This is a genomic window from Bacillales bacterium (assembly GCA_035700025.1).
Lineage (GTDB): Bacteria > Bacillota > Bacilli > Bacillales > DASSOY01 > DASSOY01.
The window spans coordinates 115,343-171,363 of sequence record DASSOY010000072.1 but is presented as its reverse complement, the minus strand read 5'-3'; the positions used below and the strand labels follow the sequence as shown (position 1 = coordinate 171,363).

The 56,021-nt window shown below is 51.2% G+C and carries 67 protein-coding genes, 1 tRNA gene and 2 riboswitches (1 of these 70 cut by a window edge); of the genes, 10 read left to right on the top strand and 58 right to left on the bottom strand.

All coding sequences use genetic code 11. The features are described from left to right. Nucleotides 1-75: 75 nt before the first annotated feature. The 7 genes from VFK44_12685 to VFK44_12655 form a co-directional block, all read right to left on the bottom strand. Nucleotides 76-795 carry a pseudouridine synthase gene (locus VFK44_12685; GenBank protein ID HET7629221.1) on the bottom strand — a complete coding sequence of 240 codons (720 nt, stop codon included), beginning with the start codon at nt 793-795 and terminating at the stop codon, nt 76-78. 99 nt (nt 796-894) lie between these two features. Then, nucleotides 895-1,425 (bottom strand): spore maturation protein, encoded by a 531-nt coding sequence (locus VFK44_12680; protein ID HET7629220.1) that lies wholly within the window; start codon nt 1,423-1,425, stop codon nt 895-897. 1 nt (nt 1,426) lies between these two features. Further along, a complete protein-coding gene (locus tag VFK44_12675) occupies nt 1,427-2,017 on the bottom strand; it encodes a nucleoside recognition domain-containing protein (GenBank protein HET7629219.1) in 591 nt (196 codons plus the stop codon). After that, the gene (locus VFK44_12670) at nt 2,010-3,167 is read right to left on the bottom strand and encodes a D-alanyl-D-alanine carboxypeptidase family protein (protein ID HET7629218.1); all 1,158 of its coding nucleotides are present in this window, start codon (nt 3,165-3,167) and stop codon (nt 2,010-2,012) included. Before VFK44_12670 ends, VFK44_12675 begins: the two co-directional genes overlap by 8 nt. Nucleotides 3,168-3,293: 126 nt before the next feature. Then, on the bottom strand, nt 3,294-3,725 hold the full coding sequence (locus tag VFK44_12665; GenBank protein HET7629217.1) for a hypothetical protein: 432 nt from the start codon (nt 3,723-3,725) through the stop codon (nt 3,294-3,296). A 32-nt stretch (nt 3,726-3,757) separates the two neighbouring features. Further along, nucleotides 3,758-4,330, bottom strand: coding sequence for an SMC-Scp complex subunit ScpB (gene scpB, locus VFK44_12660; GenBank protein HET7629216.1), 573 nt, complete (start codon nt 4,328-4,330; stop codon nt 3,758-3,760). Beyond that, nucleotides 4,323-5,057, bottom strand: a complete 735-nt coding sequence (locus tag VFK44_12655) for a segregation/condensation protein A (GenBank protein HET7629215.1) — start codon at nt 5,055-5,057, stop codon at nt 4,323-4,325. Before VFK44_12655 ends, scpB begins: the two co-directional genes overlap by 8 nt. Nucleotides 5,058-5,161: 104 nt before the next feature. Here VFK44_12655 and VFK44_12650 point away from each other — a divergent pair, with 104 nt between their 5' ends. Further along, nucleotides 5,162-5,671, top strand: coding sequence for a DUF309 domain-containing protein (locus tag VFK44_12650; protein ID HET7629214.1), 510 nt, complete (start codon nt 5,162-5,164; stop codon nt 5,669-5,671). On the opposite strand, the gene VFK44_12645 is transcribed toward VFK44_12650, so the two are convergent. The 26 genes from VFK44_12645 to VFK44_12520 form a co-directional block, all read right to left on the bottom strand. Further along, nucleotides 5,665-6,024 carry a GNAT family N-acetyltransferase gene (locus VFK44_12645; protein HET7629213.1) on the bottom strand — a complete coding sequence of 120 codons (360 nt, stop codon included), beginning with the start codon at nt 6,022-6,024 and terminating at the stop codon, nt 5,665-5,667. The two genes, VFK44_12650 and VFK44_12645, sit on opposite strands and share 7 nt — an antisense overlap. Nucleotides 6,025-6,123: 99 nt before the next feature. Next, nucleotides 6,124-6,588, bottom strand: a complete 465-nt coding sequence (gene ribE / locus VFK44_12640; GenBank protein ID HET7629212.1) for a 6,7-dimethyl-8-ribityllumazine synthase — start codon at nt 6,586-6,588, stop codon at nt 6,124-6,126. A 21-nt stretch (nt 6,589-6,609) separates the two neighbouring features. Then, nucleotides 6,610-7,803 carry a bifunctional 3,4-dihydroxy-2-butanone-4-phosphate synthase/GTP cyclohydrolase II gene (locus tag VFK44_12635; GenBank protein ID HET7629211.1) on the bottom strand — a complete coding sequence of 398 codons (1,194 nt, stop codon included), beginning with the start codon at nt 7,801-7,803 and terminating at the stop codon, nt 6,610-6,612. After that, the gene (gene ribE, locus VFK44_12630; GenBank protein ID HET7629210.1) at nt 7,796-8,413 is read right to left on the bottom strand and encodes a riboflavin synthase; all 618 of its coding nucleotides are present in this window, start codon (nt 8,411-8,413) and stop codon (nt 7,796-7,798) included. Before ribE (VFK44_12630) ends, VFK44_12635 begins: the two co-directional genes overlap by 8 nt. Before the next feature lie 4 nt (nt 8,414-8,417). Beyond that, on the bottom strand, nt 8,418-9,512 hold the full coding sequence (gene ribD / locus VFK44_12625; protein ID HET7629209.1) for a bifunctional diaminohydroxyphosphoribosylaminopyrimidine deaminase/5-amino-6-(5-phosphoribosylamino)uracil reductase RibD: 1,095 nt from the start codon (nt 9,510-9,512) through the stop codon (nt 8,418-8,420). A 112-nt stretch (nt 9,513-9,624) separates the two neighbouring features. Then, nucleotides 9,625-9,773, bottom strand: a riboswitch (FMN riboswitch). A 180-nt stretch (nt 9,774-9,953) separates the two neighbouring features. Beyond that, nucleotides 9,954-11,276: a diaminopimelate decarboxylase gene (gene lysA / locus VFK44_12620; GenBank protein ID HET7629208.1), complete on the bottom strand. Its 1,323-nt coding sequence runs from the start codon at nt 11,274-11,276 to the stop codon at nt 9,954-9,956. Between the two features lie 70 nt (nt 11,277-11,346). Further along, nucleotides 11,347-11,517: riboswitch (Lysine riboswitch) on the bottom strand. A 65-nt stretch (nt 11,518-11,582) separates the two neighbouring features. Next, nucleotides 11,583-12,158 carry a stage V sporulation protein AE gene (locus VFK44_12615; protein ID HET7629207.1) on the bottom strand — a complete coding sequence of 192 codons (576 nt, stop codon included), beginning with the start codon at nt 12,156-12,158 and terminating at the stop codon, nt 11,583-11,585. Nucleotides 12,159-12,163: 5 nt separating this feature from the next. Next, nucleotides 12,164-12,514, bottom strand: a complete 351-nt coding sequence (spoVAE, locus tag VFK44_12610) for a stage V sporulation protein AE (GenBank protein HET7629206.1) — start codon at nt 12,512-12,514, stop codon at nt 12,164-12,166. Then, a complete protein-coding gene (gene spoVAD / locus VFK44_12605; GenBank protein ID HET7629205.1) occupies nt 12,514-13,521 on the bottom strand; it encodes a stage V sporulation protein AD in 1,008 nt (335 codons plus the stop codon). The genes spoVAE and spoVAD overlap by 1 nt, the downstream gene beginning before the upstream one ends. A gap of 16 nt (nt 13,522-13,537) precedes the next feature. Next, nucleotides 13,538-13,999: a stage V sporulation protein AC gene (spoVAC, locus tag VFK44_12600; GenBank protein HET7629204.1), complete on the bottom strand. Its 462-nt coding sequence runs from the start codon at nt 13,997-13,999 to the stop codon at nt 13,538-13,540. 22 nt (nt 14,000-14,021) lie between these two features. Then, a complete protein-coding gene (locus tag VFK44_12595) occupies nt 14,022-14,450 on the bottom strand; it encodes a stage V sporulation protein AB (protein HET7629203.1) in 429 nt (142 codons plus the stop codon). After that, nucleotides 14,447-15,061 carry a stage V sporulation protein AA gene (locus tag VFK44_12590; GenBank protein ID HET7629202.1) on the bottom strand — a complete coding sequence of 205 codons (615 nt, stop codon included), beginning with the start codon at nt 15,059-15,061 and terminating at the stop codon, nt 14,447-14,449. Before VFK44_12590 ends, VFK44_12595 begins: the two co-directional genes overlap by 4 nt. 109 nt (nt 15,062-15,170) lie before the next feature. Next, nucleotides 15,171-15,932: an RNA polymerase sporulation sigma factor SigF gene (gene sigF, locus VFK44_12585; protein HET7629201.1), complete on the bottom strand. Its 762-nt coding sequence runs from the start codon at nt 15,930-15,932 to the stop codon at nt 15,171-15,173. 12 nt (nt 15,933-15,944) lie between these two features. Continuing rightward, nucleotides 15,945-16,385 carry an anti-sigma F factor gene (gene spoIIAB, locus VFK44_12580; protein ID HET7629200.1) on the bottom strand — a complete coding sequence of 147 codons (441 nt, stop codon included), beginning with the start codon at nt 16,383-16,385 and terminating at the stop codon, nt 15,945-15,947. Then, the gene (gene spoIIAA, locus VFK44_12575) at nt 16,386-16,736 is read right to left on the bottom strand and encodes an anti-sigma F factor antagonist (protein ID HET7629199.1); all 351 of its coding nucleotides are present in this window, start codon (nt 16,734-16,736) and stop codon (nt 16,386-16,388) included. Nucleotides 16,737-16,853: 117 nt separating this feature from the next. Beyond that, nucleotides 16,854-18,035 (bottom strand): D-alanyl-D-alanine carboxypeptidase family protein, encoded by a 1,182-nt coding sequence (locus VFK44_12570; protein HET7629198.1) that lies wholly within the window; start codon nt 18,033-18,035, stop codon nt 16,854-16,856. 241 nt (nt 18,036-18,276) lie between these two features. Beyond that, nucleotides 18,277-19,578 carry a pyrimidine-nucleoside phosphorylase gene (locus tag VFK44_12565; protein HET7629197.1) on the bottom strand — a complete coding sequence of 434 codons (1,302 nt, stop codon included), beginning with the start codon at nt 19,576-19,578 and terminating at the stop codon, nt 18,277-18,279. 6 nt (nt 19,579-19,584) lie between these two features. Continuing rightward, nucleotides 19,585-20,373 carry a purine-nucleoside phosphorylase gene (locus tag VFK44_12560; protein ID HET7629196.1) on the bottom strand — a complete coding sequence of 263 codons (789 nt, stop codon included), beginning with the start codon at nt 20,371-20,373 and terminating at the stop codon, nt 19,585-19,587. A 25-nt stretch (nt 20,374-20,398) separates the two neighbouring features. After that, on the bottom strand, nt 20,399-21,241 hold the full coding sequence (locus VFK44_12555) for a purine-nucleoside phosphorylase (GenBank protein ID HET7629195.1): 843 nt from the start codon (nt 21,239-21,241) through the stop codon (nt 20,399-20,401). Then, on the bottom strand, nt 21,238-22,419 hold the full coding sequence (deoB, locus tag VFK44_12550) for a phosphopentomutase (protein ID HET7629194.1): 1,182 nt from the start codon (nt 22,417-22,419) through the stop codon (nt 21,238-21,240). Before deoB ends, VFK44_12555 begins: the two co-directional genes overlap by 4 nt. A 54-nt stretch (nt 22,420-22,473) precedes the next feature. Further along, entirely contained in the window at nt 22,474-23,364 is an 891-nt protein-coding gene (gene xerD / locus VFK44_12545; protein HET7629193.1) for a site-specific tyrosine recombinase XerD, read from the bottom strand. Between the two features lie 14 nt (nt 23,365-23,378). Then, the gene (locus VFK44_12540; protein ID HET7629192.1) at nt 23,379-23,606 is read right to left on the bottom strand and encodes a DUF4227 family protein; all 228 of its coding nucleotides are present in this window, start codon (nt 23,604-23,606) and stop codon (nt 23,379-23,381) included. 236 nt (nt 23,607-23,842) lie between these two features. Beyond that, entirely contained in the window at nt 23,843-24,298 is a 456-nt protein-coding gene (locus VFK44_12535) for a Fur family transcriptional regulator (GenBank protein ID HET7629191.1), read from the bottom strand. A 115-nt stretch (nt 24,299-24,413) separates the two neighbouring features. Then, entirely contained in the window at nt 24,414-25,019 is a 606-nt protein-coding gene (gene spoIIM / locus VFK44_12530) for a stage II sporulation protein M (GenBank protein HET7629190.1), read from the bottom strand. A 99-nt stretch (nt 25,020-25,118) separates the two neighbouring features. Further along, on the bottom strand, nt 25,119-26,288 hold the full coding sequence (locus tag VFK44_12525) for an endonuclease Q family protein (GenBank protein ID HET7629189.1): 1,170 nt from the start codon (nt 26,286-26,288) through the stop codon (nt 25,119-25,121). 7 nt (nt 26,289-26,295) lie between these two features. After that, nucleotides 26,296-26,838: an NUDIX hydrolase gene (locus VFK44_12520; protein HET7629188.1), complete on the bottom strand. Its 543-nt coding sequence runs from the start codon at nt 26,836-26,838 to the stop codon at nt 26,296-26,298. A gap of 81 nt (nt 26,839-26,919) precedes the next feature. On the opposite strand from VFK44_12520, the gene mciZ reads away from it, so the two are divergent. Together mciZ and VFK44_12510 are read left to right on the top strand one after the other, a co-directional pair. Then, a complete protein-coding gene (gene mciZ / locus VFK44_12515) occupies nt 26,920-27,111 on the top strand; it encodes a Z-ring formation inhibitor MciZ (GenBank protein ID HET7629187.1) in 192 nt (63 codons plus the stop codon). Nucleotides 27,112-27,218: 107 nt separating this feature from the next. After that, on the top strand, nt 27,219-28,127 hold the full coding sequence (locus VFK44_12510; GenBank protein HET7629186.1) for an aldo/keto reductase: 909 nt from the start codon (nt 27,219-27,221) through the stop codon (nt 28,125-28,127). A gap of 28 nt (nt 28,128-28,155) precedes the next feature. Here VFK44_12510 and VFK44_12505 read toward each other — a convergent pair whose 3' ends face one another. Then, complete coding sequence (locus tag VFK44_12505) at nt 28,156-28,944, bottom strand: SDR family oxidoreductase (GenBank protein ID HET7629185.1); 789 nt, start codon at nt 28,942-28,944, stop codon at nt 28,156-28,158. Between the two features lie 121 nt (nt 28,945-29,065). Then, nucleotides 29,066-30,970 (bottom strand): AMP-binding protein, encoded by a 1,905-nt coding sequence (locus tag VFK44_12500; protein ID HET7629184.1) that lies wholly within the window; start codon nt 30,968-30,970, stop codon nt 29,066-29,068. 191 nt (nt 30,971-31,161) lie between these two features. Here VFK44_12500 and VFK44_12495 point away from each other — a divergent pair, with 191 nt between their 5' ends. Continuing rightward, complete coding sequence (locus tag VFK44_12495; protein ID HET7629183.1) at nt 31,162-32,049, top strand: hydroxymethylglutaryl-CoA lyase; 888 nt, start codon at nt 31,162-31,164, stop codon at nt 32,047-32,049. A 37-nt stretch (nt 32,050-32,086) separates the two neighbouring features. Here the strand turns inward: VFK44_12495 and VFK44_12490 are convergent, their stop codons facing one another. Together VFK44_12490 and VFK44_12485 are read right to left on the bottom strand one after the other, a co-directional pair. Further along, nucleotides 32,087-32,647: a PadR family transcriptional regulator gene (locus VFK44_12490; protein HET7629182.1), complete on the bottom strand. Its 561-nt coding sequence runs from the start codon at nt 32,645-32,647 to the stop codon at nt 32,087-32,089. Between the two features lie 72 nt (nt 32,648-32,719). Beyond that, nucleotides 32,720-33,163 carry an OsmC family protein gene (locus VFK44_12485; protein HET7629181.1) on the bottom strand — a complete coding sequence of 148 codons (444 nt, stop codon included), beginning with the start codon at nt 33,161-33,163 and terminating at the stop codon, nt 32,720-32,722. Nucleotides 33,164-33,298: 135 nt separating this feature from the next. On the opposite strand from VFK44_12485, the gene VFK44_12480 reads away from it, so the two are divergent. Next, nucleotides 33,299-33,613 carry a thioredoxin family protein gene (locus tag VFK44_12480; protein ID HET7629180.1) on the top strand — a complete coding sequence of 105 codons (315 nt, stop codon included), beginning with the start codon at nt 33,299-33,301 and terminating at the stop codon, nt 33,611-33,613. A 19-nt stretch (nt 33,614-33,632) separates the two neighbouring features. On the opposite strand, the gene VFK44_12475 is transcribed toward VFK44_12480, so the two are convergent. The 5 genes from VFK44_12475 to VFK44_12455 form a co-directional block, all read right to left on the bottom strand. Next, complete coding sequence (locus tag VFK44_12475; protein ID HET7629179.1) at nt 33,633-34,709, bottom strand: FAD-dependent oxidoreductase; 1,077 nt, start codon at nt 34,707-34,709, stop codon at nt 33,633-33,635. 89 nt (nt 34,710-34,798) lie between these two features. Beyond that, nucleotides 34,799-35,035, bottom strand: a complete 237-nt coding sequence (gene tlp, locus VFK44_12470; GenBank protein HET7629178.1) for a small acid-soluble spore protein Tlp — start codon at nt 35,033-35,035, stop codon at nt 34,799-34,801. Between the two features lie 59 nt (nt 35,036-35,094). Then, nucleotides 35,095-35,613: a hypothetical protein gene (locus tag VFK44_12465; GenBank protein HET7629177.1), complete on the bottom strand. Its 519-nt coding sequence runs from the start codon at nt 35,611-35,613 to the stop codon at nt 35,095-35,097. Nucleotides 35,614-35,684: 71 nt separating this feature from the next. Beyond that, the gene (locus tag VFK44_12460) at nt 35,685-35,846 is read right to left on the bottom strand and encodes a hypothetical protein (protein ID HET7629176.1); all 162 of its coding nucleotides are present in this window, start codon (nt 35,844-35,846) and stop codon (nt 35,685-35,687) included. 88 nt (nt 35,847-35,934) lie between these two features. Then, nucleotides 35,935-36,057: an FbpB family small basic protein gene (locus VFK44_12455; protein ID HET7629175.1), complete on the bottom strand. Its 123-nt coding sequence runs from the start codon at nt 36,055-36,057 to the stop codon at nt 35,935-35,937. A 161-nt stretch (nt 36,058-36,218) separates the two neighbouring features. Here VFK44_12455 and VFK44_12450 point away from each other — a divergent pair, with 161 nt between their 5' ends. Continuing rightward, the gene (locus VFK44_12450; GenBank protein ID HET7629174.1) at nt 36,219-36,650 is read left to right on the top strand and encodes an Hsp20/alpha crystallin family protein; all 432 of its coding nucleotides are present in this window, start codon (nt 36,219-36,221) and stop codon (nt 36,648-36,650) included. 216 nt (nt 36,651-36,866) lie between these two features. Continuing rightward, nucleotides 36,867-38,144: an Nramp family divalent metal transporter gene (locus VFK44_12445; GenBank protein HET7629173.1), complete on the top strand. Its 1,278-nt coding sequence runs from the start codon at nt 36,867-36,869 to the stop codon at nt 38,142-38,144. 49 nt (nt 38,145-38,193) lie between these two features. Here the strand turns inward: VFK44_12445 and acnA are convergent, their stop codons facing one another. The 4 genes from acnA to VFK44_12425 all read right to left on the bottom strand — a co-directional run bounded on the left by acnA (nt 38,194) and on the right by VFK44_12425 (nt 43,756). Beyond that, nucleotides 38,194-40,926, bottom strand: a complete 2,733-nt coding sequence (acnA, locus tag VFK44_12440; protein HET7629172.1) for an aconitate hydratase AcnA — start codon at nt 40,924-40,926, stop codon at nt 38,194-38,196. Between the two features lie 149 nt (nt 40,927-41,075). After that, nucleotides 41,076-42,035, bottom strand: a complete 960-nt coding sequence (gene trxB / locus VFK44_12435) for a thioredoxin-disulfide reductase (protein ID HET7629171.1) — start codon at nt 42,033-42,035, stop codon at nt 41,076-41,078. Nucleotides 42,036-42,105: 70 nt separating this feature from the next. Continuing rightward, nucleotides 42,106-43,509: an L-seryl-tRNA(Sec) selenium transferase gene (selA, locus tag VFK44_12430; GenBank protein HET7629170.1), complete on the bottom strand. Its 1,404-nt coding sequence runs from the start codon at nt 43,507-43,509 to the stop codon at nt 42,106-42,108. A 25-nt stretch (nt 43,510-43,534) separates the two neighbouring features. After that, complete coding sequence (locus VFK44_12425; GenBank protein ID HET7629169.1) at nt 43,535-43,756, bottom strand: Rdx family protein; 222 nt, start codon at nt 43,754-43,756, stop codon at nt 43,535-43,537. Between the two features lie 179 nt (nt 43,757-43,935). Here VFK44_12425 and selD point away from each other — a divergent pair, with 179 nt between their 5' ends. Further along, the gene (selD, locus tag VFK44_12420) at nt 43,936-44,982 is read left to right on the top strand and encodes a selenide, water dikinase SelD (GenBank protein ID HET7629168.1); all 1,047 of its coding nucleotides are present in this window, start codon (nt 43,936-43,938) and stop codon (nt 44,980-44,982) included. Between the two features lie 12 nt (nt 44,983-44,994). Here the strand turns inward: selD and selB are convergent, their stop codons facing one another. Beyond that, complete coding sequence (gene selB, locus VFK44_12415; protein ID HET7629167.1) at nt 44,995-46,911, bottom strand: selenocysteine-specific translation elongation factor; 1,917 nt, start codon at nt 46,909-46,911, stop codon at nt 44,995-44,997. 107 nt (nt 46,912-47,018) lie between these two features. Between selB and VFK44_12410 the strand changes: the two genes are divergently transcribed. Both VFK44_12410 and VFK44_12405 read left to right on the top strand, forming a co-directional pair. Then, nucleotides 47,019-47,115: transfer RNA gene (locus tag VFK44_12410), tRNA-Sec, on the top strand. 406 nt (nt 47,116-47,521) lie between these two features. Further along, on the top strand, nt 47,522-47,995 hold the full coding sequence (locus tag VFK44_12405; GenBank protein HET7629166.1) for a DUF2621 domain-containing protein: 474 nt from the start codon (nt 47,522-47,524) through the stop codon (nt 47,993-47,995). An 85-nt stretch (nt 47,996-48,080) separates the two neighbouring features. Here VFK44_12405 and VFK44_12400 read toward each other — a convergent pair whose 3' ends face one another. From VFK44_12400 to tkt, 11 genes are all read right to left on the bottom strand, one after another. Then, complete coding sequence (locus tag VFK44_12400) at nt 48,081-48,740, bottom strand: amino acid ABC transporter permease (GenBank protein ID HET7629165.1); 660 nt, start codon at nt 48,738-48,740, stop codon at nt 48,081-48,083. A 10-nt stretch (nt 48,741-48,750) separates the two neighbouring features. Further along, a complete protein-coding gene (locus VFK44_12395; GenBank protein ID HET7629164.1) occupies nt 48,751-49,407 on the bottom strand; it encodes an amino acid ABC transporter permease in 657 nt (218 codons plus the stop codon). A 59-nt stretch (nt 49,408-49,466) separates the two neighbouring features. Then, nucleotides 49,467-50,321: a transporter substrate-binding domain-containing protein gene (locus tag VFK44_12390; protein HET7629163.1), complete on the bottom strand. Its 855-nt coding sequence runs from the start codon at nt 50,319-50,321 to the stop codon at nt 49,467-49,469. A 44-nt stretch (nt 50,322-50,365) separates the two neighbouring features. Next, a complete protein-coding gene (locus tag VFK44_12385; GenBank protein ID HET7629162.1) occupies nt 50,366-51,088 on the bottom strand; it encodes an amino acid ABC transporter ATP-binding protein in 723 nt (240 codons plus the stop codon). A 235-nt stretch (nt 51,089-51,323) separates the two neighbouring features. Continuing rightward, nucleotides 51,324-51,794, bottom strand: a complete 471-nt coding sequence (locus VFK44_12380; protein ID HET7629161.1) for a cytochrome c biogenesis protein CcdC — start codon at nt 51,792-51,794, stop codon at nt 51,324-51,326. A 28-nt stretch (nt 51,795-51,822) separates the two neighbouring features. Then, a complete protein-coding gene (locus tag VFK44_12375; protein HET7629160.1) occupies nt 51,823-52,533 on the bottom strand; it encodes a cytochrome c biogenesis protein CcdA in 711 nt (236 codons plus the stop codon). Between the two features lie 11 nt (nt 52,534-52,544). Further along, nucleotides 52,545-53,408: a M15 family metallopeptidase gene (locus tag VFK44_12370; GenBank protein HET7629159.1), complete on the bottom strand. Its 864-nt coding sequence runs from the start codon at nt 53,406-53,408 to the stop codon at nt 52,545-52,547. A 63-nt stretch (nt 53,409-53,471) separates the two neighbouring features. Next, nucleotides 53,472-54,524, bottom strand: coding sequence for a tRNA 2-selenouridine(34) synthase MnmH (mnmH, locus tag VFK44_12365; protein ID HET7629158.1), 1,053 nt, complete (start codon nt 54,522-54,524; stop codon nt 53,472-53,474). Between the two features lie 101 nt (nt 54,525-54,625). Further along, complete coding sequence (locus tag VFK44_12360) at nt 54,626-54,853, bottom strand: YneF family protein (GenBank protein ID HET7629157.1); 228 nt, start codon at nt 54,851-54,853, stop codon at nt 54,626-54,628. A gap of 128 nt (nt 54,854-54,981) precedes the next feature. After that, entirely contained in the window at nt 54,982-55,440 is a 459-nt protein-coding gene (gene sirA, locus VFK44_12355) for a sporulation inhibitor of replication protein SirA (GenBank protein ID HET7629156.1), read from the bottom strand. Between the two features lie 112 nt (nt 55,441-55,552). Next, nucleotides 55,553-56,021 carry the final stretch of a transketolase gene (gene tkt, locus VFK44_12350; protein ID HET7629155.1) on the bottom strand. Its footprint extends 1,529 nt past the window's final position, so the window shows 469 of its 1,998 coding nt (coding positions 1,530-1,998); its start codon lies off the right edge, out of view; its stop codon occupies nt 55,553-55,555.

The following is a 56,021-nucleotide window of genomic DNA, read 5'->3' as shown; positions in this document are numbered from 1 at the left end:
TTCACTATAACCGCGTTATCGACCGTTTTCTGACGAAAATTTTGACGGTTATGTGACATCCGCTGCCTGCGGCGTTCAGTTCTCTGACAAAGCATGCAGTTTCCTCACTTCGTGCGGCGTCAATTCCCGCCATTCGCCGGGATTCATGCCTTTCACGGTCAAGAATGCATACTTTTCCCGCTTCAGTTTCAAGACGCGGTTTCCGACAGCGTCAAACATTCTTCGCACTTGCCGGTTGCGGCCTTCGTGAATCGTCATTTCGACGATCGTCGCGTTTTTCTTTTTGTCGGCCGCCAATACGTTCACGATGGCCGGTGCCGTCTTTCCGTCATCAAGCAGGACGCCCTTCTCCAATTCCTTCTGTTTCTCTTTCGGCAGCGCGCCTTCGATTTTGGCGACATAGGTTTTGTCAAGTTCATATTTCGGATGCATTAATCGATTTGCGAATTCGCCGTCGTTCGTCAACAACAGCAGGCCGGACGTGTCGTAATCGAGCCGGCCGACGGGAAAGATTCGCTTTTCGACATGCGGGAAAAAGTCGGTGACGACTTTACGGCCTCTGTCATCCTTCACCGCGGACAGGACGCCGGACGGCTTGTACAACAAAAAGTAAACCGGCGCCTCTTTTTCGATCGGAATGCCGTTCACTTCGATCTCGTCGCTCGCCGACACCTTTGTGCCGAGCGTTGTCACCGTTTCGCCGTTCACCTTCACCTTTCCGGCGCGAATGAGATCTTCCGCCTTTCTTCGTGAAGTCACGCCCGCCTGGGCGATCGCTTTTTGCAAACGTTCCATTGTTTCACCTCAATCCTCATCATACTCTTCGAGCTGGCAATTCTCAAGAAAACGCACGCAAACAACCCGACCTCATCGGTCGGGCAAAAGAAACGGCCTTTAGGCAAACACGAGGGAGACGATAACGAATGCGGCGATCATGCCGGCCAAATCAGCGAGAAGGCCGACTTTCAAAGCATCACCCATTTTTTGAATGCCGACAGCGCCGAAATAAACGGTGAGAACATACAGCGTTGTGTCCGTACTTCCTTGCATCGTCGAGGCAAGCCTTCCGATGAAAGAATCGGGGCCGTACGTGTCGATTAAATTCGTCGTCATCGCGAGCGCGCCGGTGCCGGATATCGGTCGGATAATCGCAAGCGGGACGACTTCGGCGGGAAATCCGATCAGCTCTAGTGCCGGGCGAAGCAGCGTAATAACAAAGTCCATCGCCCCCGAAGCCCGAAACACTTCGATGGCGACGAGCATGCCGACGAGAAAAGGAATGATTTGCACAGCTGTTTTGAATCCTTCTTTGCCGCCTTCGACGAACGCTTCATACGTCGGCACCTGTTTGTAAGTGCCGTAAGCGAGGACAAATCCGATCAGGGCAGGGATGAGCCAAATCGAAATCGCCGAGACAACGGACATGTCAATCCCTCCTGCTTTGCCTGCGATAGTAAAAGAGACGGTCGATTCCGATGGCCGCAAGGGTCGAACAAGCCGTGGCCGCGATCGTCGGTCCGACGATTTCCGTCGGGGCGTCAGACCCAAAGTTCATGCGAATCGCGATCACCGTAGTTGGAATGATCGTTAAACTCGACGTATTCAACGCGAGCAGCGTGATCATCGACCGGCTGGCCGACCGGCTTCCCCCGTTTAACTCCCGCAATTGTTCCATCGCTTTAATTCCCATCGGCGTCGCCGCATTTCCGAGTCCGAAAAAGTTCGCCACCATGTTCGACAAAATGTAGCCCATCGCTGGATGATCCGGAGGGACTTCCGGAAACAACCGTTTTGCAAGCGGACGACAACCGTCGGCCAACCGGCGCAACAACCCGGCCTTTTCGGCGATTTTCATCAGCCCGAGCCAAAAGACAAGAATGCTGATCAACCCGAAACTGACCGTTACCCCTTTTTCCGCACCTTTAAAGACGGCTTCGTTGACGGCTTCAACATTTCCGTTGACGGCGGCGAACAGAAAGCCGAACAACAATAAACCCATCCATATAAAATTAACCATCGTAACGCTTCCCGGCGATGAACGAGAACACGTCGCGGAAAAAATCCCAAAAGCCTTTGTCTTCGTTTTCGCCTTCCCGAAAATAAACGGGAACATCGGCTACTTTTTCATCGTCAAGCAGTACGTGAACCATGCCGACCGGAGACGGCGCTTTTCCGTTTTTCCATTTGCCGTCCGCCGGCGGTTCATACAACGTAAGCGACGTATGTAATTCATCCTTTTCGTCATTCGTCACTGGATAGCGAAACGCTTGTTTCACGTAAACTTTGCCGCTGTAGAACGCATTTTCGATGCCGGGGACGATCCCTTTTTCCACGACCGTTTTTAGATCGAAGGTTCGGAAGCCCCAGTCAAACAAATTCATATGATCGTCCCAATCATCCGGATCGTTCAAAGTCACCGCGATCAGCGCCAGTCCGTCTTTTTTGGCCGTCGACACCAGCGTTCGCTTTGCCATCCGTGTGTAACCGGTTTTTCCTCCCGTCGCATACGGATACATTCGCAGCAGCTTATTTTTATTCAACCATACGAGGGTCCCGGTTCCGTCCGGATCATCGACGCGATGCACTTTCGTGCTCGTGATTTCCCGGAACGTTTTGTTTTTCATCGCATAGCGCATCAACAGCGCCATGTCGTAAGCGGTCGAATACATTTTTTGATGGTCATCAAGCCCGTGCGGATTGGCAAACCGCGTATCGGTCATCCCGATTTGTGCGGCTTTCTGGTTCATTAATCGCGTAAAGCCTTCCACGCTGCCTCCGACCGCTTCGGCAATGGCAACGGCAGCGTCGTTCCCTGACCGAAGCATTAGTCCGTATACGAGATCTTTCAAACGAACGTGCTCGCCTTTTTGCAAATACAGCGACGACCCTTCCGTATTGGCTGCATTGCGGCTGATCGTCACCTTTTTGTCGAGATCCCCTTCCTCGATCGCGAGGACCGCCGTCATGATTTTCGTAATGCTGGCGATTCGTCTTTTTTCGTGAGCATGTTTGCCGAACAACATCCGCCCGGATTCTTGTTCCATCAATACCGCGTTTCGAGCCGACACGCCCGGATGACTTGCCGCTTGAGCGGAAAGTTCGCCGAGCGGCACGAAAGAAACGAAGATCACCGCAAGCAAGAAGTGCGTGAATCCAATTTTCAGCATAATTACCTCGTTCCCTTTTCTCGGTTTTGTACAAGTTTATGCCGGCCAAGCACGGATATGAACCCGAACCCGATTCCATAAAAAAATGCCCGCAGGACGCGGACGAATCAAGGAGTAACCGTATGTTTATTCAGCATGCGCGTTCGCCTGCTTCAAAAACGGAATCGACGATGTCCATAAATAACATCCTTCCGTCTCAAGTCGTTGAAACAGTTCGATGAACGCTTCGACATTTAATCGTTCAAACAAATTGGCCAATCCCTTCACATCGTGCAAGTATAAACGTTTGCGCTGCTGCATTTTCGGATCTTGCACGAGCGCAGCAACGGCGGCTGCGTCGCGGAGGTGAACTTCTCTTGTGCCTGCGGCGAACAAAGGATCGCCTTCGAACGGTGCCCATTCGCTGAGATCATCTTCAAAGCAACGCAAATACACCACTTCCAGTTTTCGTTCACGCCCATCCGCTTCATACTTTACTGTCGAACGGACAAAAGCGTCTTCCGGCGAGGTCGGAGACGATTTCTCCAATCGTTCTCCTGAACAATGAATGATTTTCACGGGTGGACGCCTCCTTTTCTTGTTCCATTATATCACGGGGTCTCCAGAGCAGGATCATTTTTTTCGAATAATTCGATTTCTTCGTTCGCTTCCTTCTCAAGTTCGTCCGGAAACGGAGGCAGTTCCTGAAGCGAATGCAACCCAAAATATTGCAAAAACTCGTCAGTTGTTCCATACAAAATCGCCCGCCCGGTACCTTCCGCGCGTCCGACTTCCTTGATCAACGCATGTGCAGCGAGCGTCTGCAACACCTTCTCCGTTTTCACACCGCGAATGTCTTCAATTTCTGCACGCGTAATCGGTTGTTTGTAGGCAACGATCGCCAATGTTTCAAGCGCTGCCTGCGACAGCCGCGCCTCTCCCGGTGACTCGAGCAATTTTTGAATGTAAGGGGCAAGTTCCGGCTTCGTCATGAATTTGTACGTCCCTGCGATCTCAACAAGCTCAAAGCCGTTCGCTTCCCCGGCGTAATTCATTTTCATTTGCTCCATCAATTCTTCAACGAGACGGACGTCCATCTCGAGCACGTTCGCGATCTCCTTTGCTTCCAGCCCGTCGTCGCCGGCAAGAAACAACAGCCCTTCAACAATCGCCGTTTTATTCATTGCTCTCGTCTCCTTCCTTGAGCTCGTATATCGAAATTTCCGAAAAATTCCCTTCTTGTTTGCACGCGACCTTTCGTTTTTTCATTAATTCGAGCACCGCCAAAAACGTCGTCACGAGATGTTCACGGTCGTCCGGATCGTAAAAGTCGCTGAACGATTTCCGTCCAGGCGCTTCCTTAAAAACGGTCATGATTTCGTTCATTCGATCTTTCACTGACCATTCCTGGCGCCGAATCTTCGTTTTCCGCGGCACTTGCACGAGTTTGCGGCGGATCATCTTTTGCAAAGCGGCGGCAAGATCATATACGGAACGCTCGCCGAGAACTTTCGCCTGCGGTTCCCCGAGCGGGACCGGCGGTTTCGCATACGCCTGCTGCCAGCGTGATTCCCGCTCTCTCAAACGTTCCGAAACGATTTTGTATTTCCGGTATTCAACGAGACGGCGGATCAATTCTTCCCGCGGATCTTCGGCAAACGCTTCGTATTCGTCATCCTCAACGTCGATTTCTTCGTTCGGAAGCAGCATCTTGCTTTTCACGTGCAAGAGCGTCGCCGCCATGACTAAATAGTCCCCGGCAACGTCCAGCTGCAATTCTTGCATCGCGTGAATGAAACGCAAATATTGATCGGTAATTTCGGTGATCGATATGTCGTGGATGTCGATTTCCATTCGATTTACGAGATGAAGCAGCAGATCGAGCGGTCCTTCAAAAGCATCCAATTTCACGTTATACTCCAACCATCATCTCGCCTTTCCGTCCGAAAGTGAAACTGTCGAACATTATAGCATAAGTCGGAAATTTGATAAAATCACAGAAAGGAGGTGTCCATATGTATCCAAAAGCGTATGTCGAATTTCTCGTACACTTTCACGGAACGCGCGATTATTTCGAATGCCACGAAGTGTTGGAACGGGAATGGAAGAAGGCGCCGCGCGGGGAACGAAAAGCGCATTGGCGAGGACTGATCCAAATTGCGGTCGGCATGTACCATTGGCGGCGAAACCGCACGGCAGGGGCAAGAAAAGCATTCGCCCGCGCATACGAAAATTTGCGAGGGGCGAAGGAAGAATTGGAACGCCTCGCCGTCGACGCGAAAGCATTGCTCGCATTATTGCGGAAGTGGGAACAGGAAACAGCGCGGGAAATGAAATACCGGAGCGCTGACTTGCCTGTAACCGATCGCAGTCTATGGGCCCATTGCGAAAAAAAATGCAAAGAAAAAGGCTGCACGATGGGCAACCCGAGTGACCTCACTGATGAACTTATCGTAAACAAACATGAACAGCCGGATCGGGATTCGATCGTTTCCAATAGAGAAAAAAAGAAAAGAGGTTATTGAGCGTCGTCAAACCCGCAGTTTTCGAAAAATCCTTTCAATTTCTTGTTCGGAACGAGCTCGTACTCCTCGCGCAGCATGTCTTTCAATTGTTGAATCATGCGCTTGCCGAGCCCTTGCCCGCGATGCGAAGGATTGACGCTCAAATGCTGCACCTCGGCCGTATCTTCATCGATGATCCGAATACCGATGATGCCGGTGATGTCGTCATCCTTCCATAAGAACAGCCGCCAATGCTCATTCGTCTCGTATTCGTGCATTGTGCTTTGCAACTGTTTCAAGTTTTCTTCCCCCGGCATGAAAGAGAGAAGGCCCATGGCAATTTTTTCGTAACTTTGTTTGTACCGAATTAACATCTTCATCCCTCTTCATCTGCAGGCTTTTCGCTCACGTTTGCATTTGAAACTTCCTTACGAGAATCCATTATAACGAATTTCTTCATCGGTTGCGAGTGTTTACAGCTTCTGATACAAATTCGCCGTCTCGACAGCGGCAGCCGCCGCCTCAGACCCTTTGTTCCCGGCTTTCGTTCCGGAGCGTTCGATCGCCTGCTCAATCGTTTCCGTCGTTAACACGCCGAAAATGACGGGAATACCGGCTTCCAGCGCGACGGCAGAAACGCCGGATGCGACGCTGCTGCAAACGTAATCGTAATGTGTCGTCGCCCCGCGAATGACCGCGCCGAGCGTAACGATCGCGTCGTATTTCCCCGTTTGCGCCATCTTTTTCGCGGCGCCGGGAATCTCAAATGCGCCAGGTACTCGAACGACGTCAATGTCATCTTCGGAAACCCCGTGTCTTTTTAACGTATGAAGGGCTCCTTGCAATAATTCATTGGTAATGAATTCATTAAACCGGCTGACGACGATGCCGATAGTTAAATCATGGCCAACGAGTCCGCCTTCGTAAACCTTTTCCATGGTAAATTCCTCCGTTTCCGCTTACAAATGCAGCAAATGCCCGAGTTTTTCATATTTCGTTTGCAAGTATCGTTCGTTTTCTGCCGTGGATGGTGACTGCAACGGAATTCTTTCGACCACTTCGATGCCGTATCCGGACAGGCCGCTGATTTTGCGCGGATTGTTCGTCAACAGCCGGATTTTACGAATGCCGAGATTCCGCAACATTTGCGCCGCGATGCCATAATCGCGTAAATCGGCTTGAAAGCCGAGCTTTTCGTTCGCCTCGACCGTATCGTATCCTTCTTCCTGAAGCTTATAGGCGTGCAGTTTGTTCAACAATCCGATGCCGCGCCCTTCCTGACGCAAATAGAGCAGCACCCCTCGCCCGCGTTCTTCGATTTTCGCGAGCGCCGCGTGAAGTTGTTCACCGCAATCGCAACGATGCGATCCGAAAACATCGCCCGTCAAACATTCGGAATGCAGACGAACAAGCACGGGTTCGTCTCCGCTCACCTCCCCTTTCACTAACGCGATGTTTTCTTTCTGATCGATAGTGTTCGAAAAGCCGACTGCGCGAAACGTTCCGAACTCGGTTGGCAACGTAATTTCCACTTCCCGCCGCACCGGCTTTTCTTTGTTAAATCGATACGCGATCAAGTCGGTGATCGTGATCATCTTCAACTGAAACCGGTCGGCGATCGCGCGCAAATCCGGAACACGGGCCATGGTGCCGTCGTCCTTCATGATTTCACAGATGACGGCGGCCGGCGCCGCGTCGCATAGTTTCGCCAGCTCCACCGACGCTTCCGTGTGGCCGGCGCGTTGCAAAACGCCGCCTTCCCGGGCGATGAGCGGGAAAATATGTCCCGGTTTTTTAAAGTCGTCCGCCTTCGCTTCTTCTTTCACGAGTTCACGCACAGTACGAGCCCGTTCGAACGCCGAAATGCCTGTATCCGTCGACACATGGTCGACAGAAACGGTGAACGCCGTTTGGTGGTTATCCGTATTTTCATCGACCATCAACGGCAGTTCCAACCGTTTCGCTTTCGATTCAGTAATCGGCATGCAAATGAGACCTCTCCCGTGACGGCTCATGAAATTAATCGTTTCCGGCGTAACGTGTTCGGCAAGCGCGACAAAATCCCCTTCGTTTTCCCGGTCCTCGTCGTCACAAACGATGACCATTCTTCCTTGTTTCAGCTCCGTGAGCGCTTCCTCAATCGGATCAAACATCTTCCGCACCTTCTTCTTTCGTCCGGTTCAACGTGAATTTTTCAATATATTTCCCAACCACGTCGCATTCAATGTTCACGATGTCTCCGACTTGTTTTTCCCCGAGCACCGTCTCGTTCATCGTGTGGGGGATCAAAGCAAGCGTAAACGTATCATTGTCGACACCGAACACCGTCAGACTCGTACCGTCAACGGCGACAGAACCTTTCATTACGAGATAGCGCACAATCGCTTCTGACGTCCGGATTTGATAATACACCGCATTTTCTTGCGGTTGTTTCTCGACGATTTCGCCCGTGCCGTCGACGTGTCCCGATACAAAATGTCCGCCGAACCGCCCGTCCGCCGCCATTGAACGCTCCAAATTGACACGCAAGCCGGCAGCGGCCGTTTGAAAGCCGGTCGCTTTCACGGTCTCCGGCATCACATCCACTTCAAACGCATCTCCGGTACGCCTCGTTACGGTCAAACATACGCCATTAACGGAAACGCTGTCTCCGACATTTAAGTCCTCAAGTACTAGGTTTGCCTGAATGGTCATTCGAAATGCGGTGTCGCCTCGTTCAATCCGCGCGATCTTGCCCATTTCTTCTACGATTCCTGTAAACATGTCGTTATCGGTTCCTTTCTTCCCGTGTAGCGATGATTTTCAAGTCGCTTCCGAATCGCTCGACGGAAGCAAACGTTAACCCGACGGCGTCGGCGAGCTTCTCGAATCCTTTTCCAGCAAATGCGGACGGCGCATCGCTTCCGCCCAGCAATTTCGGCGCGATATACGTCACGACTTGATCTGCGCAGCGCGCTTCCAAAAAGCTCCCGCTCACCGATGCCCCGCCTTCAACAAGCAGCGAAACAATTTCTCTTTCGCCGAGACTGCGCAACAAGGCATTGATTTCGATCGTCTCCCCATCCATTACGATCACATCTGCGCCGAGCGCTTTAAGCTTTCGCCTTTTTTCCACCATCGACAGCCTCGTCGTGACGACCCAAGTTTCCGCCTCCCCGTCCGTCAACACTTTCGCATCTAATGGGAGGCGCAACCGGCTGTCGAGCACGACGCGAACCGGATTCCTCCCGCCGCCTTCCAGTCTCGCCGTCAATGAAGGATTATCGGCGATGACCGTATTGACGCCGACCAAGATCGCATCGCTCTTGTCGCGATAACGATGTCCGTCATAACGGGCTTTTTCACCGGTAATCCATTGACTCTCTCCGCCGCTCGTGGCGATTTTGCCGTCGAGACTGATCGCCTGCTTTAAGGTGACGTATGGACGGCCCGTTTTCATAAAATGGAAAAAAGATGCATTCACAGCCTCGGCTTGCTCCCGCATCAACCCAACGTGCACGGTGATGCCGGCAGTTTTCAACCGTTCGACGCCGCGGCCGCTCACTCTCGGATTCGGATCCAAACAAGCGACATACACTTCACGGACTTCGGTCCGGACGAGCAAGTCGGCGCAAGGCGGCGTTCGACCGTAATGACTGCAAGGTTCAAGTGTAACGTAAACGGTGGAGCCTGCCGCGTCAGCTCCGGACATGCGAACGGCGTGCACTTCCGCGTGCGGCTCGCCTGCTTTCAAATGACTGCCGATCCCGACGATTGCGTCGTTTTTCACGACGACGCAACCGACGGCAGGATTCGGATGCGTCTGTCCTTGCCCGCTTTTCGCCAGCTGCAACGCTAACTGCATGTATTCACCATGATCCAAAGAAACCGCCCCTTTGCATGCGAAAATCCCCGAGATAAAACACCCCGGGGATCGAAATGACGAAAAAGCATATGAAAACATAGACCGGTCTCGCGAAACTTGACCCGTCTTTCGTTTCCTTCTCCCATCCAGACTATACTGTCGGCTCCGGAATTGCACCGGATCCACCATCTGCCGCCCGCTCGCGGCATCCGGGTCACGGACTGAAGAGTCGCCTCTATCACCGCCGGTTGGGAATTTCACCCGACCCCGAAGGAAAAAACGTACGATAAAATTGTCGTTGACTCATGTCCTTTTGAATAGTGAAAGTTTACCACTCCCCATCCATAAATGCAAGAATCATCGATGGGACCAGGGGGCTGCTCTATAGCCGATGAATAATACGGTAAAGATGCAGGTGAAGGCTCATCGACGGGATCAAATGCGTTGATCTCGAACGAATCAAGGCACAATCGATTGTTTTTTCAACGGGACGTCCCGTTTCACAAGATCTTCGTACGTTTCTCGTTTCACGACGACTTGGGCGTCACCGTCTTCAACAAAAACGACAGCAGGACGCGGTAGACGGTTATAATTGTTGGCCATCGCATACCCGTAAGCCCCTGTGCAAAATACCGCGAGCAGATCGTCCGGTTTGACTTCGGGCAGCCGCAAATCCCAGATCAACATGTCGCCGGTTTCACAGCATTTTCCTGCGACTGAAACCGTTTCTTTTTTCGGGTCCAATCCGCGGTTGGCGAGTATTCCTTCATATTGCGCCTGATAAAGCGCCGGACGCAAGTTATCCGCCATCCCGCCGTCGACGGCGATGTATTTGCGGATGTTCGGAATGTCTTTTTGCGACCCGACCGTATATAATGTCGTTCCAGCACTTCCGGCGATCGCCCGGCCCGGTTCGATCCAAATTTCCGGCACCGAAAAACCGAGCCGTTCCGATTCGGAAACGACAGTGTCAATCATCGATTCGACGAAATGTTCCGCCGGTTTCGGCGTATCGCCGGAGACGTAGCGAATGCCGAAACCGCCGCCGAGATTCAAGACTTTCGGTACGAAACGAAGCTCGTCGAAACGTCGTTCGAGTTCGGCGTACATTTTTTCGATGGCCGCGCGAAACCTGCCGGTGTCAAAGATTTGCGATCCGATGTGGCAATGTAACCCGAGACAGTCAAATGCGTCGTTCGCCAATACATCACTTAAGGCGTCGAACAGTTGACCGCTTTCAAGATCAAATCCGAACTTCGAGTCTTCCTGACCTGTGGCAATGTAGTCATGGGTTTGTGCTTTAATGCCGGGCGTCGTTCGCAACAAAACGGGCAGCGTACGTCCGGTTTTGGCGGCCGCTCGTTTCAACAACGACAATTCGTAAAAATTATCCGCGATGAAACACCCGACACCTGCATTCACCGCCATTTCGATTTCCGCGTAACTTTTATTGTTTCCATGAAAATGAATGTTTTCAGCTGGAAACCCAGCTTGCAAGGCAGTATACAACTCCCCGCCGGAAACGACGTCGAGATTCAGTCCTTCTTCGTTCATGATCTGCACCATGGCCAGACAAGAAAACGCTTTGCTTGCGTAGGCCACTTGTCCGTCTACGCCCCGTTGTTCGAACGCTTGTTTAAACGCACGGGCTTGCTCACGCATGTGCGCGACATCGTAAACATACAAAGGCGTTCCGTACTCCTTCGCCAGCGACACGGCATCGACTCCGCCAATATGCAAATGTCCGTTCGGCTGAATGGCACTTGTTCCTGTTAACACGATGGATGCTCCTCTCCAAAAGACAAAAAGACAATCAGTGTAAGGGACACTAATTGTCTTGCGACCGTACCCTCATCGGAATAGTTCTCCACCGCATGAAGCGGTGACAGTCCGTTGCTTGTTCAACAACGACCCAGCGTAACGACCCGGCGATCGTATCGCTTCGGCAATTTAACCTTTCAGACAAAGTCATCGCTTCCGGCTCCTTTGCCCTACTCATTCGCATTGCGCCTCTACCCCATTCATCGCAACGGCGATGTGAGGTATTCATTCAATTATGGTTGTCGATTAATTTAGCACAGATTGGCGCTACTTGCAACCGTTTTGTTTTCGGTCGCGTTGCATGATCCAACGTACGGCCGCCAAGGTTATCGGACAACCTTGTTCGACTGCGTCGCGTCCGTCCATTTTCCCAATATCGCCGACACCGACGACGACCGGGAGACACAGCTCATCGAGAACATACACCGTGTCTCCATCCACCCTGCCGTCTTCCAAAGCTTCAATGCCTTCTTTGTCGACGCCGTGTTCGGTCACGTCCCCGAACCGATCTACGCTGACATCGATCCGCGACCATTCTTCATGTCCCGTATTCGAAGCAACCGCTACCGCGCCGATCACGTCAATGTCTGGTTGCCCGTGAATGTACCGCATCGCTTGTTCGCCGTATCCGACTCCCCGAAAACCGCAATCATCGACCATGACCAACACAGGGTCATAAGGTGTCTCACGAATCGACTGGACGATTTCCTTGCCGGAGAGCGGCGTCGGATTCCCCGCCGATCGGGAAATACAACGACCCCCGATAACTTTCGCAACATGTTCGACCGCTTTTCGCGCATACAGATCGCCGTCCGTTATGAAAATAACTCGCTTTCGTTCCATGGTTGTCACCCTTTCGGCTTGAAAACGACGGCTACGAGAAACCCGAATAAAATCGCGGAAGAAATGCCGGCTGAAGTCAATTGGAAAATTCCGGTTGCCAAACCGATCCACCCGCTTTCGCGAACTTCAGCCATCGCACCGTGCAACAACGAATGGCCAAAACTTGTGATCGGTACAGATGCCCCGGCACCGGCCAATTCAATCAGCCGGTCGTACAATCCGAAAGCGTCGAGAGCGGCACCGGCGACGACGAATGAAACGACGACGTGTCCTGGCGTTAACTTAAAAACGTCGAGCAAAATCTGCCCAATGACGCAAATCAGCCCGCCGACAATGAATGCAAGCAAATACTCCATTAGGAAACGGCACCTCCCGCGCGTTCCAAGACGACAGCATGGGCGATCGTTGGAATGCTTTCTTTTTGTTGGATCATCGTCGGGCTGTGCAAACAACCCGTCGCTACGATAAGCGCCCGTTTTATATGGCCGCTCCGCAACTCATCGACGATGTAGCTGTAGGTGACGAGCGCCGAACAAGCACAGCCGCTCCCGCCGGTGAACACTGGTTGGTTGGGACGGTAAATCATCAACCCGCAATCTTGATGGACGCCGGAGATGTCGATGTCTTTTTCAAGAAGCAAGTCTTTCACAATTGGACTGCCGATTCCCGACAAATCCCCTGTAGCGATGATATCGTATTCGTCGACAGAACGTCCGGTATCCTGCAAATGGGTGGCAATCGTATCGGCGGCCGCCGGCGCCATCGCCGAACCCATGTCGTTCGCGTCGGTGACTCCCCAATCGAACACTTTCCCGATCGTCGCCTCGACGATTTTCACCGCTGAAGCTTCCCGGGAAACAAGACCCGCTCCGGCTCCCGTTACTGTCGATTCTGCCGTCGGCGGCTTCGCGCCCCCGTATTCAGTCGGATAGCGAAATTGTCGTTCCGCCGTAGCGTTATGGCTGCTTACCGCTGCCAACGCCGTATCGGCAAACCCGGCGTCGACGAGCGCCGAACCGACGGCAAGCGTTTCCATCGACGTCGCGCAAGCATTGAACATGCCGAGAAAAGGGATTTGGTTTTTCTTCGCAAAAAAACCGGAAGTAACGATTTGATTCAGCAAATCGCCGGCAAGAAACAAATCGATTTCCGACTCCTTTTTTCCGGCTTTTTGCAAGCACAACGTCACTGCGTCTTCCATCAACCTTCTTTCCGCCAATTCCCACGTTTTTTCACCGCAATGAAGGTCTCCAAACGTTTTATCGAAATAAGAAAACAGCGGGCCGTCGGCTTCAAGCGGGCCCGCCGTCGTAGCCGTCGCCGTCAAATACAAATCGTTTTTGAATGTCCATGTTTGCTTCATTTGATCACCTTCTATGTTAAGAAATCAATGTTCGAAAAATGAGCCGCAAAATCCCGACGATATAAGCGGAAACGACACCGAATACGATGACCGATCCGGAGAGTTTAAACATGTTTGCGGCGACACCGAGCACAATACCTTCGCTTTTATGTTCAAGCGCAGCGCTCGTCACCGAGTTGGCGAAGCCCGTAACAGGGACGAGCGATCCGGCGCCGGCAAATTGGCCGATTTTATCGTAAACCCCGAATCCGGTGAGCAAGGAAGCAATGAAAATGAGCGTTGCGACGGTCGGATTGGCCGCGGTCGTTTCGGTAAAATTGAAATACGTCACGTAAAACGTCGAAATCAATTGGCCGAAAGCGCAAATCAAGCCGCCCGTCCAAAAAGCGCGAATGCAGTTCTTCACGTAATTCGGCTTCGGATGATAGGCTTTGATGTTCTTCGTATATTGGGACGGATTGTTTAGATTGACTGCCATGAAGCGGTTCCTCCTGTTCGATTTATTGATCGACAAAATACGTCCAGTGCAATAATGATCCGGCAATCTTGCCGAGAACGAGCGACATGAACAAGATGATAATTTTTCGTTCGCTGATTCCGATCCGCTTCGCCAATATCGGCATGACGTTCAACACTTCCGTTAAGGCAGCCGCCAACATGCCGACGAAAATGCCGCATGCGAGTCCGATCGGAATCAGCCATAACGCGGAACCGGCAAATTCGATGGATCGAAGCTCAAGCCAGCAGCCAGTGACCGACCCGAGAACAAGGCTCCATTCGTAAGCACGCACGAAGCGGTACGTTTTCGTGAGCTGCATGAGTCGCGGGATGATGCCAAGAACGATCAAAAACGCAACAAATCCGGTTCCGACGATGACCCCATCGGCAAATCCGATGAACATTAACAGAAAAACTTTGAATGCGATCATCGTTTTTTCCCGGACGGTGATTTTTCGTGGTATGCAATGTACCTGTCCAAATCTTGCTGATAGTTGAACATCTCGACTTCGAGCGGACTCGGTTCTTCATTGAACTTCTTTCGGAACAAGTGATTAAAAAACAAAATCATGCCGATGCCGATGCCGAAGGAATACGGAATTTGCAAAATAAGCGGTTTGTCCAGCTTTTTTCCGGTTACTATTTGAAAAATTTCTTGATGGACCGCCCCCATGCTCACGTCTTCGTGAAAATTCATGATCGCCAGCGCCGCGCCGATGAACAACAATACCCATACGGCACAAAAAAGCACCGGAGCGAGTGATTTTTTTGGAAAGCGCACTTCCACGATTGTCTGTGACGGACCGACCATTTGCACGTCAAGCGTCGCGTCGAGCCGGTGAATGGCTTCAATAACCTGGATATCTTCCATCACGAGAAAGTTGCGATCCTTCGCTTCGATGTGATGAAGCACAAGTTCGCTCAAACGGTTTTTCGTTTCGGCGGGTCCGACGATTTCCGCGAGATGTCCCAAACGGATTTGTTGATTCGGGCGAAAAAGGACATGGTGGCGCATGCGAACGTAAACAGTATTTGGTTTCAATGCACTCACCCCCCACGTTTAAAATTAGTATGGATTGCCGGCATCACTCTCATTCACGAAGCGGAACCGTAAAACATTTCCATGCCGCGACACGAAAAAACCGGATGGGTCATGAATCACCCATCCGGCCTTTAATTTGCTCCAGAATTTTCTTTTCCAATCGCGAGACTTGCACTTGGGAAATGCCGAGCCGCTCGGCGACTTCTGATTGAGTTTGGTCTTTGTGGTAACGCAAATAGACGATTAATTGTTCCCGCTCGTTCAATTGACTGACCGCCTCTTTTAACGCGATCTTGTCAAACCATTCCCCTTCCGATCCATCTGACATTTGATCGAGCAAAGTGATCGGATCCCCGTCGTTTTCGTAGACCGTTTCATGAATCGAAGACGGCGCTTTCACCGCTTCTTGGGCCATTACGACATCTTCTGGAGAAAGATCGAGTGCTTGCGCAATTTCGTTGACGGTCGGATCGCGGCCGAACGTTTTCGAGAGCTCATCTTTCTTTTTTCTAACTTTGTTTCCCGTTTCTTTCAACGAACGGCTCACTTTCACCGTGCCGTCGTCGCGGATAAACCGCTGGATTTCGCCGATGATCATCGGCACCGCATACGTGGAAAACTTCACGTCATAAGTCAAATCGAATTTGTCCACCGATTTCAACAAGCCGATGCTTCCGATTTGAAACAAATCGTCGGCTTCGTAACCGCGGTTTAAAAAGCGTTGCACGATCGACCAAACGAGGCGGACATTTTTTTCGACGATCAAGTTTCTCGCTTCGCGATCCCCCGATTGGCTGAGGCGGATCAATTTCTTCACTTCGGCGTCTGACAAGAACGGTTCATTGCTGCCTTTCGATACGTCGACATCCATTGGCAAAACCCCTTAATGACTCAACGCTTTGTTCTTTGTCAAATATTTAGTCAAGCGAATGGTCGTTCCGCACTGCTCGTCGGTATCCACTTCCACCTCGTCCATGAAGTTTTCCATGATCGTGAAGCCCATCCCCGAACGTTCCAATTCCGGTTTCGTCGTATATAAGGGCATTCTCGCCTGGTCCAAATCGGAAATGCCAATGCCGTCGTCGCTGATCGTCAAACGGACGATCCCGTCTTCAAGCTCGACATTGATCGAAACCATGCCTTCCGGACGGTTTTCATAACCATGAATGATCGCGTTCGTAACGGCCTCTGACACGACGGTCTTAATTTCCGTCAATTCGTCCATCGTCGGATCGAGCTGAGCGATAAACGCCGCGACGGTTACGCGCGCGAACGATTCATTTTCGCTTCGCGCCGAAAATCGGAGGTTCATTTGATTCTTCATTTACGCCACCCCCAAATTGCGCAGCGCAAACGTTTCGCTTTTTTCAAGGCGGATGATTTTGAACATGCCCGACATCTCAAAAAGCCGTTTCACCGCAGGAGAAATAGCGCAAACGATCATTTCGCCGCCGGCATTTTTCACTCTTTTATAGCGTCCCAAAATAACGCCGAGCCCGGAACTGTCCATAAACTTCAGCAGTTCCAAGTTAAGAACGACATGTTTGACACGGTTTTCATCCATCGTTCTTTCCACTTGCTCACGCAGCTTTGCCGCCGTGTGATGATCGAGCTCACCTTCCAAACGAATGCACAACACGTTTCCTTTCACTTCAAGGTCAATCCCCAAACTCACAGTTCTTCCTCCCTTTTGAATATCCTCAAATTCCATTGAATGCGTTCGCGGCTTCTAGACGGCCGCTTTATAATCGTTTTCTCTTTCTATAGCGATTCTCCTTCATCGCCGACAAAACTAGTGCGCTTTCGACGGAAGGACAAAAAAACTGCCTGCATGCTTGAACAAATTCCACCACGAGGCTCTCGGGACGTCCGTTTTCGTCACGAGCGGCGTCTCAGACAACGTTTTGCCGTCTTTTTTCAAGACGAGTTTTCCGACCTTTTGCCCTTTTTTCAAAGGCGCTCGTAAATGCTCCTTCACAACAATCGACTTGTCGAGGTTTTTCACCGACTCGCCCTTTTTCGTCAGAACAGAAACGTTGCGAGCAGTAACGATCGGCACTTCGTTCATCACGCCTTTATCAACATGGGATGTCTCGACGACGGTCCCTTTTGCATAAATTTGCTTCGATTGGAAATGCCCAAAGGCGTAGTCCAGCATGTTCGACACTTCGTTGTTCCGCGCTTTCGCCGTATCTGCACCCATTACGACAGCAATGACGCGCATGCCGTCTTTCTTCGCTGTAGCTGTTAAGCAAAATTTGGCCTTGTTTGTGTATCCGGTTTTCAACCCGTCGACGCCGGGATAAAATTTTACAAGCCGGTTTGTGTTGACGAGCCAAAATTTCTCGTCGGTGTCTTCGCGCAAATAATCCTCATATTTGCCCGTATATTCGGTGATTTTATCATACGCGAGCAACGCGCGCGCGATTTTGGCCATGTCGCGGGCGGATGAATAATGATTTTCGGCCGGAAGGCCGGTCGGGTTCTCGAAATGCGTATGTTGCAGGCCGAGTTTTTCCGCTTTTTCGTTCATCATCTTGACGAACGCTTCTTCGGAACCTCCGATCTTCTCTGCCATCGCCATTGACGCGTCGTTGGCGGAACCGATGGCGATAGCTTTCAGCATGTCTTTGACCGTCATTTTTTCTCCCGGTTCGAGGAATACTTGAGAACCTCCCATCGAAGCGGCATGTTCGCTTGTACGCACTTTCTCATCCCATGACAGTCGTCCGTCGTTCAACGCTTCCATGATTAACAGCATCGTCATGATTTTCGTCATACTCGCCGGCGGCAGCTTTTTGTCCGGTTGTTTCGCATACAAGACTTTCCCCGTATCCGCTTCTATTAAAATCGCCGATTTCGCCTCTTTCGCCAACTCAAGACCGGACTTTCCCTCTTCAGCGAAGCCGCGGGCCGGCAATACGGCAAACGTCACCAATATGCAGCTCATCAAACCTACAAATATCCGCTTCATGACCATTCCTCCAATTCTGTTCACATAGGTGCTCATATTTTTTCCAGCCGTCTGCGTTTTTATTCAATTCGCGAAAATCTTGCAACAAACGATAACTCCCGGCGGCTATCGGGACAATTGTTCGGAAAAAATTGATGCTGTGAACACGATTAGATTTTGGCGAAAGCGGACGATGCCGACGGCAACGAAAAACAAGGTGTCCTGAACGCTAACGTTTCAGGACACCTTGCTTCGCTGTTCCTCAGCGAACGATCTCATGGACAATCGGGGGCGGAGCGACACGCCCACTACCGATATGAATGGCTTTCATGAGCTTCTCTCGGCTCTCTTCGGGGTTCGCGTCGTTTGCGTGAAGGACAGCGATGCATTCTCCCTTGTCAACCCGATCACCGATTTTCTTTTTCAACGTAATTCCGACGGAACGGTCGATCACGTCTTCCTTCGTTCGCCTTCCCGCACCGAGCATCATTGCGGCAACGCCGACCGCTTCGGCGTCGATGCCCTCTACATACCCTCCCGTGTTCGCGCATACGTCAATAGGATACGCCGCCTGCGGCAGCTGTGCCGGATCGTCAATGAACGAAGCTTCTCCGTTTTGCGCTTTGACAAATTTCCGGAAACTTTCAAGCGCTTGTCCGGAATCGAGCATGTGCTGCATATGCGCGCGAGCTTCCTCGAAACCGTTAAACTGCCGGGCGCAGACGGCCATGTGCGACGCCAGCGTCAAGCAAACTTCTGTCAAGCGTTCCTCCCCTCTCCCGCGCAGCACATCTACCGCCTCACGCACTTCGTTCGCATTACCAACCTCATATCCAAGCGGCTCGCTCATGTCGCTGATCACCGCGACAGTCTCGCGGCCAAGCCTTTGGCCGATCGCCACCATGTTTTCTGCCAGCCGGCGCGCGCCTTCCAACGTCTTCATAAACGCCCCCGAACCGGTCTTCACATCGAGCACAATGGCGTCCGCCCCGGAGGCGATCTTCTTGCTCATGACCGAGCTGGCGATCAACGGAATCGAATCGACGGTTGCCGTCACATCGCGCAACCCGTACAACTTCTTGTCAGCCGGCGTTAAATTTCCGCTTTGCGCCGCCACCGCCAGCTTCACCTCATTCACGTTGCGAATGAACCGATCCTTGGCCAACTCCGTTTCAAACCCGCGTATCGCTTCCAACTTGTCGATCGTTCCGCCTGTATGTCCGAGCCCGCGTCCGGACATTTTGGCGACCGGAATCCCGGCCGCCGCCACGAGCGGACCGACGATGAGCGTTGTTTTGTCGCCGACGCCTCCGGTGGAATGCTTATCCACCTTCGTTCCAGTGATCGCGCTCAAGTCGATCGTTTCGCCTGAATCGACGATCGCCGCCGTCAGCTCGGCGATTTCGCTCCCGTCCATGTCGCGAAAATAAATCGCCATCGCCATCGCCGCCATTTGATAGTCGGGAACAGCGCCTTCGCTGTACTGCTCGATCATCCAGTGAATCTCCTCCGACGACAATGCAAACCCGTCACGTTTTTTCTCAATTAAATCAACCATTCTCATTCCGCTTCACCCGGCCAACGCTTCAGTAATCGCCTTGACGAGGCGAATAAACTTCGGTTTTGTCCGCGCCGCCGTGGCGACGACTTGATCATGCGTCAGCGGCTCCAATTGTTCGGGAATCGCCATGTCAGTGACGCATGAGATCCCCAACACGTCGAGACCCGCATGGTTGGCAACGATGACTTCCGGTACCGTCGACATGCCGACCGCATCGGCGCCGAGCGTGCGCAGCATTTTCAGCTCGGCCTTTGTCATGAACGACGGACCGCTAATGCCGGCATACACGCCTTTTTGTACGGATATCCCGAGTTGTTCCGCTTTTCGTTGCGCAAGCGCAATCAAATCACGGTTGTAAGCCCGGCTCATGTCCGGGAACCGCGGACCGAGTTCTTCTTCATTCGGACCGATCAACGGGTTGTCGCCCGTCAAGTTGAGATGGTCGTTGATAATCATCAAGTCGCCGGCCTGAAACGCCGGATTTATCCCTCCGCATGCATTCGTGACGATCAATTTTTCAATGCCGAGGCCTTTCATGACCCGAACGGGAAACGTCACTTCTTTCATTGAATAGCCTTCGTAATAATGGAACCGTCCTTTCATGGCGACGACGTTCACTCCTAGTAATTCCCCTATGACGAGACGGCTTGCATGTCCCTCGACCGTCGACACCGGAAAATGCGGAATGTCGGCATAGTCCAACTCTACGGCATGCTCGATTTCGTCAGCGAGATCGCCGAGCCCCGAGCCAAGGATGAGGCCGACGTGCGGAGCAACCGTCATGTGTTGGGCAATCATCTCAACCGCTTCATCGGTTTTTCGCTTAATTTGATCCATTTGTGACTCTCCCCCTTAGTTTTAAAATCGCTTTCACGAGTTTCATAAACGAATCACGGATGCGCTCGGTTGTTTCGATCACTTCGTCATGGGTGAGCGGGACATCGAGGATGCCTGCACCAGCATTCGTGATGCAAGAAATTCCGAGAACTTCAATGCCCGCATGCCGCGCCGAGATCACTTCCGGCACAGTGGACATCCCGACTGCGTCAGCCCCAAGCTTACGCATCATCCGAATTTCGGCCGGCGTTTCGTAACAAGGACCGCTCGTTGCCAAATAAACGCCTTCTTGCAGCGAGAGGTCGAATTTGGCAGCCGCTTCAATCGCAAGCCGTCGCAAGGATTTCGAGTAAGCTTCGGACATGTCCGGAAAACGAACGCCGAACCGCTCGTCATTTTTTCCGGTCAACGGATTCGCCGACAACCCGTTGATGTGGTCGCAAATGAGCATCAAGTCCCCAGGTTTATACGTCTCGTTCACCCCGCCGGCAGCGTTCGTAACGATAAGCGTTTCAACCCCGAGCTGCTTCATGACGCGGATGGGAAACGTCACCTCGCGCAAAGAATATCCTTCATAAAAATGGAACCGCCCTTGCATCGCGGCGACGGAAACCCCTTCAAGGCGGCCGAACACGAGTTGTCCTTTATGGCCGGACACGGTGGAAACCGGAAAACCGGGAACGTCTCGATATGGGATGACGACTCGGTCTTCGATCTGATCGGCAAGCATACCGAGTCCGGAACCGAGAATGAGACCGACCTCCGGCTTTTCATTGATCTTTTCGATTAAAGCTTCCACTGCATCGCTGACTTTACGGGAGTCGCTCATTCGCTCACCTCCTTCAACAGACTTTGTCCATGTTCGGGCATGCGCACACGAAAATTGTCGGCAATTGTCGCGCCGACGTCGGCGAATGTGTTGCGCACGCTGAGATTGCGTCCGAACGTGATTCGCGGATGATGGGCAAGAAGCGGCACAAGTTCGCGGGTATGGTCGGTTCCGGGAAAAGTCGGGTCGTTCCCGTGATCAGCGGTAATGATGAACAGATCGTCCTCGCGAAGCCGTCCGAGCATTTCCGGAAGCCGTTCGTCGTAGGCTTCAAGGGCGGCGCCGTAACCTTGCGGATCGCGGCGATGACCGTAAGTCGAATCAAAATCGACGAGATTCAAAAAGGCCAGCCCCGAGAAATCTTTCTCGAGCGCTGCGAGCATTTTGTCGACGCCGTCCATGTTGTCGGCGGTACGGATCGCCTCGGTTACCCCTTCTCCGTTATAAATGTCGTTGATTTTGCCGAGCGCGAGAACATCGAATCCGCCGTCTTTGAGCGCATTCATCACCGTCGGCGCGAACGGACTCAACGCATAATCATGCCGGTGGTCGGATCGACGCCTGAAAGCACCCGGTTCGCCTTCGAACGGGCGGGCGATCACGCGGCCGACTTTATATGGTTCGTTTCTTGTCTTTTCACGAACCGTCTCACAAATCTCGTACAATTCCTCAAGCGGAACGATGTCTTCGTGTGCGGCGATTTGGATGACCGGATCAGCGGACGTGTACACAATGAGCGCTCCCGTCTCCATATGTTGCTCCCCTAGTTCTTCAAGGATCGCCGTTCCCGAAGCCGGTTTGTTACCGATCACCTTGCGGCCGGTTTCCGCTTCCATCCACGAGATCAACGCATCCGAGAAACCGTTCGGAAACGTGCGGAACGGTTCTTTCACGTGAAGTCCCATCAGTTCCCAATGGCCGGTCATCGTATCTTTTCCGTTTGAAGCCTCGCTCATGATTCCAAAATGCGCACGCGGTACATCCGTTGGCGCGACGCCTTTTACTTCGCGAATGTTGCCGAGCCCGAGCCGCTGCAAATGCGGCAATCGTAAACCGCCGCAAACTTCGGCAATGTGTCCGAGCGTATCGGCTCCCGCATCTTGAAACCGCCCGGCGTCTTCTGCCTCACCGATGCCGACTGAATCCAATACCGTCAAAAAAATTCTCTTAAACTGCATAAGGTTTTCAACTCCTCAAAAAAAACACACCGAAAAAGTCACCCGGTCCCGAACTCAGGCACGCGGGTGATACGTTTTGTAAATGTCTTTCAATCTTTTCTTGGTGACGTGCGTATAGATTTGCGTCGTCGAAATGTCGGCGTGTCCGAGCATTTCCTGCACGGATCGCAAATCGGCGCCGTTTTCGAGCAAATGGGTCGCGAACGAATGCCGCAGCGTGTGGGGAGTCAGTTCTTTGCTGATTCCCGCTTGACGACTCAATTTTTTTAACACTTTCCAAAATCCTTGCCTCGTCAAGCGGCCGCCGTGATGGTTTAAGAACAACGCTTCGTTTTTTTGCCGTTTCAACAAGTTCGGACGCCCGTCCCGCAAATACGATTCGAGCGAACGGGAAGCCATGCTGCCGAGCGGAATAATGCGTTCCTTGTTTCCTTTTCCGACGGTGCGGACAAACCCCATCGTCAAATGGGCGTCGGATACGTTCAAGTGCACCAATTCGGAAACGCGGAGTCCGGTTGCATACAACACTTCCAGCATCGCGCGGTCTCGCAATCCGAAAGCGTTCGCAGCGTCCGGTGCCTCGAGAAGTGCCTCGACTTCGCGTACCGTAAGGACTTTCGGCAATTTTCGTTCAGTCTTCGGGGTTTCAATATGTACAGACGGATCGCCGGCAGCATTTTTCTCTCGCAGCAAAAATTGATGAAAAGCACGAACCGACGCGGTATGCCTGGCGATCGTCGCCGCCGCTCGCCCTTGATCTTTCAAATCCATCAAATAACGTATGATATGCGTACGCGTCACTTGCGAATAGGAATCGATCCGTTCCTTTTCTTTCAAATAATCGACGTAACGAAACAAATCACGCCGGTAGGCAGCCAACGTGTTTTCGGACAACCCGCGCTCGACAATAAGGTAATGAAGAAAATCATGGACGTCGTCTTTCATAACGACCTCTCCCGTCATGGTCCAATTTCGTAAAACCACTTTAACTGCTGAACCCAGCCTCCTGCCTCCGCATCATTCGCCTCGAATACTTTCACCGATCGGTCTTCAGGCCAATCATGGTTAGAATAGCTTTCATATTCCCTTCCTACCCACATCAATCCGAAATAAAACAAAGCGGTGCATGCGACAAACAAAATGAGCACTTTCATCGTATCAAAAAAGACGCGAAACCATCCAAACATATGCGACTCTCTCCTTCACTTGTACAGTTAGTACAAGATATGCCATCTTTTCCTTCGTTTATACGGAAAAAGTTGGAGTGTCGCCCTGTAACGGACCATCCATGCATGGACGGTGTTTGCTCGCGTGAAACTCCCCGGCGTAACACAAGACGTCGCACCCATTGCTGGATATCGATACGCGGCTCGTCGGCAATCCGCTGTTGGCCAGCAAAAAACCTTTTCCGTCGGGAAAAGGTTCAGGTTTCGTCGTTTTTGCGTTCGCGGCACCGATGACAGATGCCGTGAAACGTAAGACGGTGGTCTTTGATCAAAAAACGCCAACGGTCCTCGACGGTTTTTTCTACATCTCCGAGAAGATCTTCCTGAATTTCGTCAACCGCCCCGCATTCCATGCAAACGAGGTGATGATGAAAGTGAGCCGCGCCTTCCTGGCGCAAATCGTACCGCGACACGCCGTCTCCGAAATTAATTTTGTCGACGACTTTCAATTCGCTCAACAGTTCGAGCGTTCGATAGACGGTGGCGAGTCCGATTTCAGGGGCTTTATCTTTCACGAGGAAGTACACGTCTTCGGCACTTAGATGATCTTCTTCGTTTTCCAGCAATACACGAACTGTCGCTTCACGTTGCGGCGTCAATTTGTAACTTTGCGAATGCAGCTGTTTTTTAATCCGTTCGATTCGCTTTTCCATCCTCGTTCCTCCCTCGACAACACCCATCATTCATTATAATCGGTGGTGAGAAGAGGTGTCAAATTGTAATGATTACAATATATTTCTTAGAATTATTATTTTTTTATAGTTATTCTTATATAATGACTTTCATCAAAACAGGAGAAACATACGCTTCAAACAACGAAACAACGCATAAAAAAGCGCCGACGGTGACGACGAGCAAAGAATAACGCATGAACAGCGGCAAGATCGGCATGGAAGTCTTTTGGACAAACTGGCGGCGAATCAATTTCAGTGAAAAAGCGACAGCAGCAGTGCTCACGACGATAAACGCTGGAATGAGAACGAAATTTTGCGGCAGCACGGAAACGAGAGCAAGCATGAAGCCGTGCCAGCCCATTTGGTTGACGAGAAAGCCGACGGTAAAACCGACGACGACCCCTTTCAGAAACAATAAAATTAAAATGACCGGCAGGCCGACGACGGACAGGCCGAGCACCCACATGAACCCGGCGTATTTCATGTAATGCGAATAACTTTGGGCAAACATCGCTTGTTGCGAAGCGAATTTGCCTTTTGACATCTCATCAAAAAACTTGCTCAAATACAAGTACAAATCTTGCTTTTCTTGCGGCGGCAAACTGTTGACGATCACCGCTCCGAAAATGACACCCATGACAAGCAAAACAATCGTGAACGTGTAAATCGACCGGTTTTCGTTTATATGGGATTGCAGCATCTTCTTCAATGGATCCACGTGATTCCCGTCCCTTCCGTGACTTCTAGTAAATGGTATGAGCCCGAAAAGGAATCTATGAAGAAAACTTGCATTGAAAGATTACGAACGATCGACTTTTCCGTAACGACCTGCGCCTCCCGAACGGACGGCGAGCTTGCCGTGCCTTGCTTTGATGATCGCGTCGGCCATTTCCCCGGACACGATTTCCTGCAATTCAACTTCGGAAGCTTCATGAAGAATCGCCATGTCGGTTTTGAATCGCTGCCGCAAACGCTCAAGTGTTTTTGGTCCGAGTTTCGGAATGAACTCGAGAGGAATTTGGTAAATATAAGGCGGTCTTTCGTTTGTCACACCGGTGTGATCGGCAATTTCCGCGAGCCTGTCGGCCACCCCTTTCGTAATCCGCCGAAAACCGCAAAAAGGACATTCACTGCCGTTGTCGTCTTCGATGATTTCAAAGCAATGGTTGCACATTGTCCGGTGATACTTGCCGAGCCGCGGATTCAAGCCGTAATTGGCCGTGATCTCTCTACCCTCTTCCTTTCGAAGCGCCATCCGCCATTCTGCAAACGTCGGCGCCTTCAAATTCAGCGTCTCGTACTCACGAGCCATTTTCGCCAAAGAATGCGCATCGGAGTTCGACAAATACGGATATCGATGCAACTCTGATAGGTGATCGGCCATGCCGGAATCGGCGCTTAAGCCGAGTTCGATCGCGTCAATCCGATCGGGATCGAGCACTTCAACCAAGCTCTTGACGACACCGCTGCCGTATAACCCTTTATGCGGTGTAAACGCGTGCGCAACGACAAATAATCCGCCCAGTTGTTCCGTTTTCTCTTGCAATCGGCGGCCCGTTCCATAATACCGCTGTGAGCTGAGGGTAATGTTTTTCATATGACCGCTCAGCCAGTCGCTGAACTGCTTCATCGTGTCAAGATCGGGGAAATAAACGAGCACGTGAAACGGACCGCTGCACGATTCATCGTAAATTTCGATTTCACTGCCGAGCATGACGGTAACATTTTTAAAACGAAGACCGCCGTCCGCTTGCGCCTCCACTTTTCCTTCAGCGACGAGTTCACGCATTTCTTCCATCACTTCCGGCACGTGCGCATCAATGACGCCGATCATGTTCAAGCCTTTCACTTCCGAAGCGTCATGAATTAAGTTCGAAAGCGTGAGCGACTTCGCGCCGCTGATTTTTACCGGCTTGCCGGTTTTCGTCCGTCCGATGTGAATGTGGAAGTCGGCAAAATACGTGTTCACGATTCCATCACCTTTGCGTTTGCTTAAGTTGCAAGTATTGAACGGCATAAACCGTTTTCGCGTCATAAATTTCTTTCTTCTCGATGAGTCGCAACGCCTCTTCAAGATCAACTTCGAGCGGCTCAACGAATTCGTCTTCGTCCGTATGCACCTCGCCTCGCTCTAATTCGTCGGCATAATACAAATGGACAATCTCATCCGAAAACCCCGGGGACGTGTAAAACGAAGTGACAGGGTGCAGCGCCTTCGCCCTGTACCCCGTTTCCTCCGCAAGCTCACGCCTTGCACACGATTCGGGTTCTTCGCCTTTTTCCAGCTTCCCTGCCGGAATTTCGACTAACGTCCGCTCCAGCGGCTTGCGAAACTGGCGCACCATGAGAATGTTGCCTTCGTCATTGACGGCAATCACCGCAACCGCCCCGGGGTGATAGACGAGTTCGCGCCGGCTCGTTTTTCCGTTCGGCAATTGGACGTGATCTCTTTTCACATCAATGATGGTTCCCGAAAAAATCGACTCAGTCGACAACGTAATTTCTTTAAAATCAGCCATCGGTTCCTCTCCTTGTTCTATCGTTTCACTCTCACACATACAGTTTAGCATATCGGACAAGCTGTAAACGGAGGGACCGTCATGAAAATTTATGTCAAAGAAAACGGCATTACCGTCGTCGGCAAAGCATGGCAAGTGAAAAGCGCGCTTCGTCACTATGCGCGAACGTTCCAGACAATCGAACAATGGACGAAAAGCGTTCAAGCAAAGGAACCAACTTCGAGCTCCGATTTCCTTCGCTCGACAATCCGGAAAAGCGGCGATACCATTTAAGTATACGGGTTTCGACGTTTACGGCAAAAAAACGAGAACGCTTGCCGTCAATAACCGTGCACACCAAAGGCACAACGCACGGAGCGAAACTTAGAGGAGGAAATCGGATGAAAACGAATCGACTCGGAAAATCGGAACTGCGCGTAAGCGAGATCGGGTTTGGCACGATGTCGCTCGGCAACAACGAAAAACAGGACATTCGCATGATCCGTGAGGCGATCGAAGGCGGCGTCAATTTCTTTGACACGGCCGACCTTTACCATTTCGGGGCGATCGAAAAAACGCTTGGCAAAGCGTTGAAAGGCCGCCGCGACGAAGTCGTATTGGCAACGAAAGCCGGCAACCGCTGGGAAGAAGGCAAGGACGGCTGGTATTGGGATCCGTCAAAAGCTTATTTGAAAGAAGCGTTGAAAAAAAGTTTGCAGCGGCTCGAGACCGACTACGTCGATCTGTTTCAATTGCACGGCGGCACAATCGACGATCCGATCGACGAATCAATCGAAGGCCTGGAAGAATTGAAGCAGGAAGGACTCATTCGCGAATACGGCATCTCTTCGATTCGCCCGAACGTAATTCGCGAGTACGTGAAACGGTCGAACATGGTGAGTGTCATGATGCAATACAGCATTCTCGACCGCCGGCCGGAGGAAGAAATGTTGGCGCTCCTCGCGGAGAATGACATTAGCGTGATCGCGCGCGGACCGATCGCCAAAGGGATGCTGACGGAAAGAGCGAAAAAGAAAACGCCGGAAAAAGGGTTTCTCGGTTACGAGCGGGACGAGATCGTGGAAATTGCGAAAAAAGTGGAAGCAATGGCGAGCGATACGAGAACTCCGGCGCAGATCGCCCTTCGCTATTCCTTGAGCCATCCCGCGGTCGCCGCCGCGGTTCCGGGGGCGAGCAGCTCGAAGCAGTTGCAAGAGAACATCGGCGCTGCGAACGCGGCGTTGACGGAAGCGGAACTCGCCGACATTCGCGGTTATTCGCGCGCGAATGTGTATGAAAAACATCGATGAGAAATAAGCGTACGGCTTCGCCGTACGCTTATTTCTTGTTCATCCATTTGCCGACGAGCGAATCAAGTACGGACGGGAACATTTGGTAGAGGCGCGCGCCAACGTTCATCGAAAACGGTACGTTGATTTCGCGCTTCCGCTTGCCGATCGCCGCCGCCACTTTCTCTGCGACTTGCTCCGGCGCGAGCATGAACGATGCCACATTTTTCACATATTCCCCGGACGGATCGGCAATGCCGAAAAAGTGCGTTTCGACCGGACCGGGATTCACGGTCGTCACGTAGATGTTCGTACCCGCCAGCTCCAGGCGAAGCGCGTTGGAAAAGCCGACAACGGCGTGCTTTGTCGCCGAATAAACGGCTGATTTCGGCGTCGCCACCTTGCCGGCGAGCGAAGCGATGTTAAGGATGTGGCCGCTGTTGCGTACGAGAAAGTGCGGGAGCAGCTTTCTCGTGCATGCCATAACGCCGAGGACGTTCACGTCCAGCATGCGTTTCGCTTCATCAATGTCTGCCTCATGAAACAAGTCGAACACGCCGAATCCAGCGTTGTTGACGAGCACATCGATCGTTCCGAGCCGGTCCAACACACGGTCGAATACGGCTGAAACTGCCGAGGCGTCGCTCACATCCAGCTTGTAAGGCAATGCATCGACGCCCGTGACGTTCTTAATGTTTTCGCACACGGTTGTCAATTTCTCCTCCGAACGTGCCAACATAACTGGCGTCGCGCCTTGCCCGGCCACTTTTAAAGCGATTTGCGCCCCGATGCCGCTCGAAGCGCCTGTAATGACCACATGTTTGCCGGTTAACCGCATGGGACCGTCCGCTCCTTTGATTCGACGAAATTTTCGTTAATTAAACAAACGTTTAAAACAATGTCGGATTTTGGCGATTAAAAGGCGGAGGACGAGCGTTTATGACGCCCGCCCAACGGACTTATCGGCCATTTATCGCTCGAATCGCCTCGACGGCATCCGGATTTTCCAACGCCGACAAATCTCCCGTTTCTTCGCCTAAATAGGCGGCTCTGATTACACGCCGCATCACTTTCGCGTTCCGCGTCTTCGGCAAGTCGCCGACAAAATGAATCGCCTTCGGCTTCAGCGCTTTGCCGAGATTTTCGGCGACGAGGGCAGTCAATTCTTGTTCCAACCGCTCCCCTCGTTCGCTTCCGCCGACGAGCACAACGAAGCAAACGGCGGCCTCGCCTTTTACGTCATCGGGTACCCCGACCGTCGCCGCTTCGACGACGGCATCGTGCTTCACGAGCACCGATTCCATCTCCGCCGGCCCAAGCCGTTTCCCGGCCACTTTCAACGTATCATCGGAACGTCCGGTAATGTACCAAAAGCCTTCCTCGTCGATTTCCACCCAATCGCCGTGCACCCACGTATTTTCCCAGCGGCTCCAATACGTGTTTTCGTATCGTTCCGGTTCGCCCCAAAAACCATTTGCCATCCCGACCCACGGCTGGCGCAAAACGAGCTCACCGACTTCCCCGCGCACCGGCTCGCCGTCCGCATTATAAACGTCCGCGTCCATACCCGGCAACGCCGCATTGAAACCGACCGGAGCAATCGGCTTCACCGGCACGTTCCCGAGAATGCCGCCGGAAATTTCCGTTCCCCCGGAATAGTTGAATATCGGCACGCGCGCTTGGCCGATCTTCTCGAACAACCAATGCCAAGGCCCCGGATTCCACGGCTCCCCGGTCGAGCCAATGCCTCTGAGCGAAGACAGGTCGCAATTTTCGTACCAATGGCTTTCCTTTTTCATCAACGCCCGGATCAACGTTGGCGAGATGCCGAGATGCGTCACCCGGTGCTGCTCGACCAATCGCCACACCCGGTCTGGATTCGGATAGTCGGGAGAGCCTTCGTACACGACCATCTTAGCCTGATTCAACAACGCTCCGTATACGAGAAACGGTCCCATCATCCAGCCCATATCGGTAATCCAAAACAACGTGTCGTTCGCCCGCAAATCCATGCAAAAACCGGCATCGAACGCCGCTTTGATCGGAAAACCGCTGTGCGTATGAACGATCCCTTTCGGCCGCCCCGTCGTCCCCGACGTATAAATGAGCATAAACGGATCATCGCTTTTCATCGCTTCCGCCTGGAAAAACGCGCCGTCTTTCTCCACCGCGCTCCAGCGCACGTCACAAGTATCATCCCATGGAATCTCGCGTCCTGTCCGCGCAACGACGACGACCTTTTCCAATCCACCAGCAAGTTTCGCCGCCTTGTCGGCTTCCTCCTTCATCGGAATCTCCTTGCCGCGCCGATAAAAGCCGTCGGCAGTAATGAGCATTTTCGCCCCGGCTGCTTCGATACGTTTCGCCACCGCTTCCGCTCCATACCCGGAAAACGCCGGTGTAAACACCGCGCCGATTTTTGACAATGCAAGCATCGCTGCAACCGTCTCCGGAATCATCGGCATGTACAGAACGACCCGATCGCCCCTTTCGATGCCTTGTTCCCGCAGCCCGAGCGCCACGCGATTCACCCAATCGGAAAGTGCTTTGTACGAATACGTACGCACGTCGCCGTCTTCACCTTCCCAAATAACGGCGGCCGCGTCTTTCATCGTTCGATCCTCGCGCCACCGGTCAACAGCTGCGTGCGTGACGTTCAGCCGCCCGCCTTGAAACCATGCCGGCCACTGCACCCCTTTCGACAAATCCAAGACGTCATCGTACGGCTGAAACCATTCGACGTCCATCGCTTGGACCGCTTCATCCCAAAACGCTCCGACATCTTTGATTGAATGTTCAAAAAACGCATCGTAATCGGTAAACCCCAATTGTTTCATCCATCGGTACAACCGCGTGTTTTCCATTTCTGCGGCCGTCGGTCTCCATACCGCTTTCGTCAAGACGTCCTCTCCCTTCGAACTTAGCTTTCTTCTCTATTTTAGGATGATTTCGTAAACGTTTTCAAGTTTTCCCGCAAAACAGCGGGACCGTCCACTCTCTTCGCGCGAACATGATACAATGAAAGAAAAACAACCGACGAATCGGAGGGGATTCCATGAAATTGCCGGAACGCGTGGAAATCATTGAGGTCGGCCCCCGGGACGGCTTGCAAAACGAGAAGAACCTCGTCGCGACCGAGGCAAAAATCGCCTTCATCGAGGCTTTGAAACGAGCCGGCCTTCGCGAGATGGAAGTAACGTCGTTCGTGTCGCCGAAATGGGTGCCGCAAATGAAAGATGCCGCAGAGGTTATTCGGGCGGTGAACGATGACGGGCGGAATTATGTGTTAGTGCCGAACGCCAAAGGCGTCGAGCGGCTGTATGAAACGGATTGCAAAAACGCGGCCGTTTTCGTCGGCGTAAGTGCCGCATTCAACAAGAAAAACATTAACAAATCGACCGATGAAAGCATGGCTGAACTGAAACCGCTGATCGCCGAACTGAAAGAAAAAGGCTATTTTGTACGGGCGTGCATTTCGACAGCCTTTCACTGTCCTTATGAAGGGAAAGTGAACGCCGAGGAGACGCTGGCGCTGTGCAAGCGGTTCGTCGATTACGGGGCGGACGAATTAAGCGTCGCCGACACGATCGGCATGGCCAACCCGAAACAAGTGTATGAACTTTTTATAAAATTGAAGCAGGTATTGCCGGCGGAGACGTTGATCGCGGGTCATTTTCACGATACGCACGGCACCGCGCTCGCGAACGTTTTCGCCGCCTTGCAGGCCGGCGTTTCGCGGTTCGACGCTTCGGCCGGCGGACTCGGCGGCTGCCCGTTTGCGCCGGGCGCCACGGGAAATGTGGCGACCGAAGATGTCGTGTTTATGCTGCACGAAATGGGAATCGACACCGGCATCGACACGGCAGCCTTGAAAAAAGCGGTCGACATCGTCAAACCGCTCATATCGCGAACCCTCGCGAGCAAAAACTACCGCTTCCTGTAACAAAGAAACGAAAAGCCAGGGTGCTGTTCAACGCGCCTTAGCTTTTCGTTTTTTCTTTTTCCGCGAATTTCTTCTTTTTCAAAATGCCGATCGCCCAATCGCTCCATTCGATCCATGTCGTCATCGAACGAATCCCGTATTCGAGCGTTAAATATTCGCCGATCTGGTTTTCGAGAAACTCCGACGAATAGTGTTTCTTCCATTCTTTCATCGACTTCAACGTTTCTTTATGGTCCTTCTTGCTTTTTTCCAGCTGCGCGATTGCTTTGTCGGCGGAAATGAGATGAAACAAAGAGATTTTCAAAAGCCGGCCGTCCTTCAGTTTGGGCGGAGCGATTTCCCCTTCCGTCAGCCATTTCAACAAGGCAAGAAACCCTTCATCGGTAATCGAATACACTTTTTTGTCGGGATGATCGTCTTGATGGACGTCGCGGTGGCCGACGAGCTCTTCCTGCTCCATTTTCGCCAACTCGCGGTAGATTTGCGTATGATGGGCATGCCAGAAATGAATCATCGTCTCTTTAAAACGCTGCGTCAATTCATAACCGCTCGCGTCTTGCTCCGAGAGCAATCCTAAAATCGCATATCGTAGGGACACGAAAGATCAATTCCTTCTTTTTTTTCTTTATTTTATCATACTTTGCCAAGAAGAAATTGAACATGCTGTGAACTACACCTTTCGCCAATCGATTGAAACCTCAATGCCGGCCGCTTCAAGCGTGGAAAAAACCGGGCAACGGCGGTCGGTTTCCTCTTGCAGCCGTTTCAACCGTTCCTCCGATTCCGTCGTTTCCACATTCACGCGAATTTCGAGGGTTCGAAAATTTGGACGCACTTCCGCCCCGCTTTTCAGCCCGCGGCTGTCGTAACTGCCGGAAATCTCGAACGTCATGCCCGCAAGATCAAAATCCATTTCCTTGGCAACGAATCGCGCCGTTACGTTTTCACATCCGGCGAGTGCGCCGAGAAACGCTTCAAGAGGGTTCGGTCCCGTATTCGTTCCGCCGATCGCCGCTGGTTCGTCCAAGTTAAACGTGTGATCAGCCGCCTCCACGACGCTTTTCAGGCCGACGGTCGTACTTTTTATGCGTACCTCCCGAAATGTCGATGCCATTCCTCTCACCCTTTCTAATTCATACGTCGTTATGATACCCGAATCCGTACAAACGAAAACCGTAAGCACATGGTTACGCAAGCGCTTCGTTTTTCGGTATACTAGAAAACAAGCCTAGCGGAAAGGAAGATGACTTTGGAAAAAGTAACGTCTGTCGAACAATTTCGGCAGCTGATTGAAAGCGACCAAGAAACGATCATGAAATTCGAGGCCGGCTGGTGCCCGGATTGCCGCCGCATGGACATGTTCATCGGCGACATCGTGAACGATTATGATGATAAAAAATGGTATGAAGTCAACCGCGACGAATTTCCCGAACTTGCCGAAACGTATGAAGTGTTAGGGATTCCGAGTTTGCTCGTTTTTAAGGACGGGAAAAAAATCGCCCATTTGCACAGCGCTAATGCGAAAACACCGGATCAAGTAAGAAATTTCCTCGAAACGGTGTAACCATGATCTTCTCCGCTCGCTACGGAGAAGATTTTTTTACGTACGTGCGGTCGACGTAACTTTTCAACCGATGCACCCAACCGGCTCGAATCACCTTTCGCTTCCGACGCAACACCGCTTGCTTGTTTCCCGTCGAAAAACAATACGCGGCATTCGCCGGTGCGAAAGTTCGGCCTTCTCCGTCCGTGAAATAACCGCGCAAATTTTTCCATAACACCGGCCCTTCGTCTACCGCATACCGTCCCTCATGCGCAATATGGGAATGCCGGTTCACTGTGATGCAGTCACCAGCTCCAAAGACGGAAGGAAACGACTTCACTTGCAACGTCTTTTCGACGAGCAAATACCCGTCGCTGTCCACAGGGAGTGCCGCACGAAACAACTTGTGAGGGCGCGGCGGATAAATCCAGAGCAATCGATCGTACAAGTGGACGGCGCCGTTGTCCGTCTCCAGCTTTCCGCCTCCTGCCCGCCGTACTCGACTATTTTTATGCAGCAAAATGCCGGCATCCTGCGCCCATTGCTCAGCATCAGGAGGAAACGCGCGGAAAGCGGTGCCTTTGTTGAATCCACCGATCCAACGAACCGGTGTCTTTCCTTCCTTCATTCTCCTCGCCTGCAAGGCGAACGCAATTTCCGCACAAGCATCTCCGTCGCCGGCGATCACGAGCTGCTCCGCCGCAATCAGCCGGTCCAGCGCGTCCGGAAGCTTTTCATTCGGCCGCAGCATTTCGGCGGCCGTCAATACGCCCGGGAGATCCGTCGCTTCCGTCAACGCCCCGATGTCGAAAGAAATGACATCGTATTCGAGGTACCCGCCTTTTTCGGTTAAAACCGCTTTCTGCAGTGGATCGATCGACATCACCGCAGCTTTTATATGATTCGCACCGGCCTGTTTCGCCAGCTCCCCAATATCCAAACCCATTTGTGCTTTCGTATATAAACCTTCGATATAACCGGCAGCCATTTCCCTGCTGAATTTCACCGTTTCCGGCGTAAGAAGCGATACTTCAACCCCCGGAAGCCTCTCGCGCCGCAGCCGGTTCAGCACATACAGGTGGGCGTGGCCCGCCCCGACTAAATACAAACGTCTCACCGTGACACTCCCTTCGTTTGCCATTGTATAGCGTCGGCAGCGCAGGCACAAGAAAACCGGGAACAGATTCCCGGTTTCTTTTTTCGCATTTACTTGTTTTTCTGATCGTGAGCTTCGTCTTTCAATTCTTCGCGCATGCCGCGCAAGCTTTGTTCTCTTCGCTCATTTTTCGCGATGATTTCTTGACGCTGGTTTTCGCTCAAGTCGTCGTTTTGCAAGGTTTCATGGGCCGCTTCAATGTTTTCAATCGTGTCATGCACCATCTGTTGAAGCTTTTCGACGTTATCGCTGCGATCGTCCGGTTTCGGCCGTTTCGATTCGTCCACAACTGTTCCTCCTTTGTCTTCATGCTGAACAGTCGTTAGTTTAAGCGATATTCGCGCGTTTATGTATGCTCGAGTTGAATCGGACACATCCGTTCGACACTGCATTGGCAAAGTTCGCGAAATGCACGCCAACATTCAATGAGCGATTCGTCGTTGTTGTGATTCATTGACATTTCCAACCACTTCAATTCCTCGCCAAGCCTGACCGAAGAACCAAACCAAACGTTTTTTCCGCCGGCGGTGATCGTAAACGGATCGTCGAAACGAACCGGTAAATAAAAACCTTCATTGTTCGGATGGAAAAGAAGATGCCGGTACACGGTGTTTTTCGTCAAGCGCGCCCAAAACAAAGGAACGCCGTCGTTTTTCGCCGCACATTTTTTCAACTTGCGCAAGTCGTTTTCATCGCCGAGTTCGAACCGTTCCACCCGCTCTTCCCATTGGAACTTTTCTCGAAAAGCGACGAGATGCCCGAGCCGTTGCATCATGATTTCAAGATCCCTGTACAACGGATCGTCCTCGGTGAACGGCAACGGTTGCACGGTTGCAGCAATCGTCAACGCATTTCCCTCCAACATTCGATTTCTTCCCTCACATCATTCGTTCTCCAAACCGCGTCGATGGGTGTCGAATGCCGGGTTGTATCACATTACTGGCGCTGGTCAACATGGGAATCGTCTTCTTCGCGGCGCGGCAACTGTTTTTTTTCATCGGCAAGCCGGTTCAAAAAGACAAGATCTTTCGGATCGGCCGTCGGCGGAAGGTTCGGATCGCGCGCGGCTTCTTCGTTTAATTTTTCATCGCGTGCCATCTTGTCACCTCCTCGTTGGTAGCATGTCAACTTTGCCTGTTTCGTATGTAAAATGAAAAAACAGAAAGGATTCGAACCTTCCTGTTTTTTAGATCCGATTGGAATGTTTTTCTTCCAGCTTGCGTTCGATCTTTTCAATCGCACCGTTATCGCTCAACAATTCCCGTTTGTTTTCGTCCATGAGCTCTTTCAAGCTTCTTCTTTTCCGCATGTGAAATTCCTCCTTCGTTGTAGTAATTTTCTTTCAACTTTCATTCTACTCTTTGTTATTCCCCAAAACGGAAAAAAATATTACAAATGTATGAAAATTTTTTGAATCGTCACATTTCCCGGCCGTTTTCGTAAGTTATCAATAAAAAAGGAGGGGGATTCATGACGCAGAAAGACGACAAATTCCCGAAAATCGACAAGAAGCTGTTGAACGAATGGATGGAAACGTTTTTCAAAGATCCGTTTCAGAGGCTGCTCGATCACAAATCGTTTCGCGTCGACATGTTTGAAGATGACGCTACATTGATCGTCGAAGCGGAGCTTCCCGGATTAAGGAGAGAGCAAATCGACGTCGAAGTACTCGATTCGGCGTTAAGAATTACCGCCAATCATTCACAAGTGCATGAAGAAAAGAACGACAACCAGCATTATTATCACCGTGAGCGGACGTTCGGGCAATTGGAGCGGATAGTCACCGTTCCTTTTCAAATCGACGCAAGTGCGACGAGCGCCGAGTACCATAACGGGATTTTGCGCATTTTTATCCCAAAAGGAAAGCAGCAAGACCGTTCCCGAACGATCACCATTCAATAAAAACTACGTGGCGGCAGCGACCGCCATTTTTTTGTTGATGAACCGTTTGGACAAGCCTTTGAAACACAAAATCATTTTTTTTGAATAAAATAGTTGCAAATTGATGGCATAGGGAATAAAATTTGACCTAGGGAAACTTTTACGATTGAATTTTACCCACGAGTTTCCCAAGGGCAAAATTGATGGTCGAGAGAAATAAAGGAGCGAAGAAAACCAATGAACACGCAAAGCGCGACGCGAAAAAACGCAACCTTATTGTCTGCCGAAACGGCATTGACCGGGAAAAGCCGCGGATTCCGAAAAATCCTTCCTTTTCTCGGACCTGCCTTCATCGCCGCGATCGCTTACATCGATCCCGGAAACTTCGCTACAAACATATCTGCAGGATCCCGGTACGGATACATGTTGTTATGGGTCGTGCTGATGTCGAATTTAATGGCCGTATTGATTCAATCGATGTCAGCAAAATTAGGGATCGCGACCGGCCGGAATTTGCCGGAAATGGCGCGTGACCACTTCCCGAAACCGGTCTCTTTCGCCTTATGGATTCAAAGTGAGTTGGTCATTATGGCGACCGATCTCGCCGAATTTATCGGAGGTGCGCTCGGCATTCATTTGCTGTCCGGACTCGGCTTGTTCCCGTCCGCACTGTTGGCAGCCGCCGCGTCCTTTGCGATTCTTGAATTGCAGCGAAGAGGGTTCCGATCGCTCGAAGCGGGAATCGCCGCTTTCTTGTTTACCGTCGTCATTGCCTTCAGCATAGAAGCGTTCTTGTCGCATCCAGACGGATCGGAAGTGCTGCATGGATTGCTCGTTCCGCAATTTGACGGCGTCAACAGCTTAATGCTTGCCGCCGGCATATTGGGCGCAACCGTCATGCCGCACGCCATATACTTGCACTCGGCACTCACCCAGCGGCGGGTCGTCGGAAAAACGGAAGAAGACCGCCGGAAAATCTTTCGTTTTGAGATGGTCGACATCGTGATCGCGATGTTGATCGCTGGGGTGATTAACGGCATCATGCTCATTGTTTCGGCCGCTCTCTTTTTCGAAAACGGGTTGACCGTTCTCGATCTCGACATCGCTTTTGATCAATTCGGGCAGCTGATCGGACCGGTCTCAGCGATTTTGTTCGGCGTCGGATTGCTTGCTGCCGGCTTGTCAAGTTCCAGCGTCGGAACCATGTCAGGCGACATTGTGATGCAAGGGTTCATTCGCCGCCGCATCCCGATTTATTTGCGGCGTTTGATCACAATGGTCCCGCCGCTTGCCGTCATCGCCCTCGGCATCAATCCGACTTTCGCGCTCGTAATCAGCCAAGTCATTTTGTCATTCGGCATTGCGTTCGCACTCGTTCCATTGCTTATGTTCACGAGCAATCGAAGCCTCATGGGCACGCTCGTCAACGGAAAAGGGACCACGATCATCGGGTGGTGTGTAGCCGCATTCGTCATCACGTTGAATGCCTTCCTGCTCATCCAAACTTTTTCTTAATCCAAAAAAAGGATCCGAAAGCAACAAGGCTTTCGGATCCTTTTTCGTTTTATGCGTGGTTCGGTTGTTGCAATTTGTTGCGAAGCACCATTTGCAAGATGCCACCGTGGCGATAATAGTCAATTTCGACATCACTGTCGAAACGAACAATCGCTTCAAACGTCTTTTTATTGCCGTCTTCGTCAACAGCCGTAACCGTTACGTTTTGACGAGGCTTCAAGTCTTTCGGCAATTCCACTTGAATCGTTTCTTTCCCGCTCAATCCAAGGCTTTCAGCGCTTTCTCCTGCTTGGAATTGCAACGGAAGAACCCCCATCAATGCAAGATTGGAACGGTGAATCCGTTCGTAGCTTTCCGCAATGACCGTTTTAATGCCAAGCAAGTTCGTACCTTTTGCAGCCCAGTCACGCGAAGAGCCCATGCCGTAATCTTTACCGGCAAGAACAACGAGGCCCGTATCGTTCTGCTGATATTTCATCGCGGCATCAAAGATCGACATCACTTCGCCAGTCGGCCAGTAAGTCGTCCAGCCGCCTTCGGTACCCGGAGCAATCTGGTTGCGGATCCGGATGTTGGCAAACGTCCCGCGCATCATCACTTCGTGGTTACCGCGACGGGAACCGTACGAGTTAAAATCAATCGGGCGAACGCCTTTTTCGATCAAATATTTGCCTGCAGGACTGTCTTTGGCAATGGCGCCGGCAGGTGAAATATGGTCCGTCGTTACCGAGTCTCCGAATTTACCAATAACGCGCAAGCCTTGAAGCGTTTCAATTTCACCCGGTTCTTTCGAAAGGTTTTCGAAGAACGGCGGGTTTTGAATGTAAGTGGAATCTTCGTCCCAGTCGTATAACGTACCTTCGCTTGTGTTGAGTTCATTCCAACGTTCGTTTTCATCAAACACGCGCGAGTACTCTTTCTTGAACAACTCAGGGCTCAAGCTTTCACTCATATATTGCTGTACTTCTTCACTCGACGGCCACAGGTCGTCAAAGTATACGTCGTTTCCGTCTTTGTCTTTGCCGAACGATTCGGTTTTCAAGTCGAAATTGACGCTGCCGGCAAGTGCATAGGCGACAACGAGCGGCGGCGAAGCCAAGTAATTCGCTTTCACAAGCGGATGAATCCGGCCTTCAAAGTTACGGTTACCGGACAATACGGAAGTGACAGCCATGTCGTTTTCTTCGATCGCTTTTTCCACTTCGTCTGGAAGCGGCCCGGAGTTACCGATACAAGTCGTACAGCCGTAACCAACAAGGCTGAAGCCAAGCTGATCGAGATAAGGCATTAAACCGGAATGGTTCAAGTAATCCGTAACGACTTTCGACCCCGGTGCCAAGCTGGTTTTCACGTAACGCGGAACTTTCAAGCCTTTCTCAACCGCTTTTTTCGCCAACAAGCCGGCGCCGATCATAACGCTCGGGTTCGAAGTGTTCGTACAGCTCGTGATGGCAGCAACTGCTACGGCCCCTGTTTTCAAGACAGACTTTTCACCGTCTGGATGAACGACTTCCACTTCTTTCTTAATTTCATTTTCGTCAAGTCCAAGACCATGGTTGCCCGCTTCGCGAGTCAACATTTGATTGAATTCGTCCTTCATGTCGGTAAGCTTAATCAAATCTTGCGGACGTTTCGGTCCGGACAAACTCGGCTCGACTTCAGAAAGATCAAGTTCTACGATATTCGTGAAATTCGGATCTTGCGCTTCTGGCGTATAGAACAAGCCGTTTTCTTTGCAATACGCTTCAACGAGGCGAATTTGCTCTTCGGAGCGGCCCGTCAAACGCAAGTAGTTCAACGTTTCTTCGTCAACCGGGAAGAACGTAGCCGTCGCACCGTTTTCAGGCGACATGTTCGAAATCGTTGCGCGGTCCGCAAGTGACATTTCCGAAAGTCCTTCGCCGAAGAACTCCACAAATTTGCCGACAACGCCTTTGGCTCGCAATTTCTTCGTCACGTGCAACGCAAGATCCGTTGCTGTCGTTCCTTTCGGCATCGCACCGGTAATCCGTACGCCGATCACTTCCGGTACCGGGAAGTAAGACGGTTGTCCGAGCATGCCGGCTTCTGCCTCGATTCCGCCGACGCCCCAGCCAAGTACGCCGAGACCGTTGATCATCGTCGTATGCGAGTCCGTTCCAAGAAGTGTATCCGGATAGGCGATTTTTTCACCGTTTTCTTCTTCTACACCGTGGACAACCGAAGCTAAGTATTCAAGATTGACTTGGTGCACGATACCCGTAGCCGGCGGAACCGCACTATAGTTATCGAGTTCATTTTTCGCCCATTTCAAAAATTTGTAACGTTCCATGTTCCGTTCGAATTCACGTTCCATGTTGAATTTCAACGCGTCAACCGATCCGAAACGGTCCACTTGCACGGAGTGGTCGACAACGAGGTCAACCGGGATTTCCGGGTTGATTTCCTCTGGGTCGCCTTTCATGTCCGCCATGGCTTTTCTCAACGAAGCGAGATCAACAACTGCCGGTACACCCGTGAAGTCTTGCAAAATGATTCGGGAAGGGTTGAAAGGCACGTCGACGTCCGACTTCATCTTGTCGGTGCCCCAGTTTGCCAAGTTCTCAACATGTTCCTTCTTAATCGTTTTGCCATCATACTGCCTTAATACCGATTCCAGTAAGACTTTGATCGAGTAAGGCAGGCGTGAAACGTTTCCAACGTTCGCTTCTTCCAACGCTTGAAGACGGTAGTAGTTATACTTTTGGCCGTCTACTTGAAAGGAAGCGCGAGCTTTGAAAAGGTCGTTTTCCGTTTTTGCCATCATGTTTCCCCCTCATCACTCACAGAATTCTACTAGTCTATTTTACGCAATTTCAACCGATAAGTAAATGACGATGCCGTTATTGTTTATGATAACTTTTGCTTATCAAAAAAAACGTTCTCTTCCGAATGGAAAAGAACGCCGCGACTTTATTTTTTTGCTTGATCCGTGCTTAGGCTCCAGTCCGTGAACGCGTTTCCCTCGAGATAACGCTGGCAATCCATCGCCGCCATGCAACCGGTTCCGGCCGCCGTGATCGCTTGACGGTACGTGAAATCTTGTACGTCTCCGCAGGCAAACACCCCGTCAACCGTCGTTTCCGTCGTTCCCGGTTTCACGTTCAAATAACCTTTATCATCCATCCCGACCTGCCCTTTCAAGAACTCCGTGTTCGGCGTATGACCGATCGCAATGAAAACGCCGTCGGTGGCTAACGTTTCTTCGACGCCGTTCTGATTCACCAATTGAACGGCACTCACTTTCCCGTTATCCGCCAAAATTTCCTTCACTTGCGCGTTCAGCTTCCATTTAATTTTTTCGTTTTCCTTCGCCCGATTTTGCATGATTTTCGACGCGCGCAGCTCGTCGCGGCGATGAATGACCGTCACTTCGGAAGCGAATTTCGTCAAAAACGTTGCTTCCTCCATCGCCGAATCGCCACCGCCGACGACAACAATTTTTTTGCCGCGAAAAAAGAAGCCGTCACATGTCGCGCACGTGCTGACGCCTTTGCCGACGTTTTCACTCTCTCCCGGAACGCCGAGCATTTTTGCCGATGCGCCGGTAGAAATAATCACCGACTCCCCTTCAAACGTCCCGAGCGAATCAACCGTCAGCGAAAACGGTTTGTTTGAAAAATCGACGGATTTCACATAACCTCTTTCGAACGTCGCGCCGAAACGCTCAGCTTGTTTTCTCATGTCATCCATCAATGCCGGACCCATGATGCCGTCGGGAAAGCCCGGAAAGTTCTCTACTTCAGTCGTGAGCGTCAGTTGCCCGCCCGGTTCCGGTCCTTCGATGACGAGCGGGGCCATATCGGCGCGTGCCAAGTAAATGGCCGCCGTCAAGCCCGCCGGTCCAGTTCCGACGACGATCGTTTTGTACATTCGCCATACCTCCTCGGTTCGTCGTTCTTCTCCATAATATTCCCTCAACGGCCGTGAAGTAAAACGGCCTCTATTGATCGACGGGTTCGCGAAGCGCCGACAATACCGATTCGCACTCGTCTTCGCGAATCGTTCGAAAATCGAGGAACGCTTTTTCGGAGGCGACGCGGCCGATCACAGGTGGTTCGTGACTTCGCAAGTGATCCAAAACCATTTGCGTTGTCCATTGCGGATGTACAATGGTGACGCCGCAAGTTGGCAAAGCGACATCCGGCATTGTCCCGCCCCCGACCTTGGACGTTTCTTCTCTTACAGCGAACCGAAACGCTGGAACGGTACGATTGGCGTACGAAACAAATCGTTCTGCACGCGCACGGATGTCGGCAACAGTAGCGGTCATATCGCGGATGACCGGAATCGTTGTTTGCGCTTTTCCGAATAGATAAGCTTTCATCGTTGCCTCGAGCGCGGCCAAAGTCATTTTATCAACACGCAGAACACGGGCCAATTGATGCTTCTTCAACCGCTCGATTAGCTGTTTTTTTCCAGCGATAATCCCCGCTTGCGGGCCGCCGAAAAGCTTGTCGCCGCTGAACGAAACGAGATCTGCGCCTTTCGCGAGCACTTCAGCAACGAGCGGCTCTTTCCCGATGCCTTCTGCGCGGAAATCGTAAATCGCTCCGCTCCCGAGATCTTCGTAATAAACGCATTCGCGATCGGCGGCCAATTTTGCCAACGGGGCGGTATCCACGGTTTCCGTGAACCCGCGAATCGTGAAATTACTCGTATGTACTTTCATAATCATCGCGGTTTCTTCATCGACCGCTTCCTCGTAGTCATGCAATCGCGTCTTATTCGTCGTGCCTACTTCTACGAGCAGCGCGCCGCTTTCCTCCATGATCGAAGACACGCGAAAAGATCCGCCGATTTCGACGAGTTGACCACGCGAAACGATCACTTTGCGATCTGAAGCCAAAGCCGACAAAACAAGAAAAACCGCAGCCGCGTTATTGTTCACGACCATGGCCGCTTCCGCGCCAGTCAACCGGCAAACATACGGTTCAACAAGATCGTGGCGCGACCCGCGCTTTCCTGTTTCACGATTGAACTCCAAACTCGAGTAATTCACCGCCGCTCTCGTGACCGCCTGTACAGCCTCGTCGCTCAACCTGGCCCTCCCTAAATTCGTATGGAGGACGACACCGGTGCCGTTGATCACCGGCGTCAGCTTGTTCGCACGATACGACTCGAGCCGCTCGGCCAATTTTTCGAAAAGATGCGCCGTCAACGCTTCAGCCGTCGGTTCGCCTTTCCACGTTCCGGCCAATAAAGCTTCGCGCAGTTGTTGAAGTTCCGCGCGCAGCTCCTCTGTCAAAAATGTCTCGGAAATCTCGAAACGCTGTGCCCATTCATTGAATTTTGGATGTTCCTGCAAAACGTGCACGGCAGGCAGCATGCGCATTAATCGATTCATATCTTCCTCCATACGGGGATCGCGATTAGCCGGCAATCGCCTCCATCTGCTTGATTACCTTTTCGGCTTCCGGGAACACGCCCGTCTCGTATTTTGAATACAACAGCTTCCCGTTGACCTTGACTTCGAAGGCGCCTCCGGAACCGGGGATCAGCTCGATCCGTTCGATGCTGTTCGACTGCCCCCGATAATGAGTGAATAACTGTTCCGCGAAACTCGCGGCTTTTGGCGCGTAGTTTCATTGCATGCAAAATTCGATCGACACATGATACTTCACAGAGCATCCCTCCTTTTTCTTTCTATTGTATAATACCCGTCTTGTTGCGTAAAAAATATGAAACCGTTGCCTCCGCAATTGAATTTGACGGTTTGTTCGTGAGAAAATAAGATGAGCATGGAGATTAACGAAAAGGCGGTGAGGCAACGATGGCGAACATCCGATTGACGACGTTGAGCTCGAAAGGCGGTTGAGGCTGCAAAATCGCACCGAGCGATTTGACGCAAGTTTTGCGTCACCTTCCGAAGACAACGAAAGACCCGAATCTTCTTGTCGGAACCGAGACGAGCGACGATGCCGGCGTTTACAAAATCAGCGGCGAGATTGCCCTCATCCAAACGGTCGATTTCTTTACGCCGATCGTCGATGACCCGTACACATTCGGGCAGATCGCCGCCGCCAATGCACTAAGCGACGTTTACGCAATGGGCGGCGAACCGAAAACGGCACTCAATCTCGTCGGATTTCCGATCAAGCAGTTGGACGAGTCTATATTGCTGGACATTTTGCAAGGATCGGCGATAAAAGTAGAAGAAGCTGGCGCAGTCGTCGTCGGCGGCCACTCGATCGATGATCAGGAACCGAAGTTCGGGCTGTCGGTGACAGGGATCGTCCATCCGGAACGCTTTCACCGAAACGTCGGAGCGAAAGAAGGCGATGTACTCGTCCTGACGAAGCCGATCGGCGTCGGCATTCAGACAACGGCTTTGAAAAATGGAAAACTGAACGCGGACCGGTTGAATAAAGTCACGGACGTGATGACGACGTTGAACGCGGATGCCGCAAGGTTGTTAAAAGGCGTAGATGTGCATGCCGTGACGGACGTCACCGGCTTCGGCTTGCTTGGCCACGCGTGCGAGATGGCGAAAGGAAGCGGCGTCAGTTTCATCATCGATGCCGGCAGCATCCCCGTTCTCGAAGGGACGCGCGTGTTGGCGGAATTAAAGCAAGTGCCGGGCGGCACAAAGAAAAACCACGCATGGTTAAAAAATGACGTAGCCTACGCGGACGATATCGACGAAGTGATGCAATGGATCCTTTGCGACGCAGTCACGTCCGGCGGGTTGCTCGTCAGCCTGCCGCGGCGGGCAGCGGAAACTTATGTGAAAGCAATGAAAGCGGCGGGCAGCGGCGATACGGCAATCATCGGCGAAGTCGTGAAAGCGGGACCGCACACGTTGACCGTGAAAAACTGACGGGAATGCCCGTCAGTTTTCTCGTTTCAGCCAACCGCGCACACCGCGATCGATCCATTTTCGTTCATTTCCGGTGCGAACGGTCATTTGCATCGCGTCCATTCGCTCAAGAAGCGGAATCAAATATTTGCGTGATACGTCAAGCGCCGCTTTCGCCGTTTTCACATCAAACGGGGCCCCGCCGGTATGTTCGAATAAACGACGCACCGCAGAACGGAACGCCTCCCGGTGAACTAACGCAAAGTCACCGAGCTTCACCGCCTTGTTTTGCTCCAGCAAAAACGCACGAAAATCCGCGGCGACCGTTTCCGGCAGGCCGTGCATCTCGACGAGCGCCTGCCAATGATCGACTTCGAGCCCCGCTTCCTCCATTTCCGCCGTCAACCGCTTCAATCGTTTTTCGAAAGCTTTCGGCATTGCCGGCACGAACGCCGCCAATGCCAATACAGGTCCGTGCCTGTTCACGCGTTCGCTCGCAACGAGCGCTTCAAGAGCCGCTTCCTTCACCGTTTCCGATCCTTTCAAACGGTTGAGCATTTCCGCTTTCTCAATGCCGCGGCGCAACGGATATCGTTCATGATAGTCTTTCAATTGGTCAATCATGTCGTTTTGGACTTCATCGAACGCACGTCGGTACACCCATTGACCATCACCGATCAACCGAATCACCCCGCGCTCATGCAGCGTTGCCAACAGCTGCTTCAGCGGTTCGCCATACACCCGAAACGCATCGGAGATCTGCTGTTCCGCGAGGGCGCCTTCCTGTTCAAACCGATCAAGCACCGCTTCTTCCAGCGTACCTTCACTTCTCTTTTTCAATCGTTGGATCGTTTCTTCGCCAAACCGGTGTTTCTCCGCTTTCGCTTCGATGACTTTCCCGCCGCCAATCGTTTCCGCCGGTGTCGGCCGCCTTATGATGAAACGATCGCCATTCACAGCGACAATCGGCTCTTCCAACTGCAGCTGAACGTAAGCTTCTTCCCCGGCTTCCAACTGTTTTCGGTCGAAAAAAACCATCTTCCCTTTCGCCTGTGCGGTGCCGATATGAAGGCGAATCGGGGCTCGTTGCTTCACGTGGTGTCGCAGCTTGCGGGAAGCGGTTACCTTCACATCGAGTCGCTTCGTCGTCCAATCAGCGTCCGAACCGACCAACACGTCGCCGCGATGCAGCTCTTGCTTAGACAAGCCGCTAACGTTGATCGCTGCCCGCTGTCCGGCGCCGGCCTGTTTCACCCGTTCATGCTGCACTTGAATTTGCCGTACGCGTACCGACTGCCTTTCGGGATAGACCGTCAACGTTTCTCCTTCCTTTACCGTCCCCTCGACGATCGTGCCGCGCACGATCGTTCCTTGACCGTGGATCGTAAACACTTGATCAATCGGCAGACGCAACGGCCCTTGCCTTTTTCGCGGCGCCACTCCGGGCAGTTTTTTTCGAAACAGCTGTTTCAACGTCGCCATGCCGCGTCCGGACAGGCTGTCCACGCACACGATTTCGGCTTCCGCCAATGAGCAGTCGCTTAACGTTTCTCGGACGTCCTCTTTCACGAGCTCGAGAATCTCCTCATCGGCCTTCTCGCATTTCGTGATCACGACGATGCCGTTTTCGACGCCGAGATAAGTCAAGATTTCCAAATGTTCTTCCGTTTGCGGCATCACGCCTTCATCGGCTGCCACGACGAGAACAACGAGATCAATGCCGGCCACCCCGGCGATCATTTGTCGAATAAAACGTTCATGGCCCGGCACGTCAATGATCGAAACTTGCATTTCCTCATCCAAATCGAGTCGGGCGTACCCCGGCTCAATCGATACGCCTCGTTCTTTTTCCGCTTTCAATCGATCGGTGTCGACGCCGGTCAAAGCCTTCGTCAACGCCGTTTTCCCGTGATCAATATGCCCCGCCATGCCGACCGTATAGTGCTTCACATCCGACACCTCCGCGTTTCCCATGTTTGTATCGGCATTATACCATGTTCTTTTCCTTGCTTTTTCTTTTTTCGAGCCCTTATAATAAAATTCCCTTCCGGATTCTCGGGGCCGGCTGGGGTGCTGGTGTCCCCCCGGGCCTTCAAAGCCCTGCGGGAGGCGCGTGCCGTCTCCGGTGGGTTCGATTCCCACACGGTCCCGCCAATTTTTTTTCGCCAATCACCAACCGTCTCACATAGGAACGAATTTCCAAATATACCTGGGTAAGGTATTATTTTTTTGCCTTTGTGGACAACTGTGTATAACTTGTCGTTGTGGATAAATGTGTATAACTTCATTCATTTATGTATATTTATGCAGATGCCGTATAACGCTGTATCAGTCTGAAACACAGGCTGTTATAGTCCATAAACTGTTCTATCGCCAAGTTATCAACTGTTCTATTCAAACCGACTCAGATTTTGCCATTTCGGCAACAGTTACAGCATTAACATAAGCTGAGTTATGTCAATCTTCCAGGAAACGGCGATTCGGCTTGATTTTTCGGGATCACGGCGTCTATAATGGCGATAGCGTACGGATGAGAGTTTATTTGAAGAGGGGAATCCGGATGACGGATTTATTCATGTGGTTCATCGCCTTTTGGACCGTTTGCATGGTCGGTTTCATGGCGATCGGCGGGTTTTTCATGTTCCGCAAATTTTTGAAAAAACTTCCGAAAGAAGACGGCCGGTCGATCATGGATTGGCAAGAGCATTACGTAAACGAGACGAAACATTTATGGACGCCGGAACAAAAGCAGCTTCTCGAAGAGCTCGTCGCTCCGGTGCCCCAACTGTTCCGTGACCTCGCCAGGCACAAAATCGCCGCAAAAATCGGCGAACTCGCCATCCGGGAACGAGCAGCGAAAATCGATCAAGACTTGATCGTGCGCGGATACATTCTCGCAACCCCGAAAAAGGATCACCGATGGTTGATCAAAACGCTCGAACGAAAACAAATTGATCTTGCCCCTTATCGTTCCTTTTTCGATGAGTCGCGGTTCGGCTCGCTTCTCGACAGACGTGCCGGCGAAAGCAAATAAATTCGATCCCCCTCCCCTCCCCCCTTAAATCGCACAAAAAAAGCGGGTTCCGATCAAGCGCTGATCGGAACCCGCTTCTGTCACATCAACTTAATTTCTTTTCGAGCCTAATGCTGAACGAGGATAAACCGAAATTAATAACGAAATAAATAACGGCTACCAAAACGATGATCGGAAAGATAAAGTTTAATTGATGATTCCAAATGATTTGCGCGCGGTTTAAGATCTCCAAAAGACCGAACATTGCAGTATAGGACGTATCCTTGACGATGGTAATGAATTGACCGACGATCGCTGGAATCATCCGTTTAAAAGCCTGGGGCAAAATAATATGGTTTAACATTTGCAAATACGTGACCCCTTGGGATTGCGCTGCTTCCAATTGGCCGTCTTCAATCGAGTTCAGCCCCCCGCGAACAATTTCCGCCAACTGACTGATCTCGAAAATGATCAACCCGATCGCCAACTTCCAAAACAGCGGAACATCAAACGGCAAGTTTAGTTGCGGCAAACCGAAATACGTAAAAAACAAAATTAAAATGAGCGGGGTGTTTCGAATGACTTCCGTGTAAAGGAAAGCAAAGTGTCCGAGAAACGGCGTTTTGCTATAGCGAAAAATCGCGAGCAGCGCACCGAGGACAAAACTGATCACAATCGTCACGAAAGCCAACAGCAAAGTAAGCAAAATGCCCTTTGCCAAAAACTGCAAATTTGTCCAACTGTAAGCATCGATAATTAAGTCCATTTCCATCACCTCACGCGACCAAAAGCTTTTTTTCCAAGAAATTAACGAATACGCTTAACGGAATCGTAATGAGCAAATAAAAAAGGCCAGCGGTGATGTACACGGCAAATACCGCTCCTGTGCTCCCTTGCAGCGTATCAGCGACGTACATAAGATCAGCCCCGGCAAAAAAAGCGAGAATCGCCGAGTTTTTCACCGTATTGATATATTCAGTGCCGAGCGGCGGAATCACGATACGGAACGCCTGCGGAAAGATAATGTACACCATGGCTTGCACGTATGTCAGTCCAGAGGCGCGTGCGGCCTCCATTTGGCCGGCCTCAATCGATTGAATGCCGGCTCGGACAATTTCCGCCACGTAAGCCGCGGTATAAAAGCTCAAGCCGAGTACGCCAGCTTGAAAGCCGTTGAAATTCAAAAATGGAAGATGAAGTTGCGGCAACGCATAATAAAAGAAAAAGACTTGAACGAGCAACGGCGTGTTCCGCAAAAACTCGACATACCAGCGGGCGAAAAAAGCGAGCGGCTTGACGCCCGATACTCTTAATGCCGCCACGATCAAGCCGAGGATGAGGCTTAAAACGACCGCAATGGCGCTTGTCAGTAACGTTCGCAAAAAACCTGACCAATAAAGGTCCAGATGTGAAAACACAGCGGCAAAATCCATTTCTACTTCCCCTTTTCAAACGATAGGGCCGGCGTTTACACCGGCCCTTGTGATGGCTGTTATTTCAGCATCGTGTTTTCTTTTAAAATATCTTCAGGCGGTGCTTCGCCAAACCATTTTTTATAAATTTCTGCCAGTTTGCCGGACGATTTCAGTTCATCCAAGAAATCATTGACGTATTTTCTAAATTCATCATCGTCTTCCCGGAAGATCATGCCGTACGGTTCGGACGTGAATAAACCGCCGGTCAAAACATAATTCGGGTCTTCCTTGTGCATACCGAGCAAAATGGCGTTGTCGGTCGTCAACGTATCACCTTTCCCAGCTTTCAAGGCGCTGAATGCTTGAGCATAATCGTCAAACAATTTAACCGGCGCGTCTGGTGCTTTTTCCTTAATATTCTTTTCGCTCGTCGAGCCTTTCACGGCAATGACTGTCGTGTCCGGACCGAGATCGTCGATGCTTTTGATCGGGCTTCCTTTTTTCACCAAAAGCGACTGTCCTGCAATAAAATAAATGTTGCTGAAATCGACGCGTTCTTCGCGTTCAGGCGTAATCGTTGCGGTAGCGGAAGCCATGTCAATTTCTCCGTTGTTGACCATTTCAAAGCGCGTTTTCGAGTTGACTTGCTTAAATTCTAAAATGTCTTCCAGCTTTTTGTCTTCGCCGAAAATATGTTTCGCCAATGCGCGCATTAAATCGGCGTCATAGCCCTCGACTTTACCGGTTTTCGGATCTTTTAAGCCAAACAAGTTAACATCATATTTCACGCCGACGATCAGCTTGCCGCGATCTTTGATTTGTTGCAATGTATCCTTCGCTTCGCCTCCGCTTGACCCCGACGATTCACAGGCCGATAAAACGAGGCCCATCGTGAACACGAGCGTCAAAAGCAATAAGATTGATTTTTTCATTTTGGATCTTCCCCCTTCTTATTTATGGAAAAGAGCATAGGCGCTTACAAAATTTTGCTCAAAAACGCCTTCGCTCGTTCCTCCTTCGGATGTTGGAAAAATGCTTCCGGCGTGTTTTCTTCCACAATTGCGCCGTCATCCATGAAAATCACCCGGTCGGCAACCTCCCGGGCAAACCCCATTTCGTGCGTGACAACCACCATGGTCGAACCTTCGGTTGCCAACAGTTTCATCACGTCAAGCACTTCCTTAATCATTTCCGGATCGAGAGCCGAAGTCGGTTCGTCGAACAAGAAGATTTTCGGTTTCATCGCCAATCCGCGGGCGATCGCCACGCGTTGCTTTTGCCCTCCGGACAATTGGTCGGGCTTGGCATTTGCCTTATCGAGAATACCAACTTTGCTTAACTGTTCTTTTGCTTGCAGTTCGGCTTCTTGCCGCGGAATTTTCAGCACTTTGCGCGGAGCAAACGTCACATTGTCCAAAACGGACATATGAGGATATAGATTAAAATGTTGAAACACCATGCTAATTTCTTTGCGCAGTTCGTTGAGCTGAATCTTCTTATCTTCGAGCGCTTTACCGTTGACTTCAAGATTTCCTTTCTGAAACCTTTCCAACCCGTTAATGCAACGAATCAACGTGCTCTTTCCCGATCCGCTCGGACCGACAATGACGACAACTTCTCCTTCATCGATCTTCAAGTTGATGCCGTTGAGTACGTGCAAATCGCCAAACCATTTGTGAACGTTTTTGAATTGAATCATCGCGACACCCTCACCTATGCTACAATTTCGAACATTATGAAAATATAGACCGAAACGGTCATTCCTTTGTGGTGTAAATGGAATTTAATAAGCCCTATCCTCTATGTATACGTATATCTTACCATTTCCCTTTCAATCGTCAAGGATTTTTTTACATTTCTGATAAGAGTCTCCTCCGTGTTCCGCTTAGGACGACACGAAAAACCTCCCCGCTGTATAGACGAAGAGGCCGACTTCATGCATGATGGTTCGTCAGTTGCTGTTCGTGCCGTTTATAACCGACGAGCATCCCGATTCGCCACGGCAAAATCATGCCGAAGGCGAGGATGAAAAACAGTCCGCTCGTCACCGGCAACGTTACTTCTTCACCAACGTAGAATTTCATGATCGTTCGGATGATCAACAGCCCGAACAAGATGAAAACGAAAGCTTTCGACCGTTTTAAATAAATGTCGTTGCCGCGAATTTCAAACCGGGACGTTTTGATCAAGAACACGGAAAACAAACAGCCGACGAGAAAGGCGCCGATCGCCTCAATGAACGGCGGCCGGAACAGCGGATCAATGAACATGAGAAATCCGGTGCTCATGCCGATTGGAGGCAAAATGATTTTTTTTACCGATGCCGGCTTTTTCGCAGCTTTCATGCGAACCATTAAAATGATCATGGCAAAAAAAGCACCGACGAGTACGCTGACTATCAACAATGTTATCCACCTTCTTTGTCACCATGGATTAAAATCCTTGAAAACCGCCGAAAACATATTGCGTCAAAAAGGAAGAAATCTTCGTCATCCAATCAAAATACAAAAACACACTCATGATGATCATCACGAGGCCGCCCGCCTTCATGAACCGTGCGCTGTGGCGGCGAATCCATTGAATCTTGCCCAAAAAGAAGGACAAAACGAAAAACGGAATTGCGAAACCGGCGACGTAAGCGATCATGTACGGGACGTCCGGACCGGAATCGGCAACAGCATATCCAAGCACCGCTGCCAAGATCGTTCCCATGCAAGGGGTCCATCCAGCAGCAAAACCGAGCCCGATAATGACGGACCCGAAATAACCGGAAGGACGTTCCCGAAACACGAACGATTGATCTTTCATTAAAAAGCGCGGCTGCCAAACGCCAAGAGCAACCAGTCCGAAAAAGAAAATAACGAGCGCACCGATTTGCCGCAAGGCATCATTGTAACGCGTAAACAAATCGCCGATGAGCGAAGTTGAAAAACCGAGCGCGATGAAAATCACTGAAAAGCCGAGCAAGAAAAAAGCCGTATGCAAGATCGCCCGCCGCTGCAACATCCCGTTTTCTTTTTGCAAGTCCGATACAGAAACGCCGGTCACATAGGATAAAAATCCTGGATAGACCGGAAGCGTGCACGGTGAAACAAACGACAGGACGCCTGCACCGAAAGCGACAAAAAGATTCAATTCCGTCATGTGGTCATCCCCTATTCGGAGAGGTATTCCTCCAAAGTCAAATGATGGTTCGCAATCGTTTCCGCCGGCTGCTTCCCAACATAGCGCAAATGCCACGGCTCGTATTCATAGCCGGTGATCGCTTCTTTCCCCGGCGGATATCGCAAAATAAACCCGTATTCCGCAGCATGTGCCGCCACCCATTTGCCGGCTTTCGTATCCCCGAATTTTTGCGTCAAATCCGGGCCGATTTGTTCACTCGAGATGTCCATCGATAAGCCCGTCTGATGTTCGCTCTGTCCCGGGCGAGCACTCACTCGATTCGCTTTTTCTACGCTCCCTTTCTGACTCACGTGCCAATTAAACACACTCACTTGCCGCTCGTATGAACGATAGCCGGAAATCGCCATGAGTCGTATACCGTCTTGTTTCGCCGCGGCAAACAATTGTTCAAGCGCTTCGGCCGCTACTTTTCGCATGTGCATTTTCTCCCGTTTAGCATTCTTTCCGTACGGAAAATAAACGTCGGGAATGACGAGGTTTTTCGGTTCGTAGTCGGCCGGCAAATTTCTTTTTTTGTCTGCGCAAACGAGCAAACTAGCAGGATTCGTTACGACACGTTTCCCTTCAGGTGTTGTTTTGATCGTATTTTTCAAAAGAAAGCGGTCGGGCACGTCCCATTTCTGTTGTTGCGTTGGCTTCGAGTTCGTTTTTGTTTTCGATTGATCGTTCTTTTCCGCTTGTTGTTGTGAACCCGCCCCGCTCTGATCGGACTGATCCGACGATTCATGGCGGTCGGAAGGCATGTATTGTTGGATGTAGGAACATCCGGATAACGTCAAGGAAAGAGCCCCTGACAACAAAAAAGTCATTTTCCATCGGTTCAATTGTGCCAACTTGGATCCATCCTGTCAAAATAATCTATGGCTATCATATCATTCCGATCGGCCAGCGTCGAATTACGCGAACACCGGCCGACCGAGCCGTTGCTTTACTTTTTGTAGGCCATCCTCCAACGATTCCATCTTTACCTCATGTACGGGAGTGTCGTATTGCGTTGACGTATACCGGTATCTCGGATCGTAATAATGTTCGAGCAGCAGGGCGGTCAAGCGGCGAAAATCGCCGCCTTCCATCGCTGCCTTCGCTGTCGTTCGAATGTCCTCGCTCAGTTTCTTCTCAATTCGTTTCGTTGCTTGTCGAATTGCCTGCTCATGTTGCTCGGGCTCATATTCGGACATCAAATACTGTACTCGTTTTTCGAAAGGATAGTGCAAGCGGATGCGTTCACCGTTTTGTTTCGCAGCGATGAGAAAATCAGGGACTTGGATGCGTCCGATTCGTTTGCTTTCCGCTTCCATAAGAATGTATGGAGCCGCTTGCAATGCGGAAAGCCGTTGCCAAAGCATGCACTCAAACTGCTTTTGGCTCGTTTGCGACAATCCAATGGCACCGAACGTCGAACCGCGGTGTCCCGCCATCGGTTCGATGTTGAGCACCGGATAACCTTGCTTTTCGAGTTCCGTTAACAGAACTGTCTTTTTCGTGCCGGTCAAGCCTTCCACAACGATGAAGGGAGGAAGGCGATCGGCCATTTGCTCAAGATCTGCGACGATTTTGCGGCGAAACGAGCGAATCCCGCCTTGCAACTGCATGCACGGGAGGCCTAACGCGTTCAAGAAAGAAACAACGGAAAGACTTCTCATCCCCCCGCGCCAACAATGGATGACGAGAGGCGCTTGTTGTTTCTCGTACACAGATTTGCAACGGTCATAAAAGTGCCGTGCGGTTTCGGAAAAAAAAGTTAACCCGAGCTTCACCGCCGCCTCTTTGCTATCTTGCGTGTAAGTGGTCCCGATCCGCACCCTTTCATCGTTCGAAAAAAGTGGAATGTTGATCGCTCCGGGGATCCGAAACTGTTCAAATTCTTTCGGTGTCCGAACATCGATAATCGGAGGCTGTTCCGTCAACACTTGTCCAATCGATGTTTCCGGCACTTGAAAATCGTCCATAGCGTTCCATCCTTCGTTCATTTCATCTTTTCATTATAACATGACCACACGACCAAACAAAAAACACCCGGATCATCCGAGTGTCGTTTGCGATCGACCCTTTATTTCAAATTGGGTTTATCCATCTGGCTGTTCATGGCCTTCATCATCTGGTTGATCTTCTTCTTCGATGGATTTTGTCCCATTTGCATCATCATGACACGAAGCATTTGCTCGTTAATGGGGGGGTTTTTCTTCATGTAATTCATCATGTATTTGCGGGCAATGAAAAAGCCGGCAGCGATTCCGAGAAGAAGCGCCAAGAAGCCCACAAGAAAGTAGAGCCACATCTCAAGTCCTCCTAAGATCGATTTCCAATCGTCCGTTTCTTCCGCCTTCCGAACCTTACCGAATGAGCGGAAGGGGAGTGGACGCTAAGAATAGTTTACTATAAATGCATGAACCTATACAAGACGAATCATACGGTTGAAGGTTTAATGTACCGCCTTTGTTTAATCGGCTTTAGCCAGCCGTAGCGGCGATTACGGTAATCGACGGCCCAAAAGCACCGTTCGCACCGTCTCAATACCTCAAAAAATGCCGTTTCGCATTCGATGGATCCTTGTGAATCCAAATGAATGCGCTGCTGAAAAAACGTCAATTCCGCCCGGCTGTTTCCTGCCGGCGCTTTCAACAAATGATAACCGGGAACTTTGTAATAGCCGATTCGGTAACGCATTTCCCGTTCTATAACTTGCTCGACCGCATTCGTATTCAGCGGTTTCGTCACATACGCAACTTGTTTCTTCAACAACTCATGATAGACGGACGACTTGTTCGTCTCCGCTTCGCAAAACAATTGAAACAACTTGCTTTCTTCTCCGAAAAACGTCTCGGCCACTTCGTCTTCGATCAAAAAAATATCGTAGTGCCTCACGCAAATCCCTCCAAGACTAGAATACAATTTCAGTATAGGAGAAACCGCATGCAATCGATGTCACATTACGGCGCAGCGAGGCACTACTTTTGTCGAAATCATTCAAGAGACGTTATTTCAACAATCCCTTTACTTTGGAAACGACATTTTCAACTGTAAATCCATATTCTTCAATTACTTTCGCACCTTTGGCGGATGCGCCGAAACGATCAATCGCCAATATGTCGCCGTGATCGCCGACATATTTGTGCCATCCAAATGAGGCTCCCATTTCAACGGCCAACCTTGCCTTAACGGAAGACGGAAGCACCCGTTCTTTATAGTCGTCAGGCTGCGCGTCGAAACGATCCCATGACGGCATGCTGACAACCGAAACGTTGATCCCTTCTGCTCTTAAAGCTTTTTGCGCTTTGACAAGCAATTGGACCTCGGAACCCGTTCCGAGCAACAACGCATCTGGTTGTCCGTTCGCTTCCGACAACACGTATGCGCCGTTTTCGACTCCGGCTTCGGCTAGTTCGTCAGTACGTTCAAGCGTCGGAACGCCTTGACGCGTAAGAACAATCGCCGTCGGGCGGCTT

Coding starts and splice junctions, on each gene's coding strand:
- VFK44_12685 (HET7629221.1), bottom strand. CDS start 795: ATGGAACGTTTGCAAAAAGCGATCGCCCAGGCGGGCGTGACTTCACGA.
- VFK44_12680 (HET7629220.1), bottom strand. CDS start 1,425: ATGTCCGTTGTCTCGGCGATTTCGATTTGGCTCATCCCTGCCCTGATC.
- VFK44_12675 (HET7629219.1), bottom strand. CDS start 2,017: ATGGTTAATTTTATATGGATGGGTTTATTGTTGTTCGGCTTTCTGTTC.
- VFK44_12670 (HET7629218.1), bottom strand. CDS start 3,167: ATGCTGAAAATTGGATTCACGCACTTCTTGCTTGCGGTGATCTTCGTT.
- scpB (HET7629216.1), bottom strand. CDS start 4,330: ATGAATAAAACGGCGATTGTTGAAGGGCTGTTGTTTCTTGCCGGCGAC.
- VFK44_12650 (HET7629214.1), top strand. CDS start 5,162: ATGTATCCAAAAGCGTATGTCGAATTTCTCGTACACTTTCACGGAACG.
- VFK44_12645 (HET7629213.1), bottom strand. CDS start 6,024: ATGTTAATTCGGTACAAACAAAGTTACGAAAAAATTGCCATGGGCCTT.
- ribE (HET7629212.1), bottom strand. CDS start 6,588: ATGGAAAAGGTTTACGAAGGCGGACTCGTTGGCCATGATTTAACTATC.
- VFK44_12635 (HET7629211.1), bottom strand. CDS start 7,803: ATGTTTGATCCGATTGAGGAAGCGCTCACGGAGCTGAAACAAGGAAGA.
- ribE (HET7629210.1), bottom strand. CDS start 8,413: ATGTTTACAGGAATCGTAGAAGAAATGGGCAAGATCGCGCGGATTGAA.
- VFK44_12615 (HET7629207.1), bottom strand. CDS start 12,158: ATGGAACGAAAGCGAGTTATTTTCATAACGGACGGCGATCTGTATGCG.
- spoVAE (HET7629206.1), bottom strand. CDS start 12,514: ATGGAGTATTTGCTTGCATTCATTGTCGGCGGGCTGATTTGCGTCATT.
- spoVAD (HET7629205.1), bottom strand. CDS start 13,521: ATGAAGCAAACATGGACATTCAAAAACGATTTGTATTTGACGGCGACG.
- spoVAC (HET7629204.1), bottom strand. CDS start 13,999: ATGGCAGTCAATCTAAACAATCCGTCCCAATATACGAAGAACATCAAA.
- VFK44_12595 (HET7629203.1), bottom strand. CDS start 14,450: ATGATCGCATTCAAAGTTTTTCTGTTAATGTTCATCGGATTTGCCGAT.
- sigF (HET7629201.1), bottom strand. CDS start 15,932: ATGGATGTCGACGTATCGAAAGGCAGCAATGAACCGTTCTTGTCAGAC.
- spoIIAB (HET7629200.1), bottom strand. CDS start 16,385: ATGAAGAATCAAATGAACCTCCGATTTTCGGCGCGAAGCGAAAATGAA.
- VFK44_12570 (HET7629198.1), bottom strand. CDS start 18,035: ATGAAGCGGATATTTGTAGGTTTGATGAGCTGCATATTGGTGACGTTT.
- VFK44_12565 (HET7629197.1), bottom strand. CDS start 19,578: ATGAGAATGGTTGATTTAATTGAGAAAAAACGTGACGGGTTTGCATTG.
- VFK44_12560 (HET7629196.1), bottom strand. CDS start 20,373: ATGATTGCCCAACACATGACGGTTGCTCCGCACGTCGGCCTCATCCTT.
- VFK44_12555 (HET7629195.1), bottom strand. CDS start 21,241: ATGAGCGACTCCCGTAAAGTCAGCGATGCAGTGGAAGCTTTAATCGAA.
- deoB (HET7629194.1), bottom strand. CDS start 22,419: ATGCAGTTTAAGAGAATTTTTTTGACGGTATTGGATTCAGTCGGCATC.
- xerD (HET7629193.1), bottom strand. CDS start 23,364: ATGAAAGACGACGTCCATGATTTTCTTCATTACCTTATTGTCGAGCGC.
- VFK44_12540 (HET7629192.1), bottom strand. CDS start 23,606: ATGTTTGGATGGTTTCGCGTCTTTTTTGATACGATGAAAGTGCTCATT.
- VFK44_12535 (HET7629191.1), bottom strand. CDS start 24,298: ATGGAAAAGCGAATCGAACGGATTAAAAAACAGCTGCATTCGCAAAGT.
- spoIIM (HET7629190.1), bottom strand. CDS start 25,019: ATGCTGCAATCCCATATAAACGAAAACCGGTCGATTTACACGTTCACG.
- VFK44_12520 (HET7629188.1), bottom strand. CDS start 26,838: ATGGCTGATTTTAAAGAAATTACGTTGTCGACTGAGTCGATTTTTTCG.
- mciZ (HET7629187.1), top strand. CDS start 26,920: ATGAAAATTTATGTCAAAGAAAACGGCATTACCGTCGTCGGCAAAGCA.
- VFK44_12510 (HET7629186.1), top strand. CDS start 27,219: ATGAAAACGAATCGACTCGGAAAATCGGAACTGCGCGTAAGCGAGATC.
- VFK44_12505 (HET7629185.1), bottom strand. CDS start 28,944: ATGCGGTTAACCGGCAAACATGTGGTCATTACAGGCGCTTCGAGCGGC.
- VFK44_12500 (HET7629184.1), bottom strand. CDS start 30,970: ATGGAAAACACGCGGTTGTACCGATGGATGAAACAATTGGGGTTTACC.
- VFK44_12495 (HET7629183.1), top strand. CDS start 31,162: ATGAAATTGCCGGAACGCGTGGAAATCATTGAGGTCGGCCCCCGGGAC.
- VFK44_12485 (HET7629181.1), bottom strand. CDS start 33,163: ATGGCATCGACATTTCGGGAGGTACGCATAAAAAGTACGACCGTCGGC.
- VFK44_12465 (HET7629177.1), bottom strand. CDS start 35,613: ATGTTGGAGGGAAATGCGTTGACGATTGCTGCAACCGTGCAACCGTTG.
- VFK44_12460 (HET7629176.1), bottom strand. CDS start 35,846: ATGGCACGCGATGAAAAATTAAACGAAGAAGCCGCGCGCGATCCGAAC.
- VFK44_12455 (HET7629175.1), bottom strand. CDS start 36,057: ATGCGGAAAAGAAGAAGCTTGAAAGAGCTCATGGACGAAAACAAACGG.
- VFK44_12450 (HET7629174.1), top strand. CDS start 36,219: ATGACGCAGAAAGACGACAAATTCCCGAAAATCGACAAGAAGCTGTTG.
- VFK44_12445 (HET7629173.1), top strand. CDS start 36,867: ATGAACACGCAAAGCGCGACGCGAAAAAACGCAACCTTATTGTCTGCC.
- acnA (HET7629172.1), bottom strand. CDS start 40,926: ATGGCAAAAACGGAAAACGACCTTTTCAAAGCTCGCGCTTCCTTTCAA.
- trxB (HET7629171.1), bottom strand. CDS start 42,035: ATGTACAAAACGATCGTCGTCGGAACTGGACCGGCGGGCTTGACGGCG.
- selA (HET7629170.1), bottom strand. CDS start 43,509: ATGAATCGATTAATGCGCATGCTGCCTGCCGTGCACGTTTTGCAGGAA.
- VFK44_12405 (HET7629166.1), top strand. CDS start 47,522: ATGACGGATTTATTCATGTGGTTCATCGCCTTTTGGACCGTTTGCATG.
- VFK44_12400 (HET7629165.1), bottom strand. CDS start 48,740: ATGGACTTAATTATCGATGCTTACAGTTGGACAAATTTGCAGTTTTTG.
- VFK44_12395 (HET7629164.1), bottom strand. CDS start 49,407: ATGGATTTTGCCGCTGTGTTTTCACATCTGGACCTTTATTGGTCAGGT.
- VFK44_12390 (HET7629163.1), bottom strand. CDS start 50,321: ATGAAAAAATCAATCTTATTGCTTTTGACGCTCGTGTTCACGATGGGC.
- VFK44_12385 (HET7629162.1), bottom strand. CDS start 51,088: ATGATTCAATTCAAAAACGTTCACAAATGGTTTGGCGATTTGCACGTA.
- VFK44_12375 (HET7629160.1), bottom strand. CDS start 52,533: ATGACGGAATTGAATCTTTTTGTCGCTTTCGGTGCAGGCGTCCTGTCG.
- mnmH (HET7629158.1), bottom strand. CDS start 54,524: ATGGACGATTTTCAAGTGCCGGAAACATCGATTGGACAAGTGTTGACG.
- VFK44_12360 (HET7629157.1), bottom strand. CDS start 54,853: ATGTGGCTCTACTTTCTTGTGGGCTTCTTGGCGCTTCTTCTCGGAATC.